Genomic DNA, 57671 nt, shown 5'->3' with positions numbered 1-57671 from the left:
CATCAGCTCGGCAAGCTTTTGTTTTTGCTGGTTGTAATCAAGCTTTGTATAGTTGGCTTTGTTATGCGGAATCTCATAATAGGGCTCATTGAGAAACTCCTGCGGTGTAAGGTGCAGGTAATACCCCGGAAGTAGCTTCTTTACAGATTTAAAGATAGTAGCAGGAGCGGGGATGTAATTGAGCTGCAGATAAGTATAAAGCCCAGTGTAGTCTATTTCTTTATTGATACCATATTGAATAATAGACTTCATTTCCGATGCGAAGAGCAATCGGTCATCATCTATCATAAAATACAGCGGCTTAATGCCCAGTCGGTCTCTAGCTATAAATAGACTTTTGTCTTTGTAATCATAAATGGCAAAAGCAAAGAAGCCATTGACCTTTTGCAGACATGCTTTGCCTTCCCTCATGTAAAGGTTCAGCAGCACTTCAGTGTCGGTCTCGGACTGAAATTTGACACCCTGATCTACAAGCTCCTTTCTTAGCGCTTTATAGTTATAAATCTCACCATTGAAGATAATGCAATACCTGCTTCCCAAATCCCACATGGGCTGGTGTCCTTCAGGACTCGGGTCGATAATGCTAAGCCTGCGGTGCCCGAGGGCAACAGTATTATCATTATAAATGTCCTGAAAGTCTGGGCCACGGCTGGATAAGGCAGCGGTCGCGTTAGCAGCGTTAACCATGCTAACCCGACCGACCATATTAAATGCATATACCCCCGTTATGCCACACATAGGCTACGGTTAAGCTAATTTTTTGTATTTGATTCTCTTTGGAGCTTCATCACCAAGACGTTGCTTGCGGTTCTCTTCATATTCAGTGAAGTTACCATCATACCAAACTACCTGTGAGTCGCCTTCAAATGCAAGGATGTGCGTACAAACTCTATCCAAAAACCATCTGTCGTGACTGATGATTACCGCGCAACCACCAAAATTCTCAAGGCCTTCTTCAAGTGCTCTTAATGTGTTAACATCAAGGTCATTGGTAGGTTCATCTAAAAGTAGGAGGTTGGCACCTTGCTTCAGGGCCATGGCCAAATGCAGTCTGCCGCGCATACCTCCAGAAAGCTCGCTCACTTTTTTCTGCTGCTCAGAGCCGTTGAAGTTGAACTTACTCACATAAGCACGGCTATTCATCTGCTTGCCGCCCATTTCTATGATCTCATTACCACCAGAAATGGCTTCCCAAACACTATGGTTAGGGTTTAAGTTATCATGCTCCTGATCTACATAAGCGATCTCAACAGTAGAACCTACCTCAAAAGTACCGGCATCAGGTTTCAGTTGTCCGGTGATCATTTTGAAGAGTGTGGTTTTACCAGCACCATTAGGCCCGATAATACCTACTATTCCTGCTTTTGGCAGATTAAATTCCAGATTTTCATATAATAATTTATCACCAAAGGCCTTAGATACTCCATGAGCCTCGATTACTTTATCACCCAATCTTGGTCCTGCTGGTATGTATAGCTCCAGCTTTTCTTCTCTTTCCTTAGTCTCTTGAGAAAGGAGTTTATCATAGGCGCTCAAACGAGCTTTGGCTTTGGCATGTCTACCTTTAGGAGACATTTTAGCCCACTCCAACTCCCGTTGTAAAGTCTTCTGTCTTTTAGACTCTGTCTTTTCTTCTTTAGCCAGTCTGTTTTGCTTCTGATCTAACCAAGAAGAGTAGTTGCCTTTCCATGGAATACCTTCACCACGATCAAGCTCAAGAATCCAGCCTGCTACATTGTCAAGGAAATATCTATCGTGAGTTACGGCTATTACCGTACCTGCATATTGTCTTAAATGTTGTTCTAACCAATGCACCGATTCAGCATCTAAATGGTTGGTAGGCTCATCTAATAAAAGCACATCTGGCTCCTGAAGTAATAATCGGCATAGGGCCACTCTTCTTTTCTCACCACCAGACAGGTGCTCGATCTTAGCGTCTCCGGGAGGTGTTCTTAGAGCATCCATAGCTCTTTCAAGCTTGCTATCCAGCTCCCAGGCATTCAGTTGATCTAATCGCTCCTGAACCTCGCCCTGCTTTTCTATCAGCTTCTCCATTTTATCCGGGTTCTCCAAAACATCCGGATCAGCGAATTTTTCATTGATTTCTTCAAACTCCCTTAAAAGCGCTACTGTTTCGGCAGCACCTTCTTCTACCACTTCTTTTACAGTTTTGCTTTTATCTAGCTGTGGTTCTTGCTCTAAAAGCCCGATAGAGTAACTACCATCGAAAACAACCTCTCCCTGATAGTTATTGTCAATCCCTGCTATTATTCTCAAAAGAGAAGACTTACCAGAACCGTTGAGTCCTAAAACGCCAATCTTAGCGCCATAAAAGAAGGATAGGTAGATATTTTTTAATACTTGTTTACTTGGTGGGTAGGTCTTGTTGACCCCAGCCATTGAAAAGATTATTTTCTCGTCACTCATAATTCAGTCGATATACTTGTAATTGTCAAACAAATTTATTCTTTTGATAGAGATTGCTTCAATGTAGATGAAATATTATTCTATTAAAAAATCGAAAATTTTTTAAACTTTTGAAAATATCATCACGTTGCAGACAATAAGTGATAAAATCAGAAGTTGAAATAAATAGATAAAAAGTTTGATTTGTGCTTTAAAATTTTACTTTTGCAAAAAATTTAAAAGGCAAAATCATAGGAGGATTATACTATGTACTGGACACTAGAATTAGCATCATATCTTGAAGATGCACCTTGGCCCGCAAGTAAAGACGAATTGATAGATTTCTCTATCCGTACCGGAGCGCCTCTTGAGGTTGTAGAAAACCTTCAGGAACTGGAAGACGATGGGCAGCCTTTCGAAAATATCGAAGAAATTTGGCCGGACTATCCGACCAAAGAAGACTTCTTCTTTAATGAAGATGAGTATTAAATACTAAAGAGATTTAAGGCCATCCCGACTCATCGCGATGGCTTTTTTATTCCTTCATTAGCGCTTCCGCGATTATCAAATCTTCAGGTGTAGTTATTTTAATATTGGCATAGCTGCCTTCGAATAACGAAATTTTAAAACCTGCTCGCTCAGCCACACTGGCATCGTCTGTTAAACTTGCTTCTTCTTTAATATCATAAGCGGCCTTTATCATAGCAAGATCAAAGGTCTGTGGGGTTTGAATTAGCCTGTAGTCAGAGCGGTCTACGGCTTTGGTTGTATCCTGATTTGTTATGCGTATCGACTCTTTTAATCGCACAGCAGCCACAGCGCTCTTATGCACTGCTGCAAGGTGATAGGAGGCGCCAATAATATCTTTACCAACCAATGGTCTAACGCCATCATGAATGGCTACAAGGCCTTCTGTGTCGTTAATTTTAGCAAGACCATTTTTAACCGACTGAAATCTGGAGTCACCACCAGTAGCTATTGTCACCGGCACTTGATAGCTGAATTTAGAACACAGGGACTTCCAAATCTCCACCTCATCTGGAGGTAGCACTAAAATGATCTGCACCTCTGAAGAATAAGTAACAAATGCATTGATGGTATGCATCAAGATGGGCAAGCCTGCTACTTCAATAAATTGTTTTGAAGTGACATTATTCATTCTTGTGCCTTTACCACCGGCCACTATTATTGCGTATTCTTTCATTGTATATAGGGTATAAAAAAAACGTCATCTCGAACTCCATGAGAGATCTCCCTTAGATGTAGGGGATTTCTCGTTAGTACTCGAAATGACGTCTAATTTAATGAATCTTTGGCTACTATACGATCAACATCGCATCACCATAAGTCAAGAATCTGTATTTCTCTTTCTTAGCAACTTCGTAAGCTTCTCTTACTAAATCATAACCTCCAAAAGCACAAGCCATCATTAATAATGTAGATTCAGGCATGTGGAAGTTTGTGATCATAGCGTTACAAATTTTGAACTCGTAAGGAGGGAAGATAAACTTATCGGTCCATCCTGACTTAGGCTTCAATCTGTCGCTTGCAGAAACTGCTGATTCTAATGAACGCATTGTTGTAGTACCGATAGCACATACTTTCTTCTTGTTGTCCAAAGCGTTGTTGACGATGTCAACAGTCGGCTGAGCAACTTCGAAGTTCTCTGAGTCCATTTTATGTTTTGTTAAATCTTCTACATCAACAGGTCTGAAAGTACCTAATCCGATGTGAAGCGTAATGCTAGGCATTTTAACACCAAGAATTTCTAATCTTTTTAGTAATTGTGGTGTGAAGTGAAGACCTGCGGTAGGAGCTGCAACCGCACCTTTTGCCTTAGCATAGATCGTTTGAAAACGCTCTTTATCATCTGGCTCAGCTTCTCTTTTGATGTATTTTGGAAGTGGTGTTTCTCCTAAGCTATCAATTGTATTGTAAAATTCTTCATCTGTTCCATCAAATAAGAATCTGATGGTTCTGCCTCTTGAAGTGGTGTTATCAATAACCTCAGCTACAAGATCACCTTCTCCAAAATATAATTTGTTTCCTACCCTGATTTTTCTGGCTGGGTCAACCAAAACGTCCCAAAGGTGCATTTCTGGGTTAAGTTCTCTCAAAAGGAAAACTTCAATTTTAGCACCTGTTTTTTCTTTGTTGCCATAAAGGCGAGCTGGAAATACCATGGTGTCATTGTTGACCATTACATCACCATCTTCAAAATAGTTAACTACATCTTTAAAGACTTTATGCTCAATTTCTCCCGTTTTTTTGTGTAAAACCATTAAACGAGATTCATCTCTGTTTTCTGCCGGATATAAGGCTACATGACCAGTCGGTAAGTCGAACTTGAATTCTGATAATTTCATATTTAATATTACGGTATTAAATAATTTTAAAAGAGTTTTTAAAATTAGGACGCAAAGATAAAGATATCCGTGACTTTTAGGATACTATTGTAAAATACTTTTATAGCATCAGATAGCAACGTGTTAGTATTCAGACTCATATTAGAAAGTTTCAGGTTCGCATGGAATGCGCTTAAGATGAATATCTTGAGAACAGTACTTTCATTGCTTGGTGTTACCGTAGGTATTTTTGCTATTATAGCTGTTTTTACTATCGTTGATTCACTCGAGAAGAATGTAAAGCAAAGCTTTGATTTTCTTGGTTCTGGGGTGATTTATGTTGATAAATGGCCCTTCACTGCCGACTCTAACGGGGAGTACAAATGGTGGGATTTCTGGAGAAGACCAAACCCAAGTTACAATGAGTTTAAGGTGTTAGAGGCTAACCTTAAGAACAAATCAGCCATTTCAATCTTTGCCGATGCCAATAATGTGGTGCTCAAGCGAGGCAACAACAGTTTCTATGAAACGAAATTCATTGGTGGAAGCTATGGCTATAAAGATATAGTTGAATTGGACATTGCTGATGGCCGCTACTTTTCTCCAAGTGAAGTAGCTGGAGCAAGAAACGTGACCATAATAGGAGCTGATATCGCTGAGGCACTATTTCCTAATGGACAAAACCCTGTTGGCAAAGAGATCAAGATTAGAAATAAGAAGTTTTTTATTATCGGGACTCTGAAAAAGGAGGGTGAAAGCTTTTTGGGTTTTGAGAGTAAGGACACCAATTGCATAGTCCCATATGATGCCTTTCGAACAATGTATACTACAGGTACGGGTAGCTATAATGAAAGAGGTTCTACCATAGCCATTAAAGGTCATGATCAGGATATTGGATTGATAGAGCTTGAAGGTGAAGTGACGGGATTTTTGCGTACGAGAAGAGGGCTAAAGCCAAAGGAGGATGACAATTTTGCGCTTAACCGACCTGAGGCAATTGCCAATGTTTTATCAGGTGTATTTGATGTGTTTGGCATTGCTGGTTGGATCATTGGAGGATTCTCTATCCTCGTGGGTGGGTTTGGTATAGCCAATATCATGTTCGTTTCTGTAAAAGAAAGAACCTCTATTATAGGTGTGCAGAAATCATTGGGCGCACAGAATTACTTCATTCTTTTCCAATTCTTATTCGAATCAGTATTCTTAAGTGTGATTGGAGGTTTGGGAGGATTATTCCTTGTAATGCTCATCACCTTTATTCCTATGGGTTCTTTGGAAGTTACGCTTACGCTTAAGAATATCGTTCTTGGCTTGGGTGTGTCAGCCATTATAGGTACAGTTTCCGGAATTGTACCTGCAGCTCTAGCAGCAAGGCTCGATCCGGTGATAGCGATCAGAAGCTAACTTTCTTCCTTTAATATTACAGATTTCCTTACACGCCTTATTTATGGCAAGGTGTTGATCATTTTGTAGATTCTAATTTAAATAGATTTGACTTCTATTAATTTAAAAATTGAAGAATGAGAAAATTACAATATTTATTGGTTGTCTTTTTAATAGGACTCATGAGCTGTGGCTCTGATGATGATGGCGGTACGCCAAATAAGATATTAATCAATGGTGATGCTTTTGAGACTAATTTCAATTCAATAACAGGGGTAGCACAAGATGGTGAAGGGCATGCAGGCATTTCATTTAGCAGTGTTACTACTTCTGGAGATAGCAAGACATTGACTATTGATGTAGAGTATGATGGCACCTCAAAACTTGGTGGCACCTATAGTTTTCCACAGGGTGATAACTTATACCTCGATGATTTTTTAACTAACTATTCGGTATTTGTAGGCTCATCTTATGATGGCACAAACCTTAGTGAAGGCACTGTAACAGTCACAAAAAATAACGGAGACAATTACACAGTTGAGATGGACTTGCTAATGGATGATGGCACTACATTTACAGGAACTATCACAGCTGATTTTATCGTGACATTCAATAATGGATGATAGAAAAATCGTTATTACAAAAAAGCCCTTTCAATATTGAAAGGGCTTTTTTTATGCTATTCTTTAGCAGCGATTGGTTTGTCTAGCACATCGCCAGTTATCTTTTCCTTAATTTTTTTCTCCAGTTCTTCCATTAGTTCGGGGTTGTCCTCAATAAGCCCTTTTACTGTATCTCTACCCTGACCAAGTTTGTTGCCTCCATAAGAGAACCACGATCCTGCCTTGTTTATAATGTCAAGCTCAACAGCAAGGTCAATGATCTCTCCTGCTTTAGAAATTCCTTTTCCGAACATTATATCAAACTCCACAACCTTGAAAGGAGGTGCAACCTTGTTCTTAACTACCTTAACTCTGGTTCTATTACCTATCATATCTCCAGCGCCTTCTTTAATCTGACCTATTCTTCTAATATCTAAACGTACAGAAGCGTAGAATTTAAGTGCATTACCACCAGTAGTTGTTTCTGGGTTGCCAAACATCACACCGATCTTCTCACGAAGCTGATTGATGAAAATACAAGAGCAGCCGGTTTTATTGATAGTACCAGTTAATTTTCTTAATGCCTGTGACATCAAACGAGCCTGTAGGCCCATTTTGCTATCACCCATCTCACCTTCTAATTCACCTTTAGGTACCAATGCAGCAACAGAGTCAATAACAATAATGTCAATGGCGCCAGAGCGAATTAAATGCTCTGCTATCTCAAGTGCCTGCTCTCCACTGTCTGGCTGAGAGATCAGTAAGTTCTCTGTGTCAATACCCAACTTCTCAGCATAACTCTTATCAAAGGCATGTTCAGCATCAATAAACGCTGCTAATCCACCTGCTTTTTGAGCTTCTGCAATACAATGCATTGAAAGAGTAGTCTTACCTGAAGATTCAGGACCATAGATTTCAACAACTCTTCCTCTTGGTATTCCACCTATGCCTAAGGCAATATCAAGACCTAATGAACCAGTTGAAATGGCAGGAACATCAAGAACCTTTTCATCACTCAACTTCATAACGGCACCTTTACCGTATGTTTTTTCTAGTTTGTCGATGGTTAGTTGAAGGGCTTTTAATTTCTGTTCTTTCTCGCTCATTGTTCTCTTGAATTATTGTGAATTATGAGCGGTGAAGTTAATAAGATATGGCCATAATAACGCCAGCAGCTAGTAAAAAATCTTATCTCAATTGGCAAGAAGAAGTGCCCGGCTCTTTATATATTGCGACAAATTAAAAACAATGCGTTTCAGACTCCTTTTTTTGATACTTATTGGCACTGGCAGTCTTCAGGCTCAGCTAAATAACACCATGTTTGAGCAGCGTAATGCAGTGGTAGAAAGTGATTCCAATACACTTGGCCTGACGCTGCGCACGTTAGCTTTCAATAAAAACAATGAATATTTCAGCAAGATAGCAGATGGTTATACACTATTTGGCTATCAAATAAATCCATCACTTTACTATCAGCCTACCAGGAATACAAGGTTTGATATTGGGGTATATCTCCAAAAGGACTTTGGTAATGATGACTATTCAGAAATACAACCAACTTTCACCTTCTCCCATACTTTTGGTGATTCCAAATTGGTAATTGGCACGTTAGAAGGGAGCCTTTCACACAGATTGATAGAACCTTTATATGACTTTGAAAGAGTTATGGTCAATCGGCTTGAAAATGGGTTGCAGTTTACTGTCAACAACAACTGGATATTTCTTGATACCTGGATCGACTGGCAGAATATGCTGTATGTTGGAGAAGACGATCAGGAGGAGGTAACAGGGGGGCTTTCGATGAATTATATATTGATGGATAAGGACTTTAAGATATCCATACCAGTACAGATGGTTGTGACGCATGTCGGGGGGCAAATTGATAGTAGCCCGATGCCACTGCAGACTTATGTTAATAGTGCTTTGGGTTTAATGCTTGACTTTCATAATGGACGTGATGGGTTTGTTACAGGAGCCAGAGTCGATGGTTACTATACAGGCTACAAAGATTTTTCTACAGATCAGTTGAGGCCGTTTAAAGATGGGAGTGGAGTAATGTTGAATGCTACAATTTTCACAAAAATGCATTTGGATATAATGGCCAGTTACTGGAAGGGTAATGAATTCTTGACCATTCAGGGTGGGAAGCTTTATCCGTCAGAGTCAAGCACCTTTAAAAACCCTTTCCATATAGAGGAGCAAAGGGAGCTGTTGATTTTAAGATTGATGCACAATCTGAAGCTGGCAGATGGACTGGTACTTTCTGGCAGATTTGAGCCCTACTTTGATTTATTGAATAATCGCTTCGAATTCTCGCATGCGTTATACTTAAATTATAACACCGACTTTAAACTACTTAAGAACGCCCGTAAATAGTTAATATGAAAAAGCGAATCGGCTTAATTGTATTAATCATTATTGCCATTCTGGTCATCTTTAATTTCGACTTGATCAGGTATGGTATTCGTCAGGCATCGGGTCAAATACACATAATCTATAATGCAAGGCCAGTTGAGCAGTATTTAAACGATTCTACGGTATCGCAAGAGGTGAAAGACAAGCTCAGGCTTGTTGATGACGTTAAAGCTTTTGCTCACGAGCGATTGCACCTGGCAGAGACAGATAATTATACAGAGATGTATGATCAGCAGGGTAAGCCTGTCTTATGGGTGGTTACCGGTTGTGAGCCTTTTAGTTTTCAACCGTATCAATGGACATTTCCTGTTCTGGGCTCAGTTCCTTACAAGGGGTTTTTCAAAAAGCATTTGGCTGATCAGGAACTTGAAGTAATAAAGAGTAAAGGGCTTGATGCTGGCATGCGTACTGTTGGGGGCTGGTCAACGCTTGGATGGTTTAACGATCCTATTCTTAGCGAAATGCTGAATCGCAGTAATGGTGATCTGGCTAATCTGATAATTCATGAACTTGTTCATTCAACAATTTTTGTGAAAGACAGCGTTGAGTTTAATGAAAATCTTGCATCCTTCATTGCTGATAAAGGAACACTTATATATATGAGTGAAAAGTATGGTACGGATTCTGATGAAATGAAAAGTTATATCAACGAGGAAAATGATAATAAAAAGTTCATCAAGCATATGTTAACGGGTTATGATATTCTTAATAGCTTGTATTTGAGTTTTGATGGAGTTCCTGATGAACAGAAATTGAGCAAAAAGGAGGAAGCCATTAAATCTATCATCAATAACTTGGATACACTTAAACTGTATAATGATAATCGGCTGAGTAACTTCAAAGGGTTTGTCCCCAATAACACTTATTTCATGTCTTTTAAAAGGTATCAGTCGAAACAAGGTAAATTAGATAGCCTTTTCAATAAGGAATTTGATCAGGAACTCGTTAATTTTATCGAATATTTAAAAAATAAGCATCCATACCTATGAAAACCTTCAAATCAATAAGCAATTGGTTTTTGAAATTAGGAGCTCTAGTTATTCTTATATCTATGGCTCGTGAGGAGGATGTTGCGTCTAAAGTTGGGGATTACAGAGTAATACCTAATACGAGTTTTTTTAGAGGTGAGGTGATTGATTACAAAGTGCACTATGGCTTTGTAAATGCCGCAGAAGCTCAGATGGTTATCCATGATGATCTGCATGATATCAATGGCCGTAAGTGCTACAAGATCGATGTGCATGGAAAGTCAATAGGTATGTTTGACCTATTTCTCAGAATAAGAGACAATTGGGGTACCTATTTAGATACCGCTTCTATCATTCCGCAAAAGGCATATCGAAAAATTGAAGAAGGAAAGTACCGTAAGCACGAGATTGTAGATTTTGATCATGATAATGAACAAGTAAGAGTTCATACTTATCATTTTAAGAAAAAGGAATGGAAGCCCATTGAGAAGTTTGATATACCTAAGTACGCTCAGGACATGGTGAGCGGATACTACTATCTGAGAACTGTAGATTTCAAAACGCTTAAGGAAAATGAGATTATAAAAATGAAGGCCTTTTTTGATGATGAGGTTTACGACTTTAAAATAAAGTTTTTAGGGCGCGAAGAGGTTAAAACTAAACTGGGTGTAATTCGCTCAATTGTAATTTCTCCGATCATGCCAGAAAACAGCCTGTTTGATGGAGAGAACTCCATTAGAGTTTGGATATCAGATGATAGAAATAAGGTACCATTAAAGGTGAAGGCCCAAATGTTTGTCGGCTCAGTCGAAATTGACGTCCAAAACTATAGTCAAGGAAAGATTAAGTAATTGTTAAGAAATAGCTTCTGTTTTTTTAATAATGCTTTTTCTGCATACTTTTAAATCCGATTTGACTGAGTACACCTCACTAAATATTTGAGCTATGGGAAACAAGCAAGAACACAAGGTGCTTGTTGTTGACGATGAGGAGGCAATATTAGAATTGCTGAAATATAACCTTGAAAAACAGGGTTATACTGTTAAGACAGCTCCAGACGGAGTAAAAGGCGTTGAAATTGCCAAAAAGTTTCTTCCTGATGTTGTTTTATTGGACATCATGATGCCTAAGCAGGACGGTGTGGAAACCTGCCGCCAGCTGCGCGAAATACCTGAAATGGCTAATGCATTCATTATATTCTTAACGGCACGTTCTGAAGAGTATTCAGAAGTAGCCGCATTTGATGTTGGTGCTGACGACTATATAACTAAGCCCATAAAGCCCCGGGCTTTAATGAGCAGGATAAGTGCTTATTTTAGAAGGGATGTGCAAAAGAAATCTGTAACTGATCAAATTTCTATTGGCGAGCTTTTAATTGATAGAAGCAGCTATACCATCAACCTTAAAGGGAAAGAGATTACACTGCCTAAAAAGGAATTTGAGTTACTTTATTTCCTTGCTCAGAACCCAAATAAAGTATTTGGCCGTGATGAGCTACTTCAAAACATTTGGGGGTCCGATGTTTATGTTCTTGCCAGAACAGTAGATGTACATATTAGAAAAGTACGCGAGAAAATAGGAGAAGAATTTATAACCACAGTTAAAGGTGTAGGTTATAAGTTTAGCTTAAATTAGAACATGGTTTACAGTTCCAGGGTTATTGCCTTGCTTTTGGCTACCTGTATAGCAGCCGTTACTTCTGCATTTCTTTCTTTATTTAATGAAGTGGGTGCGACTGCATTGGTTGTAACCGGACTCATCAGTTTTTCTGTTAGCTACCTTTTAGGATTTATAATTCTTGAGTTTCTGATTTTTAGAGAGATTGATAAGATCTATAACTTGTTTGATAAGCTTCGTAAAAAGGAACTGAAGACTATTGATACATTCAAGTCCAACCCACTAAATCCGCTTAAAAAGATCAATGATGAAATCTTTAGCTATGCTGCTCTCAAGCAGAAGGAGATAGATGAGCTTAAAAAGATTGAAGCATTTAGAAGAGAGTTTATTGCTGATGTTAGTCATGAGCTTAAAACACCAATTTTTGCAGCACAGGGATTTGTTCATACTTTATTAGATGGGGCGGTAAAGGATAAGACGGTAAGAACCCGTTTCCTTAAAAGAGCGGCCAAGAGTCTTGACGGTTTAGATATGTTGGTGCAAGACCTGTTAACATTATCTCATATTGAGACAGGCGAGATTAAAATGCACTTTGAATATTTTGATATCAAAGGTCTTGTTACTGATATCATTGATCAGTTTGAAAATAAAGCGGAAAAGAAAGAGATCAAGATTTCCTTTGCACCTGATACTCCCGATTTGGTTACTGTTTATGGTGACTGGCAGCGAATCAATCAGGTGATGAACAACCTGATTAGTAATGCCATTAAATATACCAATGAAGCTGGTGATGTTGAGGTTGGTTTTAGAATTACAAAGAATGATGTCACCACTTATGTTAAAGATACGGGTGAGGGCATTCCTTCTGATGATGTGAAAAGGATCTTCGAGAGATTTTATAGAGTAGATAAGAGTAGATCAAGAGAAAAAGGAGGCACCGGTTTGGGTTTGGCCATTGTTAAACATATTCTGGAAGAGCATAAATCGAAAATTGAAGTGAAAAGCACATTTGGTAAAGGCTCTGAGTTTAGTTTTAAATTGACTAAAGGAAAAGAAGAACCTCTCTTTGCAAATTAGTCCTTTCAAAAGCGACAATTATTTACCTTTGCCTAATGGCTCAAAAAATCAAGTTTAGAGATTTAGTGATATGGGAAGATGAGGACTATTGGGTAATCAATAAGCCGCCATTTATTTCCACGTTAGAAGATAGGGCGCTATCTATAAACATACTAAGTCTTGCAAGGGAAGAGAATCCTGCTGCTCAGGTTTGTCATAGATTAGACAAGGAAACTTCCGGAGCACTGATTATCGCTAAGAATCCAGAGGCATACCGTCATATGTCTATGCAGTTTGAAGCTCGCAAGGTAGAAAAGGTGTATCATGCGGTGGCAGATGGTATTCATGACTTTAATGATGAGGTAAAGCAGGATAAGATTCTGAAATTGTCAAACGGGACGGTGAAGATTGATAGGGCAGGTAAGGAGGCGACTACTACCTTGAATACTCTACAGGCCTATAAGTTTCACACACTGGTGGAATGCAAACCTTTAACGGGAAGAATGCACCAGATAAGAATACATTTAGCACATACTAGTGCATCTATTACTGGCGATACTACCTATGGTGGTAAACTATTCTACTTGTCAAGTGTAAAAAAGAAGTTTAATCTTAAGAAAGAAGTAGAAGAGCAGCCTCTTATTAAAAGACTGGCTTTACATGCCTATTTATTATCTTTTGACACATTAAAAGGAAAAAGAGAAGTGGTTAATGCGGCCTACCCAAAAGATTTTAAGGTATTGGTGCATCAACTAGAGAAGAATAAGTAAATATTTGCTGGTGTATGTTGGAATTAAGAATATATCAATATATCTTTGCAGTCCCTTTTTAAGGGAGAACTATATATTGTCAAAAAATAAAGCTTCAAAAGCGTGGATACTTTAAGTTATAAAACCATTTCTGCCAACAAAGCAACTGTTGAGAAAAGTTGGGTGGTAGTAGATGCAGATTCAAAAATATTAGGAAGACTTGCGAGTGAAGTCGCAATGATCATAAGAGGTAAGAATAAGCCTTCTTTTACTCCTAATGTTGATTGTGGTGACAACGTAATTGTTGTTAATGCAGACAAAGTAAAAATGACTGGGAAAAAGTGGACTGACAAAGTTTACGTTTCTCACACTGGATATCCAGGTGGTCAGAAGAAAACAACTCCTAATGAGTTGAAAGCTAAATCATCTGCTTTACTAGTTGAGCGTGCTGTGAGAGGTATGCTACCAAAAAACAGATTAGGCAGCGCATTATTTGGCAATCTATATGTTTATGAAGGTGCCGAGCACCCACATGAGGCTCAACAACCCAAAGAAATTAAATTATAATAATGGAAGTAATAAGTTCAATAGGAAGAAGAAAGACTTCGGTAGCTAGAATTTATGTAACTGCCGGAAAAGGTGATATTACTGTGAACAATAGAAATGTTCAAGATTACTTTCCTGCAGGTATCTTACAGACTATCGTTCGTCAACCATTAAATACCGTAGAACAAGACGGTAACTTCGACATTAAGGTAAATGTTGATGGTGGAGGTCCTGCTGGTCAGGCAGAGGCTATTCGTCTTGCCATCTCTCGTGCATTGGTAGATATCGATCCTGAACACAGAGGTGCTTTGAAAAAAGAAGGATTCTTAACTAGAGATCCAAGAATGGTCGAGCGTAAGAAATACGGTCGTAGAAAAGCAAGAAGAAGATTCCAGTTCAGTAAGCGTTAATATTTTCGCAACTGATCTGCTAGAAGAGAAAACAATTAATATTAATGGCAAATAAATTAGAGTACAACGACTTACTAGATGCTGGTGTTCACTTTGGACACTTAACGAGAAAGTGGGATCCCAAAATGGCTCCATATATATTTATGGAGAAGAACGGTATCCACATTATCGATCTACACAAAACCATTGAGTGCCTCGACAAAGCATCTTATGCACTTAAGAACATCGTTAGATCAGGAAGAAAAGTTCTTTTTGTAGCTACAAAGAAACAAGCGCAAGACATTGTTACTGAAGAAGCAAAAAGACTTAACATGCCTTTCGTAACCGACAGATGGTTAGGTGGTATGTTAACAAACTTCGCAACTATCAGAAAATCATTGAAAAAAATGACTTCTATTGATAAGTTGATGAAGGATGAGGCTTACCTGAACTTAGCGAAGAGAGAAAGATTAATGATTTCTCGTGAGAAAGAGAAATTAGAAAGAGTACTAGGTGGTATCGCTGATCTTAACAGACTGCCAGCTGCACTTTTCGTAATTGACGTAAAAAGAGAGCACATCGCGGTTAAAGAAGCTCAAAAATTGAATATCCCTGTTTTCGCAATGGTAGATACAAACTCAGACCCTAGAGGTGTTGATTATGTAGTTCCTGCTAATGATGATGCATTCAAATCTATTTCATTAATCACGAAATATATTGGTGCCGTTATCGAGGAAGGCCTTGCTGAAAGGAAAAAAGATAAAGACGAAGCCAATCTTCAAAAAGAAGAGGAAGCTAAAAAAGCTGTAGATTCTACTGAAGAAGCGCCAGCAAAATAAATCACTTGATTTAACTCATTTAAAATTGAACATTGGTCAAGTGCTGGTGTTCAATTTTTCTTTAAGGACTAAACCATTTTTAAAAATATAATTACAAGACTATGGCTATCACAGCGCAAGACGTAAATAAGCTAAGACAAATGACAGGTGCAGGAATGATGGACTGCAAAAAAGCATTGACTGAAGCTGAAGGTGATTTTGATCAAGCAATTGACATTTTAAGAAAAAAGGGACAGAAAGTTTCTGCTTCTAGAGCTGACAGAGAAGTTACTGAAGGTTCTGTTTTCGTTAAAACAAATGATGATAATTCAGAAGGTGTTTTGATCGCTCTTAACTGCGAAACTGACTTTGTTGGTAAAAATGAAGAATTTATTGCTTTAGGAAACGCTATACTAGATGTGGCATTTACTTCTAATGCTGCTAGCACTGAAGAATTGATGAATCAATCAATTGGTAGCCTTACAGTAGCTGAGAAAATCACTGAGCTTGTTGGTAAAATTGGTGAGAAAATCGAAATCAGTCAGTATGTAAGAGTTTCTGGCGAAGCTGTTGTTCCTTATATCCACGCTGGTAACAAATTAGGAGTTCTTGTATCTCTTAAAGGTGTTAACGGTGCTGACGTACAGGATGCTGGTAAAGATGTAGGTATGCAAATTGCAGCTATGAACCCAGTAGCAGTAGACAAGGACGGAGTAGATGCTACTATCGTTGAAAAAGAACTTGAAATAGGTAAAGAGCAAGCATTAGCTGAGGGCAAGCCTGAAAATATCGTTGAGAAAATTGCTCAGGGTAAACTTCAGAAATTTTACAAAGACAACACTTTGTTGAACCAGCAGTTTGTTAAAGATAGCTCTTTAACTGTTGCAGCTTATCTTAACACTGTAACTTCAGGACTTACTGTTACAGAATTCAAAAGAGTTTCTATCGGTTAATTAATCGAAGATATATAAAACAAAAAGGAGGCTTAGTCCTCCTTTTTTGTTTTAAAAGCTTTATCAAAGGCCTCTTTTAGATCTTTACCTACCCGATCAATACCTTTTTCAAGGTCGTCAATCATTCCTTTATTATTGTCTTTGAAATTCTCAAAATCCTTTTTCAGCGTTTCACCATTTCTTTTCAACTCTTCAAATCTCTCAGAGTTTTTCGCTTTTTCGCCAGCATCTTTGATTTCCTTTAGAAGTTCATCTATTCGTTTGCCGAGATTTTTGAATAGATTTTCGGCCTTACCTTCAGGTCTTCGTCCCATATATTTTGAAGTTTGTATGTGAATTTATACGTAATAATGGAGAAAAGTTTAAATTAATATCATGTCTGATAATCAAAATCCAATAGAACATATTGCAAGCCTGATTGAATCTAAATCAGCTGTGAAACAAGAAGCATATAGAAAGCTTTGCAACAACTTCAAACTTTTGGAAAAGGAAGCAAAGATGGTTGTAAAGCAGATCAATGAAAAAATCTCAAAGAAGGACAAGGACATTATATTGGAAGTCGAATACATCAGTGATCAGGAGTTTCATATTCGAGCGGCTGGTGATTTATTAATCTTCATTATGCACACAAATATCATAGTGCTTGATGAAGCGCATGGCTTTAATAAATCTCCTTATGTTCAAGAGAATGCTCATAATAAATATCTGGGCCAAATCAATGTCTATAATTTTATGGCCGACTCATTGAAGTTTAACCGTCTCAATGATCCTGGATATCTTTTGGCCAGGTTGTTCATTAATCATGAAGGAAGGTTTTTGGTGGAAGGTGAAAGGCAGCTGAATTTTATGTTTGAGAATGTATCTGAAAAGCCTATTTCTAATTTTGATCTTAATGTAATCATTCAGCTTGTTATTAGCCAATCCATTGATAATGACTTAATTACATCACCATTTCCCAACATAAGAGTGATTTCGCTTAATCAAAAGATGGAAAAAACTCAGGCATTGGGTCCTGGTTATAAGATTGGCTTTCAGATGAGCTACACACAAAAGTTGGAATAGCTGAAAAATTCTAAATGTTCTCATTCTTGTTCGGCAGCATATATCACTATATTTGTAATGATATGCTTATCAATAAATCAAAAACGATTGTTTTCGGACTTTTACTAGTGTTTTTGCTAGGCGCTTGTGCATCTGGTAATAAACGAAATGGTAAGTTAAAAAAAGGTAAGCCTATCCCTTGTCCACAAAAAGACTGCTAATACATGAAGAAGATAGTTGTTGCAATAGATGGATACTCAGCTTGTGGGAAAAGCTCTACAGCTAAGCAGGTTGCTTCAATATTAGGCTACACTTACATTGACTCTGGAGCAATGTATCGCGCTGTAACCTTATACTTTGAGCAAAACCACATCAGCCTGACTAATGAGAGTGAAATAGCAAAGGCTCTTGAAAACATTGATATTACCTTTCTTGTTAATGCCAAAAGTGGTCTAAACGAGACCTACTTAAATGGGCTGAATGTGGAGGAGGAAATCAGGAAGATGTATATCTCAAACAAAGTAAGCCAGGTGAGCAGTATTAAGGCCGTTCGGGATGCTATGGTAGCACAGCAGCGTAAGCTCGGCAAGAAGAAAGGCGTGGTAATGGATGGCCGCGATATCGGCACAGTGGTTTTTAAGGATGCGGAGCTAAAAGTTTTTATGGTTGCTGACATTTATATTCGTGGAGCAAGACGCCAGGCAGAATATCTAGAAAAGAAGCAGTTGGTAGATTTGGAAGAGATATTAGAGAACTTAAAAACAAGGGATCATTTGGACACAACAAGGGAAGAAAGCCCCTTAAAACAGGCTGAAGATGCTGTTGTGGTTGATACCACTTTTAGAACATTAGAAGAACAAGTAGAAGAAGTTATAAATCTTGCTTTGAGTAAAATAATTGATACTTAAGTAGGTAGTGAATAGAAGCGTGAATTGCACGTTTTTTATTTGACTTAAATTGCGGTAATCGATTTTTATTGTACCAAAATTTATTAATTTTGACTTCGATTTTTCAACGATAGATAAGAATCTTAAAGGAAAACATGTCTAAATTCATCAAGCTAAAAAAAGGGTTTGATATTAACTTAGCAGGCAAAGCTGAAAAGAAAATTGCCCAAGTTGATCAACCTGAAACCTTCGCCTATAAACCTTCTAGTTTTCATGGAATATTAAGACCGAAATTGACGGTCAATGAAGGCGATAATGTCAAGGCAGGAACTCCAATCTTGTTCGACAAGAAAAATGACAGAGTAAAACACGTTGCGCCAGTAAGTGGTGAAATTGTTGAGATTAAAAGAGGTGAAAAGAGAAAGCTTCTTGAGATCGTTATTCTGGCAGATAAGAAAATCGAGCATGTTGAGCACAAAAAGTATTCAGTCTCAGATATAAATAATGCCACAAGAGAAGAGGCTGTTGAGCATCTGCTCGCATCTGGTACTTGGGTAAACTTGGTTCAGAGACCTTTCGGTGTCATTGCAGATCCTGAGGAGACTCCAAAGGCAATATTCATTTCTGCTTTTGATTCACACCCTTTGGCTCCGGATTATGATTTATTGTTCAAAGGTGAAGAGCAGTATTTTCAGGCGGGTATTGATGTGTTGAAAAAGTTGACTCCCGGAGTTATACATTTAAATCTTAATTCTGATGCAGAGGTATCGCAGATATTCTCTCATGCTAAGAATGTTCAGGTTAATAAATTTTCTGGTCCACACCCAGCAGGTAATGTTGGTGTGCAGATTCATCATTTGGATCCAATTAACAAAGGTGATGTAGCATGGACTATTAATCCTTTTGGAGTTATACAGATCGGAAAGTTATTCTTAGAAGGTATTTATGATGCCTCTAAGGTTGTAGCCCTAGCCGGTTCAGAAGTTAATAACCCGCAGTATTATAAAACATACACTGGTGCGTCTATCAAGAAGATGGTTGCTGATAATATCAAATCTGATAATGTTAGATACGTTTCTGGAAATGTGCTGACTGGTGAGAGAATAGATGCTGACGGCCACATCGGTTATAATGACAATTTGGTTTCAGTAATACCAGAAGGTAATTATTATGAAATGTTTGGATGGATTCTTCCAACTACTAAAAAACTAAGCTTCCAAAGAGCATTTGGTTTGTTGTCTTTCCTTAATCCTAAGAAAGAATATGTGGTGGATACTAATGAAAGAGGCGAGCCTCGTGCATTTGTACAAACCGGGGTATTTGAGAAAGTGACACCAATGGATATTCTTCCTACTTATCTTCTTAAGGCGATTTTAGCTGAAGATTTTGATGAAATGGAAGCTTTGGGAATATATGAAATAATAGAAGAAGACTTGGCCCTTTGTGAATTTGTGGATGTTTCTAAGCATGACGTTCAGTCAATTGTTAGAGAGGGTTTGGACTTAGTTCAGTATAGTTAATTATTTAAAGCATGGGTTTTTTAAGAGATCAATTAGATAAAGTTAAGCCGCATTTCCACAAAGGTGGGAAGTGGGAGAAATTCTATTACATATACGAGGCACACGAAACCTTACTTTTTGTTCCCAACCATACAACAAAAACAAAAGGTGCTCAGATCAAAGATGCTATCGACATGAAGCGCATGATGATGACCGTCATCATTTCCATGATACCATGTTTGTTGTTCGGTATCTACAATGTTGGGTATCAGCATTTTCTGGCATTAGGTCAGGAAGCAGCTTTGTTGGATATCATTCTTATTGGTGCTATTCAGGTACTACCTGTTGTAGTTGTTTCATATGCTGTAGGACTGGGAACTGAATTCGCCATTGCTACTATAAGGCAACACCCAATAAACGAAGGATACTTGGTGACAGGTATGTTAATTCCTTTGGTTATGCCTCCTGATATTCCATTATGGCAAGTAGCCCTAGCTACTATTTTTGCAGTAGTTATAGCAAAAGAGGCTTTTGGAGGAACAGGGATGAATATATTAAACGTGGCATTAACTGCTAGAGCATTTTTATACTTTGCTTATCCAAGTCAAATTTCTGGTGATGTTTGGACTTATCTTGGAGATGGTACCGCTGTATCAGGATTTTCTGGTGCCACACCGTTAGCAATTGGAGCACAGTCATTAACAACAGGTGAAAATGTTGTTTCTTCGCTGGGTTCTTTTGGAGCCGGATGGGCAGACGGAATGTTTGAGTTCTCTAATTTGTTCTTCGGTTTTATTCCTGGTTGTATAGGTGAGACTTCAACATTAATGTGTTTAATTGGTGCGGCTATTCTTATTATGACAGGAGTAGGAAGCTGGAAAGTAATAACCGGTGTTTTTGCAGGGGCCTACCTTATGGGGCTTGGAATGAATGCCATTGGATTGAATGAATTTATGCTGATGCCTGCTCATTACCACTTGGTTATTGGAGGTTTAGCTTTTGGAGCAGTGTTTATGGCATCTGATCCGGTTACGGCTGCCCAAACAGAAACAGGAAAATGGGTTTATGGAATATTAATTGGGGTACTTACAGTTGTTATTAGAGTATTCAATCCAGCCTATCCAGAAGGAATTATGCTAGCCATTCTTTTAATGAATGTCTTTGCACCACTTATAGATTATTCAGTAGTGAACGCTAACAAGAAAAGGAGGTTACAACGTGCGACAGTCTAATACTTATGTTTTATTATTTACGGCAGCTCTTACTGTAGTAGTAGGTGGGTTGTTGTCATTGGCATCTCAGGGACTAGCTCCCGCACAGAAGAAATCTGTAGAGCTAGATACTAAAAGCCAAATTTTGTCCTCTGTTATGGATAGAGAGAAATTGTCAACTATGACAAGGGAAGAGGTTCTTGATGTTTATGACAAATCTATTACTTCACTTGTAGTTGATATCAATGGTGATGTTGTAGAGAAGGATGAAAAAGGAAAAGCCATTGTTGCTGAGGAAGTAGATATCCTAAAGAACTACAAGAAGGACCCAGCAGAAAGGATGTATCCTGTGTTTAAATATTCCAAAGATGCATCTTCTGGGAGTGTTGATGCTTACATCTTACCTCTATATGGAGCTGGATTATGGGATAAAATATGGGGATTTGTGGCGTTGGAAGATGATTTGAACACAATAGCCGGAGCATCTTTTGATCACAAAGCTGAAACGCCAGGTTTGGGGCAGAGAATTGCGACTGCTGAGATTCAAAATAGGTTTGTGGGTAAGAAGATTTTTGATGAGTCTGGAAGCCTTGTTTCAGTTACTATGCTGAAAGGAGAAGGAAATGACGGACTATCTTCTCATGAGGTAGATGGAATGTCTGGAGCGACACTTACAGCAAGAGGTTTGAATGACATGCTTGAAAACTATTTGAATTCTTACCAATCTTATTTCAAAAAAGTAAAATCAACTGGTGTAGCCAGTTTGTAAAAATATTTTAAGCTTTAATGCGTAAAAATGAGTACTGAAACATTAGAACAACCAAAAGAAGCAGTAAAAGTCCCAACGGAAGAGCTGTTTTCTAAGAGACGTAAAAGACTTGTAACAGATCCATTAAATGAGGATAACCCTATTACCATTCAGGTTTTGGGAATTTGTTCAGCTTTAGCTGTTACTGTTAAAATGGAGCCTACATTAATCATGTCAATTGCCGTGGTTTTTGTGATAGTTTTCTCTAACGTTATCATTTCGTTGATGAGAAACATCATTCCAAGTAGGGTAAGAATTATTGTTCAGCTTGCTGTTGTGGCGACTTTGGTAACACTAGTTAGTGAAGTGCTAAAGGCTTATAGCTATGACATGTATAAGGTGCTTGGAGCATTCGTTGGTTTGATCATCACTAACTGTATTGTGATGGGACGATTGGAAGCATTTGCAATGGGAAACAAGCCTTATGATTCTATATTGGATGGATTGGGTAGTGGTTTTGGCTATGCATGGATCATATTAGCTGTAGCTTTCTTTAGAGAGTTGTTCGGTTCAGGGTCTGTCTTTGATTTTAAAGTATTTGAAGCTATTGGTTTAGATAGTTTTGTAACAAATGGTTTAATGGTTGATTCTATTGGAGCATTTATGATATTAGGAATTATCATTTGGGTTCAGAGATCTAAAACTGGTTACGTAGAACATTAGGAATTATGGAGTTAGTAAGCTTAGGAATAAAATCGATATTTATTGAGAACATGATTTTTGCCTATTTCTTGGGCATGTGTTCTTTTCTTGCAGTTTCAAAAAAGGTTAGTACGGCCATTGGTCTTGGAGCAGCAGTTATATTTGTATTAAGTTTAACAGTGCCTATCAACTGGTTAATTCAGGAGTACGTGCTTAAAGAAGGTGCTCTAACATGGTTAGGAGCTGGGTTTGCAGATGTTAACTTAGAGTTTCTTCAATTCATCATGTTCATTGCTATCATTGCCGGTATGGTGCAATTGGTTGAGATGATCGTTGAGAAGATGTCACCTGCATTATACGGGTCATTAGGTATCTTTTTGCCACTTATAGCTGTAAACTGCTCAATCTTAGGAGGATCATTGTTCATGGTGCAAAGAGATTACACGTTGGCAGAAGCTACTGTATTCGGATTTGGATCAGGAATTGGTTGGTTATTGGCAATTGTTGCACTGGCGGCTATCCGTGAGAAACTTAAATATTCAAATGTACCCGATGGTTTGAAAGGACTTGGAATAACAATGCTTATTACAGGCTTGATGGGTATAGCCTTCAAATCATTTATTGGTATCGCAATTTGATTGAGATTATAAAGTAATTTAGAGGGCTTCATTTGAAGCCCTTTTTTTATGGATAATATTCTGTAGTTATGTCAAAATTCACTTTCAATAGAGTAATAACTTACTTCTTACGAGGCCTTTTGTTTGTAGTGCCTTTAGCATTAACCGTTTATGTTATTTTCCAGAGCCTTGACTGGATAGATGGTTTGATACCTGTAGATATTCCTGGCCTTGGATTTATACTTATAGTATCTGCAGTTACTTTCCTTGGCTTTTTAGTGTCATTTTTTATTACTAGGCCGTTTTTTGAGTACTTTGAAAAATATCTTATAAAAATCCCTCTTGTTAATATCATTTACAGTTCGCTTAAGGATTTGATTGGGGCTTTTGTAGGTGATCAGAAAAAATTTAACAAGCCTGTTCTCGTGGCAATGGATGAGAATAGAAGGTTGTTGAAGCTAGGGTTCGTTACTAATGAATCACTAAAAACAATTGATTTAGATGGCTATATTTCTGTTTATATGCCACATTCTTACGCGTGGTCCGGCAACCAATTTTTGGTAGATAAGAAATTTATAACACCTTTAAATATGAGCTCAACCGCAGCAATGAAATTTGTTGTATCGGGAGGAGTTTCAGGTTTAGATGAAAAATAGATATGATTATTTACGGAACTAACAGTAAACTGCTTAAACAAGCGCCATTAGAAAATCAGGTTTGCGATAATTGCAATGAGCGGCAAACGGAATTACTTATTTATTCAAGCTACGCGCATATTTTTTGGATTCCACTATTTCCTTATAAAAAACGCGCGATAATGCACTGCTCGCATTGTCAAAAGGCTACTGAAGAAAAGCAGATGCCTGTGGATAAGAAGGATGTCATTTCTGCGCTTAAGTCATCTGTGCCAACGCCTAAATATTTGTTTTCAGGACTGGCGATAATAGCTCTTCTGGCGGCTTATTTAACTTATGCTGGTGGAGTAAAGCAGAAGCAAACTGCAGATTTTTTTGAAAATCCTAACATAGGTGATGTTTACACATTGAAAGACGAAACTGAACCTACAGAGTATAAATACTATTTATGGAAGGTTGTTGACGTTACTGAGGACAGTCTTTTTGTTTCATACAGCTCTTTTTCTTACAACGGTAAAGTGAAAAAACTTGATGCTGAAGATGGCTTTTATGATGTGTACTATGGTCTCGATAGAGAACTTGTGAATGAAATGAAGGCAAAAAAAGAAATAGTAGATATTGTCAGGGACTATTCAGAAAGTTCTGGATTTAATAGAACCATCAATTACCAACTCGACAGCATGTCTATGTAAGGATTGGATCTGCGGTTAATTAACTAATAACCCCAGATCCAATTAACTCGTCATCCTGATACCATACGGCAAATTGCCCAGGAGCAATGGCTTTTTGAGGATTATCAAAGATGATATAGAGCCCGTTTGCCTCTCTAAATAGGGTAGCTTTTTCTAATGGTTGTCTATACCTGATTCTTACTAAGTAATCTTTACTTGAGCCAATTGGCATTTCCAAATCAGGTCTTACCCAATGGATGTCATCTGTGTTTATTAATAGACCTTTCTTATAAAGACCTGGATGATTTTCGCCCTGTCCTGTATATATAATATTGTTAGTAGTATCTGTATTTATTATAAATAATGGTTCAGGAGTACCACCAATATTCAGCCCTTTTCGCTGACCAATAGTAAAGTAATGAGCCCCTGCATGTTCTCCAACCACTGTGCCATCGTCTTCTGAGTAAGTAATGCTTTTAGTCATTTCAGCAAGATCGTGCTGAGCATTATCTCCAGCTAATACTTGCTCCTGATATAACGGTGCATTTGCAGGCACCTCGATCACTTTGCCTCTTTTTGGCTCGAGCTTTTGTTGCAAGAACTCGGGTAGGCGAACCTTACCGATAAAACACAGACCTTGACTATCCTTTTTATCAGCAGTTATTAATCCAATTTCTTTAGCTATTTCGCGTACTTCAGGCTTGGTTAATTCACCAATAGGGAATAATGCCTTTGACAGTTGATCTTGCGTTAATTGACACAGAAAGTAGCTTTGATCTTTATTGTTGTCTTTGCCAGCTAGAAGCTTGTAGGTTGTTTCACCATCAATCACTTCTTCAGATTTTCTGCAGTAATGTCCTGTAGCAATATAATCGGCCTTGAGCTTAATAGCGGCTTTAAGAAAAATATCAAACTTTATTTCCCTGTTGCAAAGCACATCAGGGTTAGGAGTTCTTCCCTTTTGGTATTCATCGAACATATAGTCGACAATGCGCTCCTTGTAATCTTTGCTTAAATCTATAGCTTGAAAAGGTATACTCAGATTTTGGGCTACTATCATGGCATCATTAGAATCCTCAAGCCAAGGACATTCCTTGCTAATTGTTACTGAGTCATCATGCCAGTTCTTCATAAACATACCAATAACTTCATAACCCTGCTCTTTAAGCAAGTATGCTGCTACACTGGAGTCTACTCCTCCTGACATTCCTATCACCACTCTTTTCATTATCGCAAAGTTAATACTATTTGATATAAATGCTTAAAGGCTTTAAAGGTCAAAATCGTTCATTTGTTAAGAAGATTTTTGAAGTTGTTTCGCTGAATTATATTATGCGATAAAGCCTAATAAATTTTGGGCAACCAACTAAGTGCCAGCAGGAAGTGTGAATGTCAAGATTTTTTTTTGGTTGTAATAATGATAACTCCATTATTACCCTGCATGCCATAACGTGCAGTTTCAGATCCTGATTTTAAAACTCTAACGTTGGCTATGTCTGCGACATCTACAAGTTGTGATGCGGATTGATATGTTGTGCCTACTCGAAGACCATTAATGATGAAAAGTGGTTCGCGATTTTCAGAGAAGGTATTGTTTCCTCTAATTAAAACTTGAACGTCCGGACCACGACCTTGAATTTGAACACCTGGAATTCTTTTAAGATAATCAGCAAGTGAAGTACTATTGTCACCCGGGGCAACTTCATTAGAAACTACATCCTGCTGAACTTGAACAGAGGAAGTCTGCTTATTTGCTGAGCCGCATCCAAACAAAAGAATAAAGAATAGTATTTTAGCCGTTTTCATACTTGAATATAACAAATTTGCATCAGATTTTAATGAAATAGGCCTTGTGATATGAGTCAATTAAATCAGTTATTTAAAGATTTAATGGTGCTTGAGCTGGCATCTGTACTGGCTGGACCAAGTGTTGGACAATTTTTTGCTGAGCTAGGAGCGGAGGTTGTAAAAGTAGAAAACCCAACTACCAAAGGAGATGTAACCAGATCATGGCGGATTCAAGGTGAAAATAAAGTTGATAATTCAGCCTATTTTTCATGTATAAATTGGGGTAAAAAATCTATTGCCATTGACATCTCTAAGCCGGAAGGGCTGAACATTTTATATTCATTAGTTGAAAAGGCTGACATTGTAATTACTAGTTATAAGCCTGGCGATGATGTGAAGTTTGGTGTTGATTACAAATCATTGAAGCTGCATAACTCCAAGATTATTTATGGCCAAATTACAGGCTACGGTTCTGATGTTGATAAGGTGGGGTATGATGCCATCATTCAGGCCGAAGCTGGTTTTATGATGATTAATGGTGAGCCTGACTCTGAGCCTTTGAAAATGCCTGTGGCACTTATAGATATTCTAGCAGGTCATCAGTTAAAGGAGGCTATATTATTGTCGTATATAAAGATGCTACAGACTGGTGAGGGGAGCAAGGTTGAGGTGTCACTGATTGACGCGGGAATCGCTTCACTTGCCAATCAGGCTTCTAATTTTCTAAAGGTGGGGAATGAGCCCAAAAAGCAAGGCTCTGCCCATCCAAACATCGCCCCGTATGGTGAGACGTATGTTACAGCTGACGATAGGAGAATTATGCTTGCCGTGGGTAATAATAAACAATTCAAGGCCCTATGCGAGGTGCTTAACCTTCCTAGCAACCCTCAATACTCAGAGAATTCAGGTAGAGTGGAAAATAGGAAATCTTTAAACAGTCTTTTGACCACAGAGATTGGAAAATATAATGCTCAGGAATTAATTGATTTGCTTAATATCCGAAAAGTGCCGGTGGGCTTGGTTAACGGGGTGTCGGATGCAATTGATGCCTATGCGAAGGACTTAGGCCTCTTTAAAGGGGGGAAATTAGAAGGTATTCGCACTTATGTCGAAAAGGGATCAAAACCCTCCCACATTCCCCCACCACCAAAATATGGGGAGCATACCACAGAAATTCTGGAGAATACTTTGGGAATTTCCGCTGCTGATATAGCTAAAATGGCTAAAAATGGCATTTTGGACCTCTAAGTAACAATCACTCTTAACACTTTGTATTTTTTATCATTTCAGCGCTTTGGCTGACATACACTAGTTTTTTGCTCTTGTGTAATAATTATGTAAGAAAATGTTAAAAAGTGGAGTAAAGTGGTGGAAAGTGGTGGAAAATGTCAAATATTTTTATATGTTTGTTTATTAGAACAGTAGCATATAAGCGATAATGGCATTTTTCACCAGTGAGTACGAATGCAAGATTGATGCTAAAGGCAGGCTTGCCTTGCCAGCAAAAATCAAAGCGAGCTTACCAGAAACATCTGGTAATGAGCTTGTTGTGCGCAGGGGTTTCGAGCCATGTCTAATACTCTATCCAATGATTGAGTATAAAAAAATCTATTCTAAAATTGCTGGCCTAAGCGAATTCAATGAAGAATACAGAAAACTGCAAAGGAACTTCTTTAGAGGTAGTTCTACAGTAGAGCTGGATAACGCAGGCCGTTTACTCATACCAAAATTGATGATGGGTTATGCTCATCTTGAGAAAGATGCCATAGTCGTTGGAATGGGTAATAAAGTGGAAATATGGAATCCGGAGCAATACAATAATCATTTGATTGAAGATCCGGATGAATTCTCAAAATTGGCTCAGAAGTACTTAGATGAATGAAATGGCTGACTATGAATATCATCAGCCGGTTATGCTTCAAGAGTGCATTGAAGGCCTAAACATAAAGCCAAACGGGCTATATGTAGACTTGACATTCGGTGGCGGGGGTCATTCTAAGGAAATCCTTAAGCACCTTGATGGCGGCCATTTGTATGGTTTTGATCAAGATCAGGATGCTGTTAAGAATGCCGAGAGTCTGGACTCTAACAAATTCACTTTGATAGAGGGAAACTTCAGGTATTTGAAGCGATACCTCAAAGCTTATGGGGTGAAGCAGGTAGATGGCATTTTAGGTGACTTGGGAATATCATCACATCAGATTGATGATGGTGAACGAGGTTTTTCTACTCGATTTGATGCGGAGCTCGATATGAGAATGGATCAATCTGCTGATGTGACCGCAAAGACAGTTGTAAATACTTATAGCACCGATGCACTTCACAAACTTTTGGGAATGTATGGTGAAGTGAGAAACGCAAAGACGTTAGCTGCTGCCATAGCAGCAGAGAGGATAAATAAAGAAATTAAGACGGTTGAAGATCTTAAAAAGATTTTAAGCCGGTTTGCCAAAAGAGGCAAAGAGAATAGGTATTACGCACAGGTTTTTCAAGCCATTAGGATTGAGGTAAATGAAGAGCTAAAGGCTTTGGAAGAAGTACTGGTTCAAAGTGAAGAGGTCTTGAAAGTTGGAGGAAGACTGGTAGTTATGTCTTATCACTCTCTTGAAGACCGAATGGTAAAAAATTACATCGCTAAAGGGAAGGTACAAGGAGAGCTGGAAAAGGATTTTTATGGAAATGTGCTTAAGCCTTTTAATGCTATAACAAGAAAGCCAGTAGAGGCTTCAGAAGAAGAATTGAAGATAAATAACCGAGCTAGAAGCGCTAAGCTGAGAATAGCCGAGAAAATATAGAGATGTCGACAAACACATTTAGAATAAAGAAGGAACAAAAAGGAAGGAGTGTATTTTCTAAGTTAGAGAACCTTCTAAAGCTGGATGCTGCTTTTAAAAGCGGTATACCGGTCAGGTTTGTGCCTTATATCTTATTCGTAGCTTTTGTCGGATTGTTTTACATCGGTAACAGTCATTATGCTGAAAAGAATGTACGCAAAATAGACACGTTGGAGAAAGAAGTTGAAGATCTAAGAGCAGACTATACCACACTCAAGGCCGACTACATGTTTGCTGGAAAGCAATCTGAGGTTGCTAAAAATATTGCCCGAAAGGGAATTACAGAAAGTCTAAGACCACCCGAAAAAATAGTGATTAATAGTGAACATTAAGAAGTCCATATTACTCAGGGTACGGATAGCATTTTTGCTTGTCTTCGTCTTTGCTGCTGCGGTTGCCATAAAAGTGGGCCGCATTCAGTTTTTTGAGGGGGAGAAGTGGAAAGAGGTGTCTGATCAGATGAGTTTTCAGTACAGACCTGTCAAAGCTACGCGTGGTAATATCTACAGCGATAACGGCAGCCTATTGGCTACATCACTGCCTTTTTATAAAGTAGCATTTGATGCAACCATTGCTTCTGATGAGCTTTTTAATAGTGGTATAGACTCTCTAGCCTACAGACTTTCAAGGTTTTTTAAAGATCAAAGTGCCGAAGCTTACAAAAGGATGCTAAGAAATGCACGTGAGGCCAATCGCCAATACACACCTTTGAGTTCAACAACTATCGGGTATCAGGATAAAAAGAATTTAGAGGACTGGCCAATTTTCAGGGCAGGAAGGTTAAGAGGTGGAATCATTTTCGAGAAAGTGGATAAAAGATTCAGACCATTCTCCAACCTGAGCTTAAGAACCATCGGATTTATCAATGAAAACGAGCGTGGGGCAGGTCTTGAATATAGTTTTAATGATGAATTAGCCGGTCAGGATGGTGAAGCGCTTTACCAAAGAATAGCCGGAGGTAGCTGGAAGCCTGTTTTTGATGGTACTGAGGTTAAAACGGAGCAGGGTCTTGATATTGAAACTACAATAGATATCAACCTTCAGGATGTAAGCGAAACTGCATTATTAAGAGCATTAGAATATCATGAAGCTGATTATGGTGTGGTAGCAGTTATGGAGGTAGCTACTGGTGAAATAAAGGCCATTTCAAATCTAAGCAGGAACAGCAAAGGCAATTACTATGAGCGCTATAACTATGCAGTTGGGGGATTAAGAGAGCCAGGCTCAACTTTTAAGTTGGCTACTATGATAGCGCTTTTAGAAAATACAGGCATTAAACTAAGCGATACCATCAACACTGGAAACGGTGTTCAGAAATTCTACAAAAGTATAGTTCGTGATCATGAGGAAGGTGGTTATGGAACTATCACTGTAAAGGAGGCTTTTGAAGTATCTTCTAATGTGGCCATGGCCAAATTGGTAGATAAATATTTTGGGAAGCAGCCATCAAAATTTGTAGAGCAGATTGATAAGCTAGGTTTATCTCAGCCACTTGGTGTTCAGATTAAGGGAGAGGGTATTCCTATCATAAAACGACCAACGGATAAAGACTGGAGTGGTATTACTTTGCCATGGATGGCTTATGGTTATGGTCTTGAGTTAACACCTCTACAGACATTGGCTTTATATAATGCTGTGGCTAATAATGGCAAAATGATCAGGCCAGTATTTGTTAAAAAAATAAGAAGGGCCGACAAGGTAGTTGAGAATATCAAACCCACTGTGCTTAATGATAAAATTTGCTCTGATGAAACCTTGATTAAGCTGAGGATTATGCTTGAAGGTGTTGTTGAACGTGGTACGGCAGCTAACATCAAGAATAGCCACTACAAAATAGCGGGTAAGACCGGTACCGCTCAGATATTAGAAAAGGGAAGGTATACTAAAAAGTATATCACTTCATTTGCGGGCTATTTCCCAGCAGAGCAACCAAAATACAGCGCTATTGTATTGATCAAAAACCCTAAAGGATGGCGCCAATATGGTAGTAATGTGGCTGCTCCAGTGTTCAAAGAGATTGCTGATAATATCTATTCAAGAGATATAGATATGCATGACCCACTTCCAAAAGAGTTTACTGCTGAGGCTGGAATTTTTCCCCTTATCCAATCAGGAAAGCAGGACGAACTGCAATTCTTATGCAATGAATTAGGTGTGTCAAATCACAGTGCGACAGAAAAAGAATGGGTTGTTACAGAGCGCTATGGCAATTCTGTAAAGTGGAAAGAAAATAAAGTAATTGAAAACCTTGTCCCGAATGTAAAGGGTATGACCCTGCGTGATGCGCTTTATTTATTAGAGAGCACAGGTTTAAAAGTCAATGTTTCTGGTAAAGGTCGTGTAGTTGAGCAATCTAAAATTCCAGGAACAAAGGTTTCTAATGGTAATCAAATATCAATCAAGTTGAGCTGATGGCGGAGTTAAGAGATATACTATACAAGGTTTCACTGGTATCCGCCAGCGGTGATATGACGCGCCAAATTACTCAGATTAGCTTTGATTCAAGAGAAGTTAAAAAGGGATCGCTATTCGTGGCGGTTAAAGGCACTCAGGTTGATGGGCATGAATATATCGCTAGCGCTATTAAATCAGGTGCTGTAGCAATAGTTTGCCAAACCCTACCTGAACAAGTCAATGAGGATGTTACTTATGTAGCTGTTAAAAACAGTGCGGAAGCATTGGGTATTGTTTCTTCTAACTTTTATGGAAACCCAAGTGCCAAGCTAAAACTTGTAGGTGTTACAGGAACCAACGGTAAGACCACCGTTGCCACATTGCTTTTTAATCTGTTTCAAAAACTTGGTTATGCTGCCGGGCTATTATCTACTATTGATAATAGAATTGATGGCGAAGTTTTGCCTTCAATGCATACTACGCCCGATGCTTTAAGACTTAATGAGCTTTTGGCCAATATGGTTGATAAGGGTTGTGAGTATTGCTTTATGGAAGTAAGCTCACATGCCATTGAGCAGCACAGAATTGCAGGGGTAACTTTTACTGGAGCGATATTCTCTAACATCTCTCATGATCATTTAGACTATCATAAAACTTTTGATGCTTATATAGCCGCGAAGAAGAAACTTTTTGATGGATTGACCAGTGATGCTTTTGCCTTGGTTAATAAAGATGACAAGCGTGGTCAGATTATGCTTCAAAATACAAAGGCTGAGAAGAAGACCTATTCGCTTAAAAGTATGACTGACTTCAAAGCTAAGCTGGTCTCAAATACTCTTAAGGGTTTGGAGTTGGAGATTGATAACAAGAATGTTTGGTTTAAGCTTATTGGAGACTTTAATGCCTACAACCTTCTATCAGTTTATGCAGCTGCCATGCTGCTTGGTGAAGATTCTGATACTGTACTAACAGCACTTTCATCATTAAACGGAGCCTTAGGTCGATTTGAGCAGGTCGATAACAACTCTGACATCACAGCTATTGTAGACTACGCACATACTCCCGATGCATTGAAAAATGTTCTGGAAACTATTGCTGAATTCAGAACGGGTAATGAGCAAGTGATCACTGTTGTTGGATGTGGAGGTAATAGAGATGCCGCAAAAAGACCATTGATGGCTTCTATAGCTTGCAAGCTGAGCGACAAGGTGGTCTTCACAATGGATAATCCAAGAAATGAAGATCCTGAGCAAATCATAAATGATATGAAGCAGGGTGTAAGCCCCTCAGATTATAAAAAGACTGTGGTTTTGATGGATCGCGAAGAGGCCATTAAGACAGCCTGCCTTTTGGCAAAAGAAAAGGATATCATTCTTGTGGCTGGTAAAGGACATGAGAAGTATCAGGAAATCAACGGTGTAAAACATGCCTTTGATGACAAAGAAGTATTAGGAAGAATGTTAAACCTATTTGCGAATTAATTTATGCTATACTACCTATTCGATTATTTAGAAAAACAATATAGTCTGATAGGGGCGAGTGTGTTTCAGTACATCTCGTTCAGAGCTGGTATGGCGGCTGTTTTATCATTGGTTATTACAATTCTGATCGGCAAAAGACTTATTGACTTCTTACAGAAGAAGCAGGTCGGAGAAAGCATTCGTGACTTAGGACTAGAAGGTCAAATGGCTAAGAAAGGAACGCCAACCATGGGTGGACTTATCATTATCAGTGCCATCTTGATTCCAGTTCTACTCTTTGCTCGTCTAGAAAATGTATATGTAATTCTTTTGGTTGGTGTCACGTTGGCACTTGGTTTAATCGGGTTCATGGATGACTATATCAAGGTATTTAAAAAGAATAAGGAAGGTCTTGCAGGCAAGTTTAAAATTGTTGGCCAGGTTTCAATAGGAATCATTGTTGGTCTTACACTTTACTTTAATCAGAATGTAGTGGTTAGAGAATATGGAGACGAGACCATCAATGCCCAGAATGAAGTGGTAAGAGAGTATGAGGATGTAAAATCTACAAAAACTACTGTTCCTTTTCTAAAAGACAACGAACTGGACTATGATAAGGTAATACCTTTCTTAACACATGACTCTACATGGATCATTTATGTATTTGTAGTCATATTTATATTAACAGCTGTATCTAATGGTGCCAATCTCACTGATGGAATCGATGGTTTGGCAGCTGGTACTTCGGCCATTATTGGTTTAACCATAGCCATTTTGGCTTACCTGTCTGGCCGTGTCGATTTTAGTGAATATCTGAATATTCTGCACATCCCTAATTTAAGTGAGGTGGTAATCTTCTGTGCGGCTTTTGTAGGAGCCTGCATCGGATTTTTATGGTACAATGCTTATCCAGCTCAGATTTTTATGGGTGATACCGGTAGTCTAACAATTGGAGGCATCATAGCAGTACTTGCTTTAATTGTACGCAAAGAGCTTTTACTGCCATTGTTATGTGGCATATTCTTGATAGAAAGTCTTTCTGTAATGATACAGGTAGGCTACTTCAAGTACACAAAAAGAAAATACGGTGAAGGACGAAGGGTTTTTAAAATGTCACCCTTGCACCATCACTATCAAAAAATGGAAATACACGAGTCAAAGATTGTCACCAGATTCTGGATGGTAGGCATCTTATTGGCGATTATGACTTTGGCAACATTAAAACTTAGATAAAATAGGACACTTAATTACCATATTAGGAGCAGGCGAAAGCGGAACAGGGGCGGCTTTATTAGCAAAAGCTAAGGGCTATGCCGTGTTCGTTTCTGATAATGGAAAAATTGCTGATAAGTATAAGCAGGAACTTATAGCTGAAGGTATTTCCTATGAAGAAGAGAAGCATTCTAAGTCAAAAATACTAGAATCACAGCTCGTTATTAAAAGTCCTGGTATTCCTGAAAAGGCTCCAATTGTAAAAGAGCTTAGAACAGCGGGCGTAAAAATTATTGATGAAATAGAGTTCGCTTTTAGCTATACAAAGGCGCGTTTAATTGCTATCACCGGTACCAATGGAAAGACCACTACCACTTTATTAACTTATCATCTTCTCAAAGAGGCTGGAGTTAAAGTTGGTTTAGCCGGTAATGTTGGTCAAAGTCTGGCTAAACAAGTAATTAAAGATGAATTTGATTACTACGTAGTAGAGATGAGCAGCTTCCAATTAGATGGTTGCTATCTCTTGAGTCCATATATTTCTATTTTGCTCAATATCACTCCTGATCATATGGATAGGTATGATTATGATATCAATAATTATGTTGATTCGAAATTCAGAATAGCTCAAAACTTGGGTAAGGATGATTACTTCATCTATTATCAGGATAATGTGCTCATCAAAGAGGCGATCAAAGAAAGAGCATACAATACCAATTTCGTACCTATCTCTTTGACGGACGAATCTGCAGCTGCATATTTTGATGATCAGATGATGCATCTTTTTGATAAAGTGCATATCGATCAGAAAGACACTGTGCTTTTAGGCAGACATAATGCAATTAACATGATGGCAGCAGTTAGTGCTGCATTAGAGGTTGGCATCAGTGTTGAAAGTATCAAATCATCACTTCAGACTTTCAAGAATGCGCCACATCGTATGGAGTACATCGCTACCATTAATGATGTGAGATTTATTAATGACTCAAAGGCCACTAATGTTGATGCTGTGCAGTACGCATTGGAAAGCTTTTCAGATCCATTGGTTTGGATAGCAGGAGGCATAGACAAGGGCAATCAATATGATTTGATCATGGAGTCTGTCAATGAAAAAGTAAAAGCGCTTGTATGTCTTGGTAAGGATAATTCTAAACTAAGAGATGCTTTTCATGGACAGATTATCAATATGCTGGAAACAGATAACATGAAAACTGCAGTGCGTGAGGCATTGAATTATGCTGCTATGCATGATGTGGTGTTGCTTTCACCGGCATGTGCAAGTTTCGATCTATTCAATAATTATGAAGATCGTGGTGAGCAGTTTAGACAAGCGGTGCTTGAATTGAAAAATGAATTTGAATCTAAAGCTTTAGAACAATGATTAAAGTAAAAGCTTGGGTAGATGAAAACTTAAAAGGTGATCCAGTAATCTGGGCAGTGATATTTGCACTTTCGCTAATAAGCATATTAGTGGTTTACAGTGCAACAGGTACTCTGGCATTCAAAAGAATGGTCAACCCTGAGTCTTACTTAATCAAGCACACTTTGCTGGTTGGGCTTGGTGTTTTGGCTATGTGGGTAGCCCATAAGGTAGACTATAGATATTATTCAAAACTATCACGTTTTGCTTTATGGCTAAGCGTACCATTGCTCATATACACATTCACAAATGGTGTGAGTCTTAATGATGCTTCGCGTTGGATACAATTGCCAGTAATTAATGCATCGTTCCAGCCGTCAGACCTGGCGAGTTTAGCACTGATCACCAGCTTGGCAAGTATGCTATCAAAACGTCAGCAAAACATTGCTGATTTCAAAGAATCGTTGATTCCGATCCTAATCTGGTGCGGAGTTATCTGTGGATTGATTGCACTGACCAACTTATCTTCAGCGATACTGCTATTCTTAACCTGCATGCTGATTATGTTTATCGGCAGAGTGCCAATTAAATACCTGGCTATGCTTGTGTTTGTTGGAATATTGGCCGGAGGCACCGCGCTTACTTTTGGAGTAAGAGGTGAAACAGCCAAGAGCAGGATCGAGAGTTTTATTAATGGTGATGAACTACCATTCCAGGCAAAACATGCCCGTATAGCTGTGGCTACCGGTGGTGTGTTTGGTAAAGGTCCGGGACAAAGCCAGCAAAGAAACATCCTTCCGCACCCATATTCAGATTTCGTGTTTGCCATCATTATTGAAGAGTATGGAATGGTCGGTGGTGTAGTAGTGCTCCTGCTTTATCTGATTTTATTATCACGAGGTATGAAGGCAGTGACTAATAGTGAGCGAGCTTTTGGTGGCTTGCTATCAGCCGGGTTAAGTTTTGCCATTGTACTGCAGGCCATGGTAAACATGGGCGTAGTTGTTGGACTTGGGCCAATAACAGGACTACCCCTACCATTGATCAGTATGGGAGGTACATCATTATTATTTACAGGATTATCAATAGGTATTATCATCAGTGTGAGCCGTGGAGAAACGGACACTAGCTGGGAGAATTCCGGAGGAGAAATAAGAAATATTGCTAAAGCAGCTTAATTGAGTAATACAAAACCATATCGATTCATAATTAGTGGCGGAGGAACCGGAGGCCACATCTATCCTGCATTGGCAGTGGCCAATGAGATAAGGGCTCGGTATGAGGATGCTCGAATCATTTTTGTAGGTGCCAAAGGCAAAATGGAAATGACTAAGGTGCCTGAAGCAGGCTTTAAGATTGTAGGGCTTTGGATTAGTGGACTGCAACGTAGGATAACGCTTGACAATGTGCTGTTCCCTATTAAGGTGATCTATAGTTTCCTTGTGGCTAAGCGTATTGTTAAAACCTATAAGCCGGATGCAGTGCTGGGCTTTGGTGGTTATGCAAGCGGACCAATGATGTTTGCGGCTAACTCACTAAATATACCTTCATTAATTCAGGAACAAAACAGTTATGCTGGTTTGACCAATAAGAAGTTTGGTAGAAAGGCCAAGCGCATATGTGTGGCTTATGAGGGTATGGATAAATACTTCCCTGCATCAAGCATAAGCATGACAGGCAACCCGGTAAGAAAGGATATTTTGGATATCAGTGCTAAAAGAAGTGAAGGTCTTGAGCATTTCAAACTAGATCCAAAGAAGAAAACAATATTAGTGTTGGGTGGAAGCCTTGGTGCCCGTACAATTAACAATAGTGTGCTTGGTGAGCTGGATAAGGTAGTTAAGAATGGCTATCAGGTGATCTGGCAGACCGGAAGGTTCTATTACGAAGACATTAAAACAAGAGCCAAGGTTTATGACCTTACCAATATTAGGATAGTACAGTTCATAAAGGAAATGGATTTGGCTTATGCGGCTGCAGATGTAGTAATCTCCAGAGCAGGCGCATTGTCTATTTCAGAATTATGCATTGTAGGCAAGCCTGTGGTGCTGGTGCCCTCACCTAATGTGGCTGAAGATCATCAAACCAAGAATGCTGCTGCATTGACTGCTATTGATGCCGCCATAATGGTGACAGATAACAGAGCCAAGGATAATCTGGTTGCAGAAGTAATAGAGCTCCTGAAGGATGAAGATCGTCAGAAGGTGCTATCTAAGAATATAAAAACACTGGCGAAGCCTAATGCCGCTGTAGAAATTGTGAACCAACTAATGGAAATGATCAAATGAATTTGAAACATTACCATAACGTCCATTTTCTAGGCATCGGAGGGATAGGCATGAGTGCCTTAGCGCGGTGGTTTAACCTCAATGGTTTTGCTGTTTCAGGCTATGATCGCACACCTACAGTTTTGACAGATACTTTGATCAATGAAGGTATTGCTATTCACTTTGAAGATGATATAAGTCTGGTAAGTGATGAGGTGAGTACTGATTGCGACAAAACTTTAGTCATCATGACTCCTGCTATTCCGCAAGGACATAAGCAGCTCAATTTCTTTAAGGAAAACAACTATAAGATGCTGAAGCGCTCAGAGGTGCTAGGTGTCATTTCAGATAATTTCAAATTAGTAGCGGTAGCTGGTACTCACGGTAAGACTACCACCTCTTCCATGATAGCACACTTGCTGAAACATGCAGGTCGTGATATTGCGGCATTTTTAGGAGGTATTGCTACTAATTACAACTCGAACTTTATTGCCAATGAAGCTTTCACACCAAATACTGTGGCTGTGGTGGAGGCTGATGAGTTCGACCGCTCTTTCTTAACGCTTAATCCAGATTTGGCAGTAATCACTTCTGCGGATGCTGATCATCTTGACATTTATGGAGATAAAGCACATTTAGAGCATTCTTTCAAAGCATTTATAGATAAGATTAAGAGCACAGGAAAGCTTTTTATCAACGAGAAAATAACAAAAGATTTAGTGTCCACAGATTTTACCAAATCTGTGAATACATATGGATTAAACCGGGGGCAATTTTTTGCCAGCAATATAACCATGGGAAATGGTTTTTTTGAATTCAACTACACTGACGAGATCAACAGCATTAATAAGCTTAAGCTAGGCGTCCCCGGTTTTCATAATGTTGAAAATGCTACTGTGGCAATAGCCGTAGCATTAGAGCTTGGCCTTTCTGTAGAGGAGATACGCGTTGGTATCGAGAGCTACAAAGGTGTAAAGCGCAGGTTTGAGTTTATTATCAGGTCTGAAAAAGTAGTATTTGTTGATGACTATGCGCATCATCCGGTAGAGATAGAGGCCTTCTTGAAATCATTGAAGGCATTGTATCCAAAGAAAAAAGTGACGGCTATTTTCCAGCCACACCTTTACAGTCGTACCCGAGATTTTGCTGCAGAATTTGCTGAAAGTCTGAGCCTGGCCGATGAGATTATCCTTTTGGATATCTACCCTGCCAGAGAAGAGCCCATTCCAGGTGTGACCTCTGACATTGTCTTTAAAGACATAAAGACGGTGAAGTCTAAGTGCAGCAAGGAAGATCTCCTTGATATGCTTTGCGAGCACCAGCTAGAAGTGGTAGCCACAATTGGTGCCGGAGACATTGACAAGCTAGTAAAACCTATTGAGAACCTTTTAACCGAAAAATATCATGCTTAAAAAAATCAGGATCGGTAAAGGCGTAAAAATAATAGCGGCAGCAGTTGTACTTCTGTCGGTTATCAGCTTTGCCGAGCGTAAACAAGGAGCAGAAGTCTGCAAAGACATTGTTGTGAAGCTTGACAACCAGTATGACAATTTCTTTATCGATGAAAATGACATTATCGCATTGATGACTGATGATGGAGATGATATCATCATTGGAAAAGACTTCGAAGAGATCAATCTAAAAACAATAGAGGAGCGTGTAAGAACACAAAAATTCTTACAAAAGGCTGAAATCTATAAAGACCTGAAAGGCAATATTTTGGTGAATGCAAAACTAAGAAGGCCATTTGCAAGAATTGTGGAGCCGTCAGTGCCCAGAGGTTATATCTCGACAGATGGTGTGGTTTTGCCACCATCAAGCAAGTACACTTCGAGAACGATCATCCTTAGCGGGAGCTTTATGAAAGAGTTGGTAAAAAGCGATTTGACCGCTACAGAGGAAGGCCAAAAAATATATGAGCTATTGAAGTTTATAGATGGCGATAAGTTCTGGAAAGCACAGATAGCACAAATAGATATTGACAAGAAAATGAATGTTTTGATCTACCCACAGGTGACAAAGCAGATTGTAGAATTTGGACAGCCAGATGATTTGGAAGCGAAGTTTAAGAAGCTAAAGGTTTTCTATAAGCAGATACTTCCTCAAAAGGGCTGGAATACTTATGAACGTGTGAATTTGAAATATAAAGATCAGATAATCGCTGAATAAATGAGACGTCAGACAAGAGATATTAGACAAGAGACTGGAGATGTTGCAAAAGTATGGGTAACAATGGGAATTGATTTTTTCAATTCTGAATGCTCAATACTGATATCTAAATACTCATATCTGACTACTAAATACTAAAAAAGAATAAACAACCACTAAAAATAAATTTACAACCATGGAAAATGACAAAATCGTAGTCGGACTCGATATCGGAACCACAAAAATTTGCGCAATTGTGGGGAGGAAAAACGAGTTTGGCAAACTTGAAGTTTTGGGAATGGGCAAGGCCGAATCTGACGGAGTAATCCGCGGCATTGTCACCAACATTGACAAAACGGTAAACGCTATCGAAAAAGCAGTACGGGAGGCTGAAGATCAATCTGGTATCGATATCAGAGTGGTCAATGTTGGTATCGCAGGCCAGCATATTAAAAGCTCTATCCATCATGGAAGCATCACCCGATCTTCCAATGATGACGAAATTACTATTGAAGACATTAACAGGCTTACCAATGATATGTATCGCATAGTGATACCTCCTGGTAGCCAGATCATCCACGTAATGCCACAAGACTACACTGTGGATTATGAAGATGGCATCAAAGATCCTGTAGGGATGAGCGGGGTGAAGTTGGAAGCTGACTTCCACGTGATCACAGCACAGACTAACGCGATCAACAACATTAACAAATGCGTGCGTAGAGCAGGCCTTGAAATTGAGAACCTGATTCTTGAGCCTTTGGCATCAAGCATAGCGGTACTTAGTGACGAGGAGAAAGAAGCCGGTATTTGTCTTATCGATATTGGGGGTGGTACAACAGATATCGCCATTTTCCATGACAATATCATCAGACATACAGCTGTAATACCATTCGGTGGTAACATCATCACCTCTGACATTAAGCAGGGTTGTATGGTGATGCAGCATCAGGCTGAATTGCTAAAAACTAAATTCGGTAAAGCGATTGGTGAAGAGGCTAGCCCTAACGAGATTGTGTCTATACCGGGTATTAGAAACAGAGCACCAAAGGAGATCTCAGTAAGAAACCTTGCCAACATCATAGAGGCAAGAATGGAAGAGATTATCGAACTGGCGCATACAGAAATAATCACTTCAGGATTTGAGAACAGATTGGCAGGTGGCATTGTAGTCACTGGTGGTGGTTCTCAATTAAACAGCCTGAAGCAATTGGTAGAATATATGACTGGCATGGATGCCAGAATTGGTTATCCTAACGAGCATCTTGGTAAAAGCAAGGTTGACAGTGTTAAGAGCCCCATGTATGCTACCTCAGTTGGCTTAGTGTTATCTGGCTTTAGAGCCCTTGATAACAGAGAAGACCGATACAAGGCAGCGCAAGGTGGCGGTAAACTTACCGCAAAGAAAAAAGAAACCGGAGGCGGAGACTTTTTTAGATCAATACTTAACAAAACCAAAGGATTATTAATCGATGACCTCGATGGGGGCAAAGATTATTAGTCAACTAATGCAAACCACTAAATAATAATATTATGGATGACAATGGATATAAATTCGAGATTCCGAAACATCATAAATCGATCATAAAAGTGATTGGTGTGGGTGGAGGCGGAAGCAACGCTGTAAACTTCATGTTCAATCAGGGTATTAAAGATGTAGAATTTGTTGTGTGTAACACAGATTCACAAGCTTTAAAGTCAAGCGCTATACCCGCTAAAATACAGATAGGGGTAAACCTTACTGAAGGTCTTGGTGCAGGTGCCAATCCTGAAGTAGGTAAAAATGCCGCTTTAGAAAGTAAGGAAGATATCAGAGACCTGTTAGGCACAGATACCAAAATGGTATTTATCACTGCCGGAATGGGTGGAGGTACTGGTACAGGAGCCGCTCCGGTTATTGCTAAAATAGCCCGCGAGATGGACATCCTTACTGTAGGTATTGTTACATCACCTTTCTCTTTTGAAGGTAAAAAGAAGATAGCTCAAGCCCAGGCAGGTATTGATGCACTGAAAGATAGCTGCGATACTGTGTTGGTAATATTAAACGATAAGCTGAGAGAGATCCATGGTAACCTCTCTATCGGTAATGCTTTTGCTCAGGCCGACAATGTATTGACTACAGCTGCCAAAGGTATTGCTGAGATCATTACTGTTGCAGGTTATGTAAATGTCGATTTTCAGGATGTTAAAACAGTAATGTATAACGCTGGTGCAGCGGTTATGGGTTCTGCAGAAACCAAAGGTGAAAACAGAGCGCGCAGAGCTGCTGAAATGGCATTGGCTTCTCCATTATTGGATAACAGAGACATTAATGGAGCACAGAAAATATTGCTTTCAATTATTTCTGGTGATCAGGCAGAGTTGCAAATGGATGAGCTGACTGAAATTACAGAATACATCCAGGAGCAGGCAGGTGACGAAGCTGAAGTGATCTTCGGCCACGGTGTTGATCCTAATTTGGAAGAAAGCATCAGAGTTACTGTCATTGCCACTGGTTTTGATAAGGTGCAGAGCAATAACCTTTACACTAAAGACGAGCCTAAAAAGGCAGAAGAAGATGGCCGCAGAGTATTTGACTTAGAAGCGCCACAGCAGATAGATCTTTTTCACGGTGACAAAACTGTTAATGACTTCAACCAAAACGAGATTACTTCAAGAGAGGTAGAAGATAAGCAGGAGCCAGCAGAAGAGACACCACGTTATTCGTTCGGAAAGCCTGAGAACAGGGTAGAAGATGATGATATAGATGGTGAAGATGGCTTGTTTGCTGAGCTAGAAGAGGAGTTTGAGATTGTGGACGAAGGTGATAGCGATCAACACATCAATGAAGACGGTATGATGGAAGTGAACAGCACCAAAGAGCGATTGAGAATGCAGGCTGAAGAGCGCATTAACAAGCTTAAAGGGCTGAATAAAGCCGAAATGAGTGCGAATGAATTTAAAGACAAACTGGATGTTCCTGCATTTTTGCGCAAAGATGTAAGACTTCAGAATGTACCGCACTCAAGCGAGCCGCATGTTAGTAAGTACAATTTAAATGATGATAATCAGATCTTGGGTAACAACAAGTTCTTGCATGATAATGTGGACTAGATCCACAATTTGACATCGCAGCATTAAAACCGGCTTACTTTCCAATTCGTAGTGGTTGTTGGTTGTAATTTTTTGGCCGGTGCTGCCCTGTCAACTTTTTTCAGCTTTTACCTCCTTCGTTAACTCGGGGGAGGTTTTTTTATGGAATGACAAATTCAGTTGAGTTTGAATTTGGGGTTAAATGATAGAGAGTAGCATACACTCACTTTTGGGTTTCCGCGGTTTCTTCACAGACCTTTTTTTTTCACTCAGTCCGCTAGCAGGTCCTTTTAAAATATTCCTCTTCTTTGAAATATGGCACCATCATTAATTGCACTTATGGCAATTATGACATTACCTTTTTCAAAACTACCTCTTTGTGCCCAATGCTCTCTATTTCTGTTATCTTTTTGCGAGCCTCATTCACCAATAAGGAATCTTGTACGTTGACGAAAATTGAAAATGTCAAAAGTATTATTGTTAGAATGATCCTGTCTTGAAACTATTGGGCTAAAGCCTGTCTAAATCCTGTGGCGTTGGTGTAAGTTAATGTGTCGGAAACAAGGTAGGAAAAATCTCTGATTTTTCATCATTCCTTTTTCTTCCCATGTGAAAAGTCGGAGATTTGTTAGGTACTGCCAGAAAGCAGTAAAGCCAATCTCACTGCCTAACCACCATGGGATATAGACCGTGGTATGGGTATGTTATTTCTTCGATATAGCAATTTATAGATAAATTATTCCAATAATAAATAGCTCGACACTATTCATGAAATGTATATTATTGAATGAATATCCAATAAAAGTTGTAGAAGTCAAGTTGCTCAAAAACCTTCTAACGTTATTATAAATGAGTTGAGCAAATAATGGAGGACTTTTGCCCTCCCAAAAAATAAAGAATACCTCAGCGAGATAGTAAAGTGTAGAATAGAGGAATTGTTAAAAAGCCCGAATAGCTCGAACATAATAGTTGGCACCTCTAGGCCAGGTGCCCTGAAGGCCATTACCGAAACTCTGAACTCGCGCAAGGTCGGTGTCCTGTGTGGAACTCCAATAGGTTCCATTACTAAAACCACCAACATTTCCTAACTCAAAGGCATTTCCTTGACCAATATTCTTATACATTAGATCCAGTTCATCTATTGAAGGTAAATACCAGTCATTGAATCCATTTAATGAAAGATTGGCACATAAATCTGCTGCTGTTCCTACTGTTGCACATCCAGCTTCTATGTCAATTGTATTTTGATAACCTGTACCAATAGCTGTTCCATATGCTCCAGTAATTAGTGTTCCATAACAACCCCACTCAGTACCTGTACTTTGGTCTGAAAGAGCGGCAACTAAACCATTTCTTTTGTTTGTTGGGTCGATCCAAAATACTATGCCACCAAATAAATAGTCTCCCACCTCAGGTAATGGGCTCGATATTCCTGCTGTACCATCGAAATTTAGCCAGTCTGTACCATTGAAAAAAACAGGTTTATTGGTTGTGGTATTATAAATGATTTGCCCTGCGACTGGATTTGAAATAAATGGAATTTCTGAATCTGAGAATTTTGGAAATAAATCTAAAGTTTTTGTTCCTCCTGCATCAGTTATTGAAATTGAGGTTCCCTCTAAAGAAAATGATTGATTCAATTCGTTTGATGAATCTGCATCGTCATCAGAGATATCAAATTCAATTGTATTTCCATTTTCAATGGAAAGGCTTCTGGTACTTCCATTTACAGCTAGTTCTAAGTTTTGATTATCAGTATTGAGAAATCCATTAAAATCAATTTGCTCATGAGAATTGCTAAGTGACAATATGTTATTATTCAGAGCCAAAGATTGCAACTCGTTAGTACTATCTGCGTCATTGTCATTAACGTTATCTATCAGAACTTCTCTAGCTACCATGGCATATGGAACGGCAACAAATTGTGTTGTTCCCAAGTTCAGAAATCCACCTCCATCTTTATTCATTTCAACTCGCAAGAACTTCAGGTTTTTACTCCAATTTATTGAATTGAATTCTCCAATTACCTGACTTCCATTTCCAATTTGCAAAGAAAAGATTCCATATTGATCGGTTTTGCTAACATGTGCTTCCGAGTATTCAATAGGTCCATCAATTGATTCCTGAATAATTGAAATTCTTATTGTTATGTCTTCATTAGAAATGTATTCACCTTGATCATCAAGTGCTTGAGCTTGATAATTAAACACCTCTGGTAGCTGTGCATATGAAAAATAGGAAGTTAGAAAGAGTATAAAAAAGATTACTTTATTCATGATTAATTCTTTATAATTTTAATGGTCTTAAGAGTTGATCCATTTGAATCAATAATAGTGATGATGTTAAGTTCCTTAGTAAGATTCTTGATTTCAATTTGTTTGGACTTGATTGTATAATTATCAATTAATCGTCCTTGAATGTCACTCACTTGAATTGATCCATTAAATTGGCCAGAGAATGAGATAACTACTGTAGAGCTAGTTGGGTTTGGATAAACTTGAAACTCAATAACTGGTGAAGTTACTGCTAAAGGATCGTTGATCTTTTCATTTAAAACGATAAAGCCTATATAACCTTCAAGTCCGTTTTTATCTATAATTCCATTTGATATTTCACCAGCTGACTGTTTTAGTGTTAATCCACTACTCACTAGATTAAAACCAATCACATTGAGTGAGCTACGTGATAAAGTCTGTCCAATCGCTTGGAATTGAAACAGCACCAATAGTAACAATATTGCAGTTTTCACAAATTTCATTTTTTAAGTATTGATCATAATGCCACTGTATAAATTCGTGGCTGATTAAAAGTATAAAAATTTCAATTAAGTACCGAGGCAATCTACAAAGAACCAAGGTTACAATAACCTACTGAACAGCCATGATTTATATAGAATGTTATAGGGCTTTTGTTAGCTATATAATTTTCTTATCCAGTCGTTAATGTCATCCACAAAATTTTCCTTTTCTAAAATTTTAGGCATGTAAGTGATAAGAAAGTCCTCAAAGAAGCTAAAATCCGAATAGTTGATAAATCCTTCGTTGTCAGAGTTCCTATTCCATGCAGGTTTATTTGCGTCAAAAATTCCTCAGTTAATTGGTCTACTCTAATACTTCCACTCTCTCCATCTCTGTTTATCCAAACTTCGGGTGGATCAAATCTTTGATATACAAGCTGAACTATAATTCCATTTGCATCTCTAAAAATCACCCGGTCATTAATATCGGGTCCTTGGGAGATAAGTTCGAATCCCAGTTTGCTCAGAGGTTCTTTGCTGTTATTAACAAGTGGTAGGAAGTGTGTATCTGAGTTTGTAATTCTGTCCATAAGCTATGTAGATTATGCCCTACAACATTAGGATAGCGGGCATGCCTGCTATTTCACTAATGTTTTTTACTAATCTAAGATATTTTAGGCTTTTGATAGCCTGCCGTAATAAATCAAATCTACAAGCTCACCGGAGGTGGTTTTGTAGTCCATTCTTATCGTTCCCTCTATTTCAAAGCCGCATTTTTCGGCAATGGATTGTGCGGCTTTGTTGGAATGATGGGTTCGTAGAAATATCTTTTTGAAACCATAATGCTCAAAGCAGTAATCAACAAATAGCTGCATGGCTTTGGAGGTAATGCCTTTGCCGGCATACTGAGCATCAGTATAGCAGCCTATCTCGGTTTTGGGTATCGACCAATCCACATTTTTTAAATCAATGAATGCTACAAACGCTCCGGTATTGTTATCAGTAACTATGAAAGGGTAGTACTGCTTGTCTTTTCTCTTCTGATCTATTTCTTCTAAAAAAGCCTTTGTGGCTTTAAGGTCTTGAGTTCTTGATACGGTACCTGTAAAAAAGTCTTCAAGTCGTTTTCTATTCCGCTCAACCAGAGCAAAGTAAGGTTCCAGATCAGTGACTTCTAATGGGCGAATGGTGTAATTATCAAAAGTTAGCATGTTGTAAATATGGAGGATTTAGCCCAAAAATTTGCGTTCTAATAATCAAATGAGGCTTCCCTTGTAACGTCATTTTTGTTGGCAATCGGTCTCTTATAAGCCCAACGTCACCTCGAAGCCTTTTGCGAGAGGTCTCCTCCTTAGTACGAGGAGACTTCTCATCCGATAGCTATCGGATCCACTGCGCTGCATGTCGAAGTGACAATAAGTTCATATGTTATTATTTCTCAGTTATGACGATCGTTTTTATTAATTGATCTTAGGTTAGAAGTTGAAATCCAGCAATATTTTCCAGTCGTTACCTTCTTTTGTCCAGATGAGGAGGTACAGGCCTTTGCCACCTACCTGAAAGGTGCCAATATCAAAGAAGGTGTCTTCATTAACCATAGAGCCACTCATTGACTCCAGTTTTATGTGATAGCTTTCATTAGTCATATATCCGTAAGCCTCAATAATTTCATCACCATGGTAGAGGCTGCCGCGGTTAAAATACATGCCATTTTTGGCACTCACATTTTTGATTATCTGGTCAGGACGGTGCTCATTGGCATAATCTTCCCAGGCTTGCCGACCAGTGGCTGCCACATCACCAGTATTGCCGGGAACAGGTGTGTGCTCATAAATTACCTCAAATTCTTTAGTCCATTCACCAAGCCGCTTCCAACCAATTACAGAGTAGAAAGTTTTGTTGTTTACAGCATATTTACCCAGCTCCATTTTCTGGTTATCACGTAGCCGATGAGTTTCTAATAATTCGTAATTACCTATCTCTCCATTATCCCTTATGAAAGTGTGAAGTGTTTTACTTAATTCTTGTCCCAAAATGAATTCACCATCCAGCAGCAGGCCGCTATTATTGTTATAAAAATCATTAATTGCATAACCGCTGTTTATGGCCTTAATCCATTCAGTTTGTAGCGTATCGGTAGTTTTTTGAGCAGAAGCACAAACTGGACTTACTAAGATCAGGACCAGGAGAATGATCTTTTGCGAGGTTTTCATGAAGGACAATCTAGTAATTATTTTTCAAAAAGCTGGATGTAGTTGCCATCGGGGTCTTTAATGATCACCGTTCTTATGCCCAGGTTTTCGTCTTTCACCACAGTACCATGAAATTCAACCTCTTCCTTTTTTAGATAATCAACCCAATCATCAAAATCTTCAAGTTGAAAGCCCACTTTGAAGATGCCTTGCAGATACAGTTTGCCATCAACTTGCGCGAGTTCTTTTTTAGGGGCAAGGGCATCTTTAAGTTCCATTACCTCGAGCAGTACATTGCCACGTTTTAGAATGGCGATGTTGTAACCACCTTGTTCAGAGGCCATTTCATTAATGATGTCAAACCCCAGAATGCCTTTATACCATTTTAGAGAAGTATCAATATCTTCTACAATAAATGACATAAAGTAAGCCTCAGGATCAGGCAGCTGCTTCTGCGCATTGGCTGAAAATGCTGCACAGGTTAAAAGCAGCAGAATAAGTTTTTTCATTATTTTTTTAGTTTGATATCGCGCTCGCCAACCCAAACACCATCATTTTTTGTGAGTGATAATATTCGTGCAAATTTGCCTTTGTCGTTATCGGCTCGCATACCCGAAGTAATAAGTGGGTCATCATCAAACAGTGTTGATTTTATCCAGTATTCAGGCATATCAGCTGCCGACAGTGTGAAATGAACATGCGCTGGCTCTGATCTTGAGGGGTAGGCTGCTGGCTTTATGGTCTTGAACTGATATCGCCCTTGCGCATCAGTCCTTACCCACCCGCGCAGGTGTCCATGCCTTTTGCCATTACCCGTTTCATCACCTTTCTTTTCATAGATGCCTTGAAGGTTAGTATGATAAGCATATATTAAAACGCCTGCTGCTGGTGTGCCATCCTGATTAAATACCGTGCCATTAAGAACTAGCCTTTCTCCAGGTTCGTTTTCATCGGCAATAGTTGTTGACCATGATAACTCTTCGGGTGCATCCATTGCACCACACCATTCGCATTTCGGCAGTGGCTCCTGGCTTTTAACTTGAGTAATTGCTCCAGATGATTTGCTTTCTGTACTGTTAGTACAATTCAGAAAAGTAAGAAGAATAAGTATTGAGGATATTTCTGTGATTAAAAATTTGTGTTGCATAGCACTTAAGCTTAACGAGCAGACGGCAGTTCTGTTATCAGATTTAGACGAATAGCAAACTAAGCGCTATCAACAACAGTATTTTGCACAGTCTTTACCAACCACTAAATCCAGCTTGACTGGTTAGCAAACCAGAGTGAAGGGCTCTTTGAGGTTAAACCTAAAAAGTGATGTTTATTGAATTTCTTTTAGACGTGCTACCATTTTATCCCAATCAGAAAACTGCTCTACAACCATAGGATTATCTTTATTCTTCTCTGCTTTTGCTTTTACACCACCTCCGGAAATTTTAGCAAAAACGTCCTTTTCATCCAGATACTGCATATGATAAAAAGGAGTACCATTTAAATGTTTTATCATGGCAGGGAACATTATGTTGGCTACGTATTCTTGCGATTCTATGGCAATTATGCCTATTTTTCTAATGTCAGCAACAAGCTTATTTGTTTTCAAGCCAGTGAAAGCCTTCAACAGGGCTTCATTGATGACCAAAAACTCAGCATGATTTTTTACATTTTTTAGATACTCCAAAAACAAAGTGTCTAAGTCACCGTCATAATATACTTTAGCAACATCGCTTTCAAAGAATACTTCTTGGTTATCCATAGCTAAATTGAAATAGTTGAAAACTAAACTAATTAATTTATCATTAATTTGTCCAGAGAGATTCGCAACTATTTAATCAATACCTTAATTATTGTTTAATTCAGCTTTGCGCATGGGCATTCCATCAATGATTGCAAAAAGAACCTTATTTTTTAGCAAACCAGATTTTTCATATTTAACACCACCATCAAGCCCGATAAGAACGGCCTTAAAAGGGTCAGAGGGAGTAGAGTATTTTTTGAATATTGACTCATCTGGTTTGATTGTCTCGTTACTATGGGCATAGCCTGTCTTATAGTGCGATGGAAAAATTTGATACACTATAAGTTTCCTTTCCTTGAGACCTTCAATATCTGAGTTCAGTTCTTTAAGCTGCTCAGTAAAAGTTGGGTCATTATCATTTTCAGCAAAGATCAATAATACTCTATTATTCCATCTATGGGTATTCAGTTCTTGGGCATTTGTAGATAAGGTTGTGGCCATTATAAAAAGTAAAACGGTCAACCAACCTGTGTTAGTAAAGCTAGTTGACCGATGAATTATAGGTTTCACTTTTAATGAACTACATTGGAAATTCGAGGCTTCTTGAGCAATTGCATATTGGCAAAACTCATTAAGCAACCTGAGGCCATACCTTCAATAAAAATCTGTATCGGTGCCCCGAATCTATTCAGATAAATACCAAATGGTTCATTTTGCCTAATCGATTCCATAAACTCAGGGTTGATAACACTAAGGTAGAAGAAGCCAAATACGGCAAAGATTAATGTCGATACAAATGCAGTTATTACACCTGTTCCCAATCCTTGAAAGTAATTGAAGTCACGATCTGAAGCTTTAAATTCTTTGATGGCCTTATATACTCCAAAGTACATAATGACCGCGTTAAACGCTCTGAGCTCTATCACATGGACGTAGCCCAGCAGTTGTAGTGCGAAAAAATACATGGAGAGTAACGCAAAAACGATTAGTCCCCATTTCAATCCGATTTGTTCTAATGTTTTTGGTTTCATAGTATTTCAACAGGAATTGTGGCTCAAATGTTTAAATACTAACTTTTTGATGGGTTTTAGAAGCTGTTACAATGTAATAACATCATGAATTCTGGCTATGTTAAATCCATTTGATAGGATCAGCTTGGTTTGCTCACTTTCAGTATCAAGGGCAGGGTTGGTGTGATTAAAATGTATAAAATGAACTTTGGCTTTTTCCTGTTCAGATAAGTCCTTAAACAGCTCCATACTTTCAATAATAAAAGGATGCGGAATCTCTGAAATATCTCGATTGTTGATTTCGGCAGCATCAAAGAAAGTGGCATCTACAAAAGCATAATCCACCAGGGCAATCTGGTCTATGATGCTTTCATTCCATTTTTCCCATTTGTCGATATCAGGAATAAACAAAGCAGACTTATTGGGCCCTATGATTTTGTAACCCACTGTTTCTGAAAACTCATCTCTATGTGGTACTGTAAAAGGAATGACCTTTAGAGCAGCAGAGAGATCAATGGTGTCCTGATTGGTTATTTCCTTAATGGCAATATTATCTAATGCTACCAGCTGACTCCATGGGCCATTATTTTCGAGATAGTTTTTCATTCTGGGCATACCATAAACGGGTGCTTTACTAGCATTCATAGCCTCTTTGCCCAGAAACATGAGCCCTGCATAATGCCCGATATGAGCATGCGTTAGAAAAATGCCATCTGGTGTTTCAGATGTTTCAAATGAGCAAGCCTCTTTGAGCATCTTCATTTGCTCGGTCATATCAGGAGTAGCTTCAAAGAGGTATTTCTTTTGACTTTCGACATCAATTAAGCCCAGCGAAACTACTTTTCTGTCTTTGTCAGGATTTTTGAAAAGCGCTTTGCAGCAGTCTTTCTGGCAGCCAATATGTGGTGACCCACCATCCTGAACATTACCTAATATAATCAGGCTGGTTTCTGAAATTGATATGGAAGTCTCTGATTTAGGAGTAGAGACATTCTCCTCTGTTTTTGGATTGCATGCGCAAAGGCATAAAAGTATTAGAAGAGAATGTCTCATAATTTGAATAATCAATTATCGTTGTCGTAACCTTCAGGGCGCTTCCATCTTACAGGTGCCTTAGGTTCTGGTTTCATTTTAAACTCCTGAGTCTCTAGCAGTTTGAGTGCCTCAGCAACAGCACGTTCCAGCTGTGGATCTTTACCCTGCAGCACCAGTTTGGGTTCCTGAATAACTTCTATATCTGGCGCAATTCCAACGCCTTCCACAGCCCATTCGCCATTGACATCATAGAAACCACCACGAGGGGCAACCATTCTGCCACCATCAATAAATCTTGGGGTATCCCAGGTACCAACCAGTCCACCCCAGGTTCTGGTGCCCACCAGTGGGCCAATTTTTTTCATTTTAAACATATATGGTAATAAATCACCACCAGAACCGGCACGCTCATTGATCAGCATTACTTTCGGCCCCCAGATACCAGAAATAGGAGAGGTCCATGGACGATTATCATTGGCTTTGCTGTTGAAATAACCGAATGGTTCGCGGGTTAATACATCAATCATATAATCCGCTGCTGATCCACCACCATTATTTCTTTCGTCTAAAATGACCCCTTTCTTGTCTTGCTGAGAGAAGTAATACCTATTGAAGCTGGTAAACCCGCCACCTCCGGTGTTGGGGATATAAACATAAGCCAACTTACCACCTGATAACTCATCTACCTTTTTGATATTTCCATTGATCCAGTCGGTATATCTAAGCATATATTCATTGCCAACAGGCTTAACATAAACAGTTTTAGCACTGGCCATATCTGGTTTGCTGTTAATAGTAATGGAAACCGTTCTACCTGCAGTTTGAGCCAGTAAGTCATAAACATTTTGTGAACCTTTTAGAGGTGTTCCATTGATGGCTAATAGATAATCTCCTGTTTTAACTCCTAAGCCTGTCAAGCCAAGAGGAGCATCAATGTTGGGGTTCCAAAGGCCACCATCATAAATTTTACTAAAGGTGTAATATCCATTTTTGATAATGTAGTCAGCTCCAAGTAGTCCGACAGGTACTCTTTCAACATCCGGCATATCGCCACCAGAAACGTATGAATGACCAATAGCTACTTCCCCACTTAAGATATCAACAACATAGTTCAAATCTGTTCGGTGCTTAACATACTTTATCCATGGCTGGTACCAGCTATAAACCTTATCCCATGGCGCGCCATGCACATTGTTAACATAAAGGAAATCACGCATGTAGCGCCAGCCTTCTTTAAATATCTGTGCATATTCATCACTTGGAACAACCTTCATTTTACCGGCAATAGAGATTTTATCTTCTCCTTTGGGTTTTCCTTTACTACCAGTGATACTCCAACTGCCACTTTTGTTAATCAGCACATTACCACCATCACTGGAGGCCACCATTGAAGCAACACCATCTTCAAAATCAGTTGCCTTTTGCTTTTTAACATCGTAGCTATGGATTTTTACACCTCGTTCATTTGGGATTACCTCAGCAACAAAAACCTGATTAGCAACAGATTTTATAAGGCCCTGATAATTTCTTGATGGAAGGTCGAGTGCCACTGCACGACTTTGAATACTGTTGAAATCTATGGTCACTGTCACTGACTTTGATTTATCATCAGCTTTGGTTTCATCACTTTTAACTTCTTCCTCGTCACTTTGAGGCAGGTTAGGAGCTTTACCATCAGCTTTTAACACTAGTGCATAAAGACTTCTGTTGACACTTGGATCGTAAGAGCTCATGTCAAGCCAGCCCGTGTTTAGACCATAGTCTGTGCTTGCCAGGAAGTACAAATATTCCCCTGACTGATCCCAAGTCGGGCTTATGGCATCGGCAAGTCCATCAGTAACCTGTGTGGCTTTTGAAGTTTGCGTATCATAAATGAATATGGCTTTGAAGTGCGAGTCCAGTTGCTTTTCATAAGCAATAAAACGGCTATCTGGAGACCACACTGGGTTCATGGTTCTGTTAGGATGTGCATAGCGGTCAGTATCCACTTTCTTAACTTTGCCATCAGCTAGAGTTATCATCCAGATGTTGTAGTCTGTATCTGTGTAGGCTATGCTTTTTCCATCAGGCGACCAGTCAGGTCTGAAGTAAAAGGTTGGGTTTTCAAGGGCATAAGACTTTTGGTTTTTGCCAAACTGGTCTGCTATTACGAGTTTGTACTCGCCACTAGTATCAGAAAACCAGGCTATTTTATCGCCTTTGGGCGACCAGATAGGGTAGCGATCAGCTACACCGCTGCTTTCAGTAAGGTTTCTCCAGCTTCCTTCCTCTTTAGGGAAAGTAAAGATGTCGCCTCGGTATTCAAAGATGGCTCGTTTGCCATTTGGCGATAGGTTAGGATTGGAAACATTGCCAGCGTTAACATCTACCCAGCGCTCTCGGCTAAAGCTCAAATCTCCGGCAACATTGATATTAAGTTGCGTAGTGGCTTTGGTGCCAGCATCCAAAACGTGCAGATAGCCGCCTTGCTCGTAAACAATTTTATTGCCTGAGGCATCAAGGCTTTTGACATCAAACTTTTTATGGAAAGTCACCTGCTCTTCCTGCTTTGTTGTAATGTCGAAGCTCCAGATGTTGCTGGTATAATCTCTTTCTGACATGTAATAAACCTTATTGCCAATCCAAACAGGATCAAGGTGTCTTTCTTTATCCAGCTGCGGAGTTCTTGTTAAATCCTTCGTTTTCATATCCACTATCCAGATAGGCATGGCCTGACCACCACGGTAATTCCGCCATTCTGGGTCCCAGCCGGTAATGGGAGTGTAAGCAATATATTTGCCGTCACCAGATATTTCACCATAAGCTGCTCTAGGTATATCAATCAACTCTGGTAAACCACCATTTGTAGAGATGGTATATAGCTGATTGGTTTGCGTTGGACGTGCATTTCTTCCAGATCGGAAGATAATCTTACCATCGGGTGTCCATCCCTGCACAAAATCACCAGCAGGGTGATAGGTTAACCTTTTTGGCGACCCTCCTGCAGCTGGGATGATATATACATCCGTAATGCCATCGTACTCTGCTGTGAATGCTATCCACTTCTCATCATTAGAAAAATGAGGTAAGGATTCATAACCTTCATTGGAAGTTAGTCTTATGGCATTTCCCCCATTGGCAGGGGCTTTCCAGAGGTCATTAGCATAAACGAATACAACGTCTGTTGATGAGAGTGTAGGCTGCCTTAGTAGCATGGTGCCTTGAGAAAAGGCAATATTTGCTGAGAATAGCAACAGCAGACTTAGGTATATTTTTTTCATAGTTTACGGATTTTAATGCAATCCTTAAACTACCATATATTTCAAGATTTTAAAAGTTGATTTACATGAGTGTATTCCCTCATTCTGCAATATACTCCTATTCTATTAGAGGTCAGACTTTGGTTGCTTTAAGGGTCAGGTCTGGTTCATGAACGGTGAGTGATATAGCCTTGCCATCGACCATTTCAAATGAAATTTCAACGGAAGTTGTTCCATTGTAAACAAACCTGTTTTCCCCTATTGGGTACAAACCGCCTCCAAATTTACCGAGTTTTCCTAGAGCGATCATTTTACGCATGTTTATCTTAATGCTAAAGCCATCATTAGGTCCATCACCATACATATAATCGCCCGTATAATTTTCTAAGGCAGTTTCTTCCAACTTATCATACTGCGTGCCATCGGCATCACCCAGCTTCTTGAGATAGTCAATGAGCTTTTCATTTTTGGCCTTTTCAGTGACCGTAATGTCCTTGCTCCGAGCACCAATTTCGCAGTGAGTGAGCAGACTGATTCCGTGCGGGCCAGCTATTTTTTGTACCCCAGGTGTAGCTTCAATCATACCTTTTACCACCTCATATTCTCCTAACATAGCATAAGTAAAAATGTCCGGTCGGGCACCTTTGCTCATCAGGTAGCCTACAATATCTCTGCGTCCGACATGTGATGCCGCTCCAATGGCTGTTTCCCAATCACCGAATGCCCAGTCCCACGTGGCACGAGCTAACTCAGGTCTTTTGTCTACCAATTCTGAAACTCGTTCAAGGTTGAAGTGAGAAGCACCCACAATCTCTGACACAATCTCATCGTCAATTGAAGGGTAGCGATGAAAGAGCTCACCATTGTATAATTTCTCTGAGGATGGAAGGATGATTTTAGAATAGCCAATGCTGGGAATTGAAACAGCTAGCATGCCAAAAATTGAACTTTTGACCAGTGCTCTTCTCGAAATTGAGTTTTTATTAGACATGACTTTTAAGGTTGTTGTTACTTTATAAATCTAAATGTTTCAGATTTAATCAGAGAATCTTTGCATTGTTGTCTGTCTAAGGAATAGTGTTGTTTGTGGAATGTGTTTAATTTAAAGGCAAATATTATTCTCATGGCAAATGACATTCCTGCATTAATAAATTCTTTAAATGATAGCCTACCAGAAAATGCCTATGAGATTTCTGATACACTAGGACATATTGGTAAAGAAGAAGTGCTGGAAGCTATGATTAAATTGCTTTCTCATGAAAATGAGGAGAATAGAATCATTGCCGCAAGAACGCTGGGTAAACTCAAGGATAATACTGCCGCCTTACCAAATCTATTAGAGGCAATTCAGGCCAAAGAAAATGCTCACATAGCGGGGGATTTGCTAGTGGCTTTGGAAGGATTTGATATCAGTGATAGATTTGTTGAAATATTCAAACTCTACCTTTTTGGAAGTTTTAAAGTATCAAACATAGCCAAGGAGTTATTAGACTACAAAGAATTTGATATCACTCCTCGTGTTATTAAAAAGGCCAAAAAACACTGGAACCACTATTCCAATAACGTCAAGCAAGATGACGCCTATCAGCTAAGGAAGCAGGAGATAGAGGAGATGTTGGTAGATTTAGAAGATTTTTTGAAGGAATCAAATTGAAATTGATCCCTGTATTTTTATGAAGTTATCTGTCAGTAAAGGTGATATCACTGACTATTAGATTACTATATTAAAACTAAATATTCGATTAGTTTATTTTCTAACGAAAACTATTAAGATTAACTTAAATATGACTAAGATGTAATTTGAAAAGCTATTGAATTGGATTTAATTAGCTATATTATCACAAAGTCATCTTGGCTAATCTATGCGTTGGACCCACCTTTTAATCCTATTTATTTTTATTAATAACTTTTCTTTTGGACTGCAAAATGCAGTGACAGATAGCTTGCAAATTGCTTTGATAGAAACCCTTGATTTACATGAAGAGATTGAGATTCTCAATGATCTAAGTAAGGAGATGAGGTCAAGGGATATTGATTCAGCAAGTTACTTTTCTGAAAGAGCTTTGGAGCTTTCTCTTATCAATAATTACGATTATGGATTGATGGTTACTCACTATAACTTAGGTATTATTAATCGGATTAGGGGTAATTATGACAAAGCCTTAAGTCACTATTTTGAAGCACTTGCTTTAGCTGAAAAGTTAGAAGATAATTACTATGAAATGGCCATTCTTAACGCTATTGGGGTTGTGCATAAAATTCATGGTGAGAATGAATTAGCATTAAAATATTTCAATGAATGCCTAAACCAAATTGTTGGTTTTCACACACCTGAGGCATTGGGATCAATCAAGAATAATATTGGTGAAGTTTACTTAGCCTTAAATGAATATGATAGTGCACTTAAGTATGGGTTGGCCTCATTGCGAGCTCGAACCAAAGTAAATGATATTGAGGGTCAAGTTAAAACACTCAATAGCCTTAGTAAGGTTTATATTGAAAAGGAGAATTTCGATTCGGCAAAACATTATCTAAATATTGCTTTAGAATTGAGTAAATCCAATAATGACCTTCTTGGACAAACAGAAACTCAAATCGGTATTTCAGAAGCCTACCTAAAGGCTCAGGACTATGATGAAAGCATAACTCATGCTTTTATAGCAAAATCATTAGCCAAAAAACTGAACGCAAAATTTGAAATATTAGAGGTGTACAAAATTTTGACAGAGGCCTACGCAGCAAAACTCGATTATGTTAAAGCTTTCAACTTTCAAAAATCAGCAATGGATTTAGGGGATAGTATTTTTAACGAAGAAAAGGAGAAAGAGATAAATCTTCTGAAATTGAATAGGGAAGAAGCAGAGAATGCGTTGCTTAAAAATAAAAATGAGCTTCAACAATTAACAATTCAAAAACAAAAAGTATTGAAT

General features: G+C 38.8%; 59 protein-coding genes (1 of these 59 running past the window's edge). 38 read left to right on the top strand and 21 right to left on the bottom strand.

Features of this window, described 5'->3' with window-relative positions:
* Both asnB and ettA read right to left on the bottom strand, forming a co-directional pair.
* Positions 1-738 carry the 5' portion of an asparagine synthase (glutamine-hydrolyzing) gene (asnB, locus tag E1140_RS20565; RefSeq protein WP_155188565.1) on the bottom strand. Its footprint begins 1161 nt before the window's first position, so the window shows 738 of its 1899 coding nt (coding positions 1-738); the start codon lies at positions 736-738; its stop codon lies off the left edge, out of view.
* A gap of 9 nt (positions 739-747) precedes the next feature.
* Positions 748-2427, bottom strand: a complete 1680-nt coding sequence (gene ettA, locus E1140_RS20560; protein ID WP_155188563.1) for an energy-dependent translational throttle protein EttA — start codon at positions 2425-2427, stop codon at positions 748-750.
* 246 nt (positions 2428-2673) lie between these two features.
* Between ettA and E1140_RS20555 the strand changes: the two genes are divergently transcribed.
* On the top strand, positions 2674-2895 hold the full coding sequence (locus E1140_RS20555) for a DUF2795 domain-containing protein (protein ID WP_155188561.1): 222 nt from the start codon (positions 2674-2676) through the stop codon (positions 2893-2895).
* A gap of 46 nt (positions 2896-2941) precedes the next feature.
* Here the strand turns inward: E1140_RS20555 and E1140_RS20550 are convergent, their stop codons facing one another.
* Both E1140_RS20550 and queA read right to left on the bottom strand, forming a co-directional pair.
* Positions 2942-3610, bottom strand: coding sequence for a 2-C-methyl-D-erythritol 4-phosphate cytidylyltransferase (locus E1140_RS20550; RefSeq protein ID WP_155188559.1), 669 nt, complete (start codon positions 3608-3610; stop codon positions 2942-2944).
* A gap of 115 nt (positions 3611-3725) precedes the next feature.
* Entirely contained in the window at positions 3726-4772 is a 1047-nt protein-coding gene (queA, locus tag E1140_RS20545) for a tRNA preQ1(34) S-adenosylmethionine ribosyltransferase-isomerase QueA (protein WP_155188557.1), read from the bottom strand.
* Positions 4773-4949: 177 nt separating this feature from the next.
* Between queA and E1140_RS20540 the strand changes: the two genes are divergently transcribed.
* On the top strand, positions 4950-6155 hold the full coding sequence (locus E1140_RS20540) for an ABC transporter permease (RefSeq protein WP_155188612.1): 1206 nt from the start codon (positions 4950-4952) through the stop codon (positions 6153-6155).
* A gap of 116 nt (positions 6156-6271) precedes the next feature.
* Complete coding sequence (locus E1140_RS20535; protein WP_155188555.1) at positions 6272-6757, top strand: hypothetical protein; 486 nt, start codon at positions 6272-6274, stop codon at positions 6755-6757.
* A gap of 56 nt (positions 6758-6813) precedes the next feature.
* Here E1140_RS20535 and recA read toward each other — a convergent pair whose 3' ends face one another.
* Positions 6814-7842: a recombinase RecA gene (gene recA / locus E1140_RS20530; RefSeq protein WP_155188553.1), complete on the bottom strand. Its 1029-nt coding sequence runs from the start codon at positions 7840-7842 to the stop codon at positions 6814-6816.
* Between the two features lie 142 nt (positions 7843-7984).
* Between recA and E1140_RS20525 the strand changes: the two genes are divergently transcribed.
* The 10 genes from E1140_RS20525 (at position 7985) to tsf (ending at position 16247) form a co-directional block, all read left to right on the top strand.
* Positions 7985-9112: a hypothetical protein gene (locus E1140_RS20525; protein ID WP_155188551.1), complete on the top strand. Its 1128-nt coding sequence runs from the start codon at positions 7985-7987 to the stop codon at positions 9110-9112.
* Positions 9113-9117: 5 nt separating this feature from the next.
* Positions 9118-10140 carry an aminopeptidase gene (locus E1140_RS20520; protein WP_155188549.1) on the top strand — a complete coding sequence of 341 codons (1023 nt, stop codon included), beginning with the start codon at positions 9118-9120 and terminating at the stop codon, positions 10138-10140.
* Positions 10137-10970 (top strand): DUF3108 domain-containing protein, encoded by an 834-nt coding sequence (locus E1140_RS20515; protein ID WP_246203076.1) that lies wholly within the window; start codon positions 10137-10139, stop codon positions 10968-10970. The genes E1140_RS20520 and E1140_RS20515 overlap by 4 nt, the downstream gene beginning before the upstream one ends.
* Positions 10971-11064: 94 nt before the next feature.
* Positions 11065-11754, top strand: a complete 690-nt coding sequence (locus tag E1140_RS20510) for a response regulator transcription factor (protein ID WP_155188547.1) — start codon at positions 11065-11067, stop codon at positions 11752-11754.
* Positions 11755-11757: 3 nt separating this feature from the next.
* Positions 11758-12813, top strand: coding sequence for a sensor histidine kinase (locus tag E1140_RS20505; protein ID WP_155188545.1), 1056 nt, complete (start codon positions 11758-11760; stop codon positions 12811-12813).
* A gap of 35 nt (positions 12814-12848) precedes the next feature.
* A complete protein-coding gene (locus E1140_RS20500) occupies positions 12849-13562 on the top strand; it encodes an RluA family pseudouridine synthase (protein ID WP_155188543.1) in 714 nt (237 codons plus the stop codon).
* Between the two features lie 102 nt (positions 13563-13664).
* Complete coding sequence (rplM, locus tag E1140_RS20495) at positions 13665-14108, top strand: 50S ribosomal protein L13 (RefSeq protein ID WP_185153700.1); 444 nt, start codon at positions 13665-13667, stop codon at positions 14106-14108.
* A 2-nt stretch (positions 14109-14110) separates the two neighbouring features.
* Positions 14111-14497 carry a 30S ribosomal protein S9 gene (gene rpsI, locus E1140_RS20490; protein WP_155188541.1) on the top strand — a complete coding sequence of 129 codons (387 nt, stop codon included), beginning with the start codon at positions 14111-14113 and terminating at the stop codon, positions 14495-14497.
* A gap of 44 nt (positions 14498-14541) precedes the next feature.
* Positions 14542-15315 (top strand): 30S ribosomal protein S2, encoded by a 774-nt coding sequence (gene rpsB / locus E1140_RS20485; protein WP_155188539.1) that lies wholly within the window; start codon positions 14542-14544, stop codon positions 15313-15315.
* Between the two features lie 101 nt (positions 15316-15416).
* The gene (gene tsf / locus E1140_RS20480; protein ID WP_155188537.1) at positions 15417-16247 is read left to right on the top strand and encodes a translation elongation factor Ts; all 831 of its coding nucleotides are present in this window, start codon (positions 15417-15419) and stop codon (positions 16245-16247) included.
* A 32-nt stretch (positions 16248-16279) separates the two neighbouring features.
* Here tsf and E1140_RS20475 read toward each other — a convergent pair whose 3' ends face one another.
* Positions 16280-16561, bottom strand: coding sequence for a hypothetical protein (locus E1140_RS20475; RefSeq protein WP_155188535.1), 282 nt, complete (start codon positions 16559-16561; stop codon positions 16280-16282).
* Positions 16562-16622: 61 nt separating this feature from the next.
* Here E1140_RS20475 and E1140_RS20470 point away from each other — a divergent pair, with 61 nt between their 5' ends.
* From E1140_RS20470 to E1140_RS20430, 9 genes are all read left to right on the top strand, one after another.
* Positions 16623-17309 carry a hypothetical protein gene (locus E1140_RS20470; protein ID WP_155188533.1) on the top strand — a complete coding sequence of 229 codons (687 nt, stop codon included), beginning with the start codon at positions 16623-16625 and terminating at the stop codon, positions 17307-17309.
* 203 nt (positions 17310-17512) lie between these two features.
* Entirely contained in the window at positions 17513-18196 is a 684-nt protein-coding gene (gene cmk / locus E1140_RS20465; protein ID WP_155188531.1) for a (d)CMP kinase, read from the top strand.
* A gap of 134 nt (positions 18197-18330) precedes the next feature.
* Positions 18331-19695 (top strand): Na(+)-translocating NADH-quinone reductase subunit A, encoded by a 1365-nt coding sequence (locus E1140_RS20460; protein WP_155188529.1) that lies wholly within the window; start codon positions 18331-18333, stop codon positions 19693-19695.
* Between the two features lie 11 nt (positions 19696-19706).
* Positions 19707-20906, top strand: a complete 1200-nt coding sequence (locus E1140_RS20455) for an NADH:ubiquinone reductase (Na(+)-transporting) subunit B (protein WP_155188527.1) — start codon at positions 19707-19709, stop codon at positions 20904-20906.
* Positions 20893-21654 (top strand): NADH:ubiquinone reductase (Na(+)-transporting) subunit C, encoded by a 762-nt coding sequence (nqrC, locus tag E1140_RS20450; RefSeq protein WP_185153699.1) that lies wholly within the window; start codon positions 20893-20895, stop codon positions 21652-21654. The genes E1140_RS20455 and nqrC overlap by 14 nt, the downstream gene beginning before the upstream one ends.
* Positions 21655-21681: 27 nt before the next feature.
* Positions 21682-22356 (top strand): NADH:ubiquinone reductase (Na(+)-transporting) subunit D, encoded by a 675-nt coding sequence (locus E1140_RS20445; RefSeq protein WP_155188525.1) that lies wholly within the window; start codon positions 21682-21684, stop codon positions 22354-22356.
* Positions 22357-22361: 5 nt separating this feature from the next.
* On the top strand, positions 22362-22973 hold the full coding sequence (gene nqrE / locus E1140_RS20440) for an NADH:ubiquinone reductase (Na(+)-transporting) subunit E (RefSeq protein WP_155188523.1): 612 nt from the start codon (positions 22362-22364) through the stop codon (positions 22971-22973).
* Between the two features lie 68 nt (positions 22974-23041).
* The gene (locus tag E1140_RS20435) at positions 23042-23608 is read left to right on the top strand and encodes a DUF502 domain-containing protein (protein ID WP_155188521.1); all 567 of its coding nucleotides are present in this window, start codon (positions 23042-23044) and stop codon (positions 23606-23608) included.
* Between the two features lie 2 nt (positions 23609-23610).
* Positions 23611-24279 (top strand): zinc-ribbon domain-containing protein, encoded by a 669-nt coding sequence (locus tag E1140_RS20430; RefSeq protein WP_155188520.1) that lies wholly within the window; start codon positions 23611-23613, stop codon positions 24277-24279.
* 19 nt (positions 24280-24298) lie between these two features.
* Here E1140_RS20430 and mnmA read toward each other — a convergent pair whose 3' ends face one another.
* A complete protein-coding gene (gene mnmA / locus E1140_RS20425; protein WP_155188518.1) occupies positions 24299-25486 on the bottom strand; it encodes a tRNA 2-thiouridine(34) synthase MnmA in 1188 nt (395 codons plus the stop codon).
* A gap of 164 nt (positions 25487-25650) precedes the next feature.
* Positions 25651-26064 carry a TonB-dependent receptor plug domain-containing protein gene (locus tag E1140_RS20420; protein ID WP_155188516.1) on the bottom strand — a complete coding sequence of 138 codons (414 nt, stop codon included), beginning with the start codon at positions 26062-26064 and terminating at the stop codon, positions 25651-25653.
* Between the two features lie 51 nt (positions 26065-26115).
* Between E1140_RS20420 and E1140_RS20415 the strand changes: the two genes are divergently transcribed.
* From E1140_RS20415 to ftsZ, 14 genes are all read left to right on the top strand, one after another.
* Positions 26116-27294: a CaiB/BaiF CoA transferase family protein gene (locus E1140_RS20415; RefSeq protein WP_155188514.1), complete on the top strand. Its 1179-nt coding sequence runs from the start codon at positions 26116-26118 to the stop codon at positions 27292-27294.
* Positions 27295-27484: 190 nt separating this feature from the next.
* A complete protein-coding gene (gene mraZ, locus E1140_RS20410) occupies positions 27485-27928 on the top strand; it encodes a division/cell wall cluster transcriptional repressor MraZ (protein WP_155188512.1) in 444 nt (147 codons plus the stop codon).
* Position 27929: 1 nt separating this feature from the next.
* Positions 27930-28841 carry a 16S rRNA (cytosine(1402)-N(4))-methyltransferase RsmH gene (gene rsmH, locus E1140_RS20405; protein ID WP_155188607.1) on the top strand — a complete coding sequence of 304 codons (912 nt, stop codon included), beginning with the start codon at positions 27930-27932 and terminating at the stop codon, positions 28839-28841.
* A gap of 2 nt (positions 28842-28843) precedes the next feature.
* Complete coding sequence (locus E1140_RS20400) at positions 28844-29212, top strand: FtsL-like putative cell division protein (protein ID WP_155188510.1); 369 nt, start codon at positions 28844-28846, stop codon at positions 29210-29212.
* Positions 29202-31292, top strand: coding sequence for a penicillin-binding transpeptidase domain-containing protein (locus E1140_RS20395; protein WP_185153698.1), 2091 nt, complete (start codon positions 29202-29204; stop codon positions 31290-31292). Before E1140_RS20400 ends, E1140_RS20395 begins: the two co-directional genes overlap by 11 nt.
* Entirely contained in the window at positions 31292-32755 is a 1464-nt protein-coding gene (locus E1140_RS20390) for a UDP-N-acetylmuramoyl-L-alanyl-D-glutamate--2,6-diaminopimelate ligase (protein WP_155188508.1), read from the top strand. The genes E1140_RS20395 and E1140_RS20390 overlap by 1 nt, the downstream gene beginning before the upstream one ends.
* 3 nt (positions 32756-32758) lie before the next feature.
* The gene (mraY, locus tag E1140_RS20385) at positions 32759-33967 is read left to right on the top strand and encodes a phospho-N-acetylmuramoyl-pentapeptide-transferase (RefSeq protein ID WP_155188506.1); all 1209 of its coding nucleotides are present in this window, start codon (positions 32759-32761) and stop codon (positions 33965-33967) included.
* A 1-nt stretch (position 33968) separates the two neighbouring features.
* Positions 33969-35327, top strand: coding sequence for a UDP-N-acetylmuramoyl-L-alanine--D-glutamate ligase (gene murD, locus E1140_RS20380; protein WP_185153706.1), 1359 nt, complete (start codon positions 33969-33971; stop codon positions 35325-35327).
* Positions 35324-36484 carry an FtsW/RodA/SpoVE family cell cycle protein gene (locus tag E1140_RS20375; protein ID WP_155188504.1) on the top strand — a complete coding sequence of 387 codons (1161 nt, stop codon included), beginning with the start codon at positions 35324-35326 and terminating at the stop codon, positions 36482-36484. The genes murD and E1140_RS20375 overlap by 4 nt, the downstream gene beginning before the upstream one ends.
* A complete protein-coding gene (murG, locus tag E1140_RS20370; RefSeq protein ID WP_155188502.1) occupies positions 36485-37594 on the top strand; it encodes an undecaprenyldiphospho-muramoylpentapeptide beta-N-acetylglucosaminyltransferase in 1110 nt (369 codons plus the stop codon). It abuts the gene before it with no gap.
* Positions 37591-38985: a UDP-N-acetylmuramate--L-alanine ligase gene (gene murC, locus E1140_RS20365; protein ID WP_155188500.1), complete on the top strand. Its 1395-nt coding sequence runs from the start codon at positions 37591-37593 to the stop codon at positions 38983-38985. Before murG ends, murC begins: the two co-directional genes overlap by 4 nt.
* Positions 38978-39742 carry a cell division protein FtsQ/DivIB gene (locus E1140_RS20360; protein ID WP_155188498.1) on the top strand — a complete coding sequence of 255 codons (765 nt, stop codon included), beginning with the start codon at positions 38978-38980 and terminating at the stop codon, positions 39740-39742. The genes murC and E1140_RS20360 overlap by 8 nt, the downstream gene beginning before the upstream one ends.
* Before the next feature lie 175 nt (positions 39743-39917).
* On the top strand, positions 39918-41222 hold the full coding sequence (ftsA, locus tag E1140_RS20355) for a cell division protein FtsA (RefSeq protein WP_155188496.1): 1305 nt from the start codon (positions 39918-39920) through the stop codon (positions 41220-41222).
* A 32-nt stretch (positions 41223-41254) separates the two neighbouring features.
* On the top strand, positions 41255-42814 hold the full coding sequence (ftsZ, locus tag E1140_RS20350; RefSeq protein ID WP_155188494.1) for a cell division protein FtsZ: 1560 nt from the start codon (positions 41255-41257) through the stop codon (positions 42812-42814).
* Positions 42815-43731: 917 nt separating this feature from the next.
* On the opposite strand, the gene E1140_RS20345 is transcribed toward ftsZ, so the two are convergent.
* The 13 genes from E1140_RS20345 to E1140_RS21705 form a co-directional block, all read right to left on the bottom strand.
* Positions 43732-45069, bottom strand: coding sequence for an Lcl C-terminal domain-containing protein (locus E1140_RS20345; RefSeq protein ID WP_155188492.1), 1338 nt, complete (start codon positions 45067-45069; stop codon positions 43732-43734).
* Between the two features lie 2 nt (positions 45070-45071).
* The gene (locus E1140_RS20340; RefSeq protein ID WP_185153697.1) at positions 45072-45542 is read right to left on the bottom strand and encodes a T9SS type A sorting domain-containing protein; all 471 of its coding nucleotides are present in this window, start codon (positions 45540-45542) and stop codon (positions 45072-45074) included.
* Between the two features lie 218 nt (positions 45543-45760).
* Positions 45761-46120, bottom strand: a complete 360-nt coding sequence (locus E1140_RS20335; protein ID WP_155188488.1) for a hypothetical protein — start codon at positions 46118-46120, stop codon at positions 45761-45763.
* A gap of 84 nt (positions 46121-46204) precedes the next feature.
* The gene (locus E1140_RS20330; RefSeq protein WP_155188485.1) at positions 46205-46741 is read right to left on the bottom strand and encodes a GNAT family N-acetyltransferase; all 537 of its coding nucleotides are present in this window, start codon (positions 46739-46741) and stop codon (positions 46205-46207) included.
* A gap of 264 nt (positions 46742-47005) precedes the next feature.
* Entirely contained in the window at positions 47006-47743 is a 738-nt protein-coding gene (locus E1140_RS20325) for a hypothetical protein (RefSeq protein ID WP_155188483.1), read from the bottom strand.
* A gap of 17 nt (positions 47744-47760) precedes the next feature.
* Positions 47761-48231, bottom strand: a complete 471-nt coding sequence (locus tag E1140_RS20320) for a VOC family protein (protein ID WP_155188481.1) — start codon at positions 48229-48231, stop codon at positions 47761-47763.
* Positions 48231-48869, bottom strand: a complete 639-nt coding sequence (locus E1140_RS20315) for a dioxygenase family protein (RefSeq protein WP_155188479.1) — start codon at positions 48867-48869, stop codon at positions 48231-48233. The genes E1140_RS20320 and E1140_RS20315 overlap by 1 nt, the downstream gene beginning before the upstream one ends.
* A 174-nt stretch (positions 48870-49043) precedes the next feature.
* The gene (locus E1140_RS20310; protein WP_155188477.1) at positions 49044-49475 is read right to left on the bottom strand and encodes a hypothetical protein; all 432 of its coding nucleotides are present in this window, start codon (positions 49473-49475) and stop codon (positions 49044-49046) included.
* A gap of 84 nt (positions 49476-49559) precedes the next feature.
* On the bottom strand, positions 49560-49958 hold the full coding sequence (locus tag E1140_RS20305; RefSeq protein ID WP_155188475.1) for a DUF4174 domain-containing protein: 399 nt from the start codon (positions 49956-49958) through the stop codon (positions 49560-49562).
* 71 nt (positions 49959-50029) lie between these two features.
* Positions 50030-50488 (bottom strand): DUF4199 domain-containing protein, encoded by a 459-nt coding sequence (locus tag E1140_RS20300; RefSeq protein ID WP_155188473.1) that lies wholly within the window; start codon positions 50486-50488, stop codon positions 50030-50032.
* Positions 50489-50554: 66 nt separating this feature from the next.
* Positions 50555-51520 carry an MBL fold metallo-hydrolase gene (locus E1140_RS20295; RefSeq protein WP_155188471.1) on the bottom strand — a complete coding sequence of 322 codons (966 nt, stop codon included), beginning with the start codon at positions 51518-51520 and terminating at the stop codon, positions 50555-50557.
* Positions 51521-51531: 11 nt separating this feature from the next.
* Entirely contained in the window at positions 51532-54762 is a 3231-nt protein-coding gene (locus E1140_RS20290; RefSeq protein WP_155188469.1) for a S41 family peptidase, read from the bottom strand.
* 112 nt (positions 54763-54874) lie between these two features.
* Positions 54875-55732: a hypothetical protein gene (locus tag E1140_RS21705; protein ID WP_221412734.1), complete on the bottom strand. Its 858-nt coding sequence runs from the start codon at positions 55730-55732 to the stop codon at positions 54875-54877.
* Positions 55733-55864: 132 nt separating this feature from the next.
* Between E1140_RS21705 and E1140_RS20280 the strand changes: the two genes are divergently transcribed.
* Both E1140_RS20280 and E1140_RS20275 read left to right on the top strand, forming a co-directional pair.
* Positions 55865-56395: a HEAT repeat domain-containing protein gene (locus E1140_RS20280; protein ID WP_155188468.1), complete on the top strand. Its 531-nt coding sequence runs from the start codon at positions 55865-55867 to the stop codon at positions 56393-56395.
* A 208-nt stretch (positions 56396-56603) separates the two neighbouring features.
* Positions 56604-57671: tetratricopeptide repeat protein (locus E1140_RS20275; RefSeq protein ID WP_155188466.1), on the top strand; the 1068-nt coding region annotated here is incomplete at its 3' end.

The organism is Fulvivirga lutimaris, assembly GCF_009711525.1.
Taxonomy (GTDB): Bacteria; Bacteroidota; Bacteroidia; order Cytophagales; family Cyclobacteriaceae; genus Fulvivirga; species Fulvivirga lutimaris.
The sequence above is the reverse complement of the archived record's forward strand: the minus strand, read 5'-3'. Positions and strand labels throughout refer to the sequence as shown.

Excerpts from the sequence above, each read along its gene's own strand:
- E1140_RS20420 (WP_155188516.1), bottom strand. The coding sequence starts at position 26,064 with ATGAAAACGGCTAAAATACTATTCTTTATTCTTTTGTTTGGATGCGGC.
- E1140_RS20325 (WP_155188483.1), bottom strand. The coding sequence starts at position 47,743 with ATGAAAACCTCGCAAAAGATCATTCTCCTGGTCCTGATCTTAGTAAGT.
- mnmA (WP_155188518.1), bottom strand. The coding sequence starts at position 25,486 with ATGAAAAGAGTGGTGATAGGAATGTCAGGAGGAGTAGACTCCAGTGTA.
- ftsA (WP_155188496.1), top strand. The coding sequence starts at position 39,918 with ATGGAAAATGACAAAATCGTAGTCGGACTCGATATCGGAACCACAAAA.
- E1140_RS20400 (WP_155188510.1), top strand. The coding sequence starts at position 28,844 with ATGTCGACAAACACATTTAGAATAAAGAAGGAACAAAAAGGAAGGAGT.
- rpsI (WP_155188541.1), top strand. The coding sequence starts at position 14,111 with ATGGAAGTAATAAGTTCAATAGGAAGAAGAAAGACTTCGGTAGCTAGA.
- E1140_RS20335 (WP_155188488.1), bottom strand. The coding sequence starts at position 46,120 with ATGGACAGAATTACAAACTCAGATACACACTTCCTACCACTTGTTAAT.
- E1140_RS20470 (WP_155188533.1), top strand. The coding sequence starts at position 16,623 with ATGTCTGATAATCAAAATCCAATAGAACATATTGCAAGCCTGATTGAA.
- E1140_RS20430 (WP_155188520.1), top strand. The coding sequence starts at position 23,611 with ATGATTATTTACGGAACTAACAGTAAACTGCTTAAACAAGCGCCATTA.
- E1140_RS20315 (WP_155188479.1), bottom strand. The coding sequence starts at position 48,869 with ATGCAACACAAATTTTTAATCACAGAAATATCCTCAATACTTATTCTT.
- rsmH (WP_155188607.1), top strand. The coding sequence starts at position 27,930 with ATGGCTGACTATGAATATCATCAGCCGGTTATGCTTCAAGAGTGCATT.
- cmk (WP_155188531.1), top strand. The coding sequence starts at position 17,513 with ATGAAGAAGATAGTTGTTGCAATAGATGGATACTCAGCTTGTGGGAAA.
- E1140_RS20520 (WP_155188549.1), top strand. The coding sequence starts at position 9,118 with ATGAAAAAGCGAATCGGCTTAATTGTATTAATCATTATTGCCATTCTG.
- E1140_RS20540 (WP_155188612.1), top strand. The coding sequence starts at position 4,950 with ATGAATATCTTGAGAACAGTACTTTCATTGCTTGGTGTTACCGTAGGT.
- E1140_RS20305 (WP_155188475.1), bottom strand. The coding sequence starts at position 49,958 with ATGGCCACAACCTTATCTACAAATGCCCAAGAACTGAATACCCATAGA.
- recA (WP_155188553.1), bottom strand. The coding sequence starts at position 7,842 with ATGAGCGAGAAAGAACAGAAATTAAAAGCCCTTCAACTAACCATCGAC.
- E1140_RS20515 (WP_246203076.1), top strand. The coding sequence starts at position 10,137 with ATGAAAACCTTCAAATCAATAAGCAATTGGTTTTTGAAATTAGGAGCT.
- E1140_RS20535 (WP_155188555.1), top strand. The coding sequence starts at position 6,272 with ATGAGAAAATTACAATATTTATTGGTTGTCTTTTTAATAGGACTCATG.
- E1140_RS20310 (WP_155188477.1), bottom strand. The coding sequence starts at position 49,475 with ATGGATAACCAAGAAGTATTCTTTGAAAGCGATGTTGCTAAAGTATAT.
- E1140_RS20360 (WP_155188498.1), top strand. The coding sequence starts at position 38,978 with ATGCTTAAAAAAATCAGGATCGGTAAAGGCGTAAAAATAATAGCGGCA.
- E1140_RS20290 (WP_155188469.1), bottom strand. The coding sequence starts at position 54,762 with ATGAAAAAAATATACCTAAGTCTGCTGTTGCTATTCTCAGCAAATATT.
- E1140_RS20500 (WP_155188543.1), top strand. The coding sequence starts at position 12,849 with ATGGCTCAAAAAATCAAGTTTAGAGATTTAGTGATATGGGAAGATGAG.
- E1140_RS20550 (WP_155188559.1), bottom strand. The coding sequence starts at position 3,610 with ATGAAAGAATACGCAATAATAGTGGCCGGTGGTAAAGGCACAAGAATG.
- E1140_RS20390 (WP_155188508.1), top strand. The coding sequence starts at position 31,292 with ATGGCGGAGTTAAGAGATATACTATACAAGGTTTCACTGGTATCCGCC.
- E1140_RS20455 (WP_155188527.1), top strand. The coding sequence starts at position 19,707 with ATGGGTTTTTTAAGAGATCAATTAGATAAAGTTAAGCCGCATTTCCAC.
- E1140_RS20375 (WP_155188504.1), top strand. The coding sequence starts at position 35,324 with ATGATTAAAGTAAAAGCTTGGGTAGATGAAAACTTAAAAGGTGATCCA.
- E1140_RS20345 (WP_155188492.1), bottom strand. The coding sequence starts at position 45,069 with ATGAATAAAGTAATCTTTTTTATACTCTTTCTAACTTCCTATTTTTCA.
- E1140_RS20510 (WP_155188547.1), top strand. The coding sequence starts at position 11,065 with ATGGGAAACAAGCAAGAACACAAGGTGCTTGTTGTTGACGATGAGGAG.
- ftsZ (WP_155188494.1), top strand. The coding sequence starts at position 41,255 with ATGGATGACAATGGATATAAATTCGAGATTCCGAAACATCATAAATCG.
- E1140_RS20505 (WP_155188545.1), top strand. The coding sequence starts at position 11,758 with ATGGTTTACAGTTCCAGGGTTATTGCCTTGCTTTTGGCTACCTGTATA.
- E1140_RS20295 (WP_155188471.1), bottom strand. The coding sequence starts at position 51,520 with ATGAGACATTCTCTTCTAATACTTTTATGCCTTTGCGCATGCAATCCA.
- tsf (WP_155188537.1), top strand. The coding sequence starts at position 15,417 with ATGGCTATCACAGCGCAAGACGTAAATAAGCTAAGACAAATGACAGGT.
- ettA (WP_155188563.1), bottom strand. The coding sequence starts at position 2,427 with ATGAGTGACGAGAAAATAATCTTTTCAATGGCTGGGGTCAACAAGACC.
- E1140_RS20475 (WP_155188535.1), bottom strand. The coding sequence starts at position 16,561 with ATGGGACGAAGACCTGAAGGTAAGGCCGAAAATCTATTCAAAAATCTC.
- E1140_RS20525 (WP_155188551.1), top strand. The coding sequence starts at position 7,985 with ATGCGTTTCAGACTCCTTTTTTTGATACTTATTGGCACTGGCAGTCTT.
- mraY (WP_155188506.1), top strand. The coding sequence starts at position 32,759 with ATGCTATACTACCTATTCGATTATTTAGAAAAACAATATAGTCTGATA.
- E1140_RS20300 (WP_155188473.1), bottom strand. The coding sequence starts at position 50,488 with ATGAAACCAAAAACATTAGAACAAATCGGATTGAAATGGGGACTAATC.
- queA (WP_155188557.1), bottom strand. The coding sequence starts at position 4,772 with ATGAAATTATCAGAATTCAAGTTCGACTTACCGACTGGTCATGTAGCC.
- E1140_RS20415 (WP_155188514.1), top strand. The coding sequence starts at position 26,116 with ATGAGTCAATTAAATCAGTTATTTAAAGATTTAATGGTGCTTGAGCTG.
- E1140_RS20280 (WP_155188468.1), top strand. The coding sequence starts at position 55,865 with ATGGCAAATGACATTCCTGCATTAATAAATTCTTTAAATGATAGCCTA.
- E1140_RS20460 (WP_155188529.1), top strand. The coding sequence starts at position 18,331 with ATGTCTAAATTCATCAAGCTAAAAAAAGGGTTTGATATTAACTTAGCA.
- E1140_RS20320 (WP_155188481.1), bottom strand. The coding sequence starts at position 48,231 with ATGAAAAAACTTATTCTGCTGCTTTTAACCTGTGCAGCATTTTCAGCC.
- E1140_RS20445 (WP_155188525.1), top strand. The coding sequence starts at position 21,682 with ATGAGTACTGAAACATTAGAACAACCAAAAGAAGCAGTAAAAGTCCCA.
- E1140_RS20435 (WP_155188521.1), top strand. The coding sequence starts at position 23,042 with ATGTCAAAATTCACTTTCAATAGAGTAATAACTTACTTCTTACGAGGC.
- mraZ (WP_155188512.1), top strand. The coding sequence starts at position 27,485 with ATGGCATTTTTCACCAGTGAGTACGAATGCAAGATTGATGCTAAAGGC.
- E1140_RS20330 (WP_155188485.1), bottom strand. The coding sequence starts at position 46,741 with ATGCTAACTTTTGATAATTACACCATTCGCCCATTAGAAGTCACTGAT.
- E1140_RS20555 (WP_155188561.1), top strand. The coding sequence starts at position 2,674 with ATGTACTGGACACTAGAATTAGCATCATATCTTGAAGATGCACCTTGG.
- nqrE (WP_155188523.1), top strand. The coding sequence starts at position 22,362 with ATGGAGTTAGTAAGCTTAGGAATAAAATCGATATTTATTGAGAACATG.
- murC (WP_155188500.1), top strand. The coding sequence starts at position 37,591 with ATGAATTTGAAACATTACCATAACGTCCATTTTCTAGGCATCGGAGGG.
- rpsB (WP_155188539.1), top strand. The coding sequence starts at position 14,542 with ATGGCAAATAAATTAGAGTACAACGACTTACTAGATGCTGGTGTTCAC.
- E1140_RS21705 (WP_221412734.1), bottom strand. The coding sequence starts at position 55,732 with ATGTCTAATAAAAACTCAATTTCGAGAAGAGCACTGGTCAAAAGTTCA.